57 protein-coding genes are annotated in these 54699 nt (G+C 62.8%); 27 read left to right on the plus strand and 30 right to left on the minus strand.

The features are described 5' to 3' along the window. Nucleotides 1-341: 341 nt before the first annotated feature. From E8F11_RS06315 to E8F11_RS06345, 7 genes are all read left to right on the plus strand, one after another. Nucleotides 342-2042 carry a VWA domain-containing protein gene (locus E8F11_RS06315; RefSeq protein ID WP_280287979.1) on the plus strand — a complete coding sequence of 567 codons (1701 nt, stop codon included), beginning with the start codon at nucleotides 342-344 and terminating at the stop codon, nucleotides 2040-2042. A 46-nt stretch (nucleotides 2043-2088) separates the two neighbouring features. Then, entirely contained in the window at nucleotides 2089-3600 is a 1512-nt protein-coding gene (locus tag E8F11_RS06320) for a recombinase family protein (RefSeq protein ID WP_280287980.1), read from the plus strand. A 255-nt stretch (nucleotides 3601-3855) separates the two neighbouring features. Beyond that, nucleotides 3856-4512, plus strand: a complete 657-nt coding sequence (locus tag E8F11_RS06325) for a hypothetical protein (protein WP_280287981.1) — start codon at nucleotides 3856-3858, stop codon at nucleotides 4510-4512. Nucleotides 4513-5828: 1316 nt separating this feature from the next. Next, complete coding sequence (locus E8F11_RS06330) at nucleotides 5829-6383, plus strand: tyrosine-type recombinase/integrase (RefSeq protein ID WP_280287982.1); 555 nt, start codon at nucleotides 5829-5831, stop codon at nucleotides 6381-6383. Nucleotides 6384-6773: 390 nt separating this feature from the next. Continuing rightward, a complete protein-coding gene (locus E8F11_RS06335; RefSeq protein WP_280287983.1) occupies nucleotides 6774-7481 on the plus strand; it encodes a hypothetical protein in 708 nt (235 codons plus the stop codon). Between the two features lie 110 nt (nucleotides 7482-7591). Then, nucleotides 7592-9487, plus strand: coding sequence for a P-loop NTPase fold protein (locus E8F11_RS06340; RefSeq protein ID WP_280287984.1), 1896 nt, complete (start codon nucleotides 7592-7594; stop codon nucleotides 9485-9487). Nucleotides 9488-9583: 96 nt separating this feature from the next. After that, nucleotides 9584-10249, plus strand: coding sequence for a hypothetical protein (locus E8F11_RS06345; RefSeq protein WP_280287985.1), 666 nt, complete (start codon nucleotides 9584-9586; stop codon nucleotides 10247-10249). An 81-nt stretch (nucleotides 10250-10330) separates the two neighbouring features. Here E8F11_RS06345 and E8F11_RS06350 read toward each other — a convergent pair whose 3' ends face one another. Genes E8F11_RS06350 through E8F11_RS06360 form a run of 3 tightly spaced genes read right to left on the minus strand, consistent with a single transcriptional unit; the run spans nucleotide 10331 to nucleotide 11647 of the window. Further along, nucleotides 10331-10708 carry a Rap1a/Tai family immunity protein gene (locus tag E8F11_RS06350; RefSeq protein WP_280287986.1) on the minus strand — a complete coding sequence of 126 codons (378 nt, stop codon included), beginning with the start codon at nucleotides 10706-10708 and terminating at the stop codon, nucleotides 10331-10333. 9 nt (nucleotides 10709-10717) lie between these two features. Beyond that, complete coding sequence (locus E8F11_RS06355; protein ID WP_280287987.1) at nucleotides 10718-11089, minus strand: hypothetical protein; 372 nt, start codon at nucleotides 11087-11089, stop codon at nucleotides 10718-10720. Between the two features lie 3 nt (nucleotides 11090-11092). Further along, nucleotides 11093-11647 (minus strand): DUF6680 family protein, encoded by a 555-nt coding sequence (locus tag E8F11_RS06360; RefSeq protein ID WP_280287988.1) that lies wholly within the window; start codon nucleotides 11645-11647, stop codon nucleotides 11093-11095. A 333-nt stretch (nucleotides 11648-11980) separates the two neighbouring features. Between E8F11_RS06360 and E8F11_RS06365 the strand changes: the two genes are divergently transcribed. From E8F11_RS06365 to E8F11_RS06375, 3 genes are all read left to right on the plus strand, one after another. After that, entirely contained in the window at nucleotides 11981-12571 is a 591-nt protein-coding gene (locus E8F11_RS06365; RefSeq protein WP_280287989.1) for an RNA polymerase sigma factor, read from the plus strand. Next, on the plus strand, nucleotides 12568-13227 hold the full coding sequence (locus E8F11_RS06370; RefSeq protein WP_280287990.1) for a hypothetical protein: 660 nt from the start codon (nucleotides 12568-12570) through the stop codon (nucleotides 13225-13227). Before E8F11_RS06365 ends, E8F11_RS06370 begins: the two co-directional genes overlap by 4 nt. 238 nt (nucleotides 13228-13465) lie before the next feature. After that, a complete protein-coding gene (locus E8F11_RS06375) occupies nucleotides 13466-13822 on the plus strand; it encodes a hypothetical protein (RefSeq protein WP_280287991.1) in 357 nt (118 codons plus the stop codon). A 172-nt stretch (nucleotides 13823-13994) separates the two neighbouring features. Here the strand turns inward: E8F11_RS06375 and E8F11_RS06380 are convergent, their stop codons facing one another. From E8F11_RS06380 to E8F11_RS06415, 8 genes are all read right to left on the minus strand, one after another. Continuing rightward, nucleotides 13995-15818 (minus strand): long-chain-acyl-CoA synthetase, encoded by a 1824-nt coding sequence (locus tag E8F11_RS06380; protein WP_280287992.1) that lies wholly within the window; start codon nucleotides 15816-15818, stop codon nucleotides 13995-13997. A gap of 267 nt (nucleotides 15819-16085) precedes the next feature. Beyond that, a complete protein-coding gene (locus E8F11_RS06385) occupies nucleotides 16086-16910 on the minus strand; it encodes an NAD(P)-dependent oxidoreductase (RefSeq protein ID WP_280287993.1) in 825 nt (274 codons plus the stop codon). A gap of 90 nt (nucleotides 16911-17000) precedes the next feature. Further along, nucleotides 17001-18983 carry a geranyl-CoA carboxylase subunit apha gene (atuF, locus tag E8F11_RS06390; RefSeq protein WP_280287994.1) on the minus strand — a complete coding sequence of 661 codons (1983 nt, stop codon included), beginning with the start codon at nucleotides 18981-18983 and terminating at the stop codon, nucleotides 17001-17003. A gap of 90 nt (nucleotides 18984-19073) precedes the next feature. After that, entirely contained in the window at nucleotides 19074-19868 is a 795-nt protein-coding gene (gene atuE, locus E8F11_RS06395; RefSeq protein WP_280287995.1) for an isohexenylglutaconyl-CoA hydratase, read from the minus strand. Nucleotides 19869-19975: 107 nt separating this feature from the next. Then, complete coding sequence (gene atuD, locus E8F11_RS06400) at nucleotides 19976-21136, minus strand: citronellyl-CoA dehydrogenase (RefSeq protein ID WP_280287996.1); 1161 nt, start codon at nucleotides 21134-21136, stop codon at nucleotides 19976-19978. A gap of 70 nt (nucleotides 21137-21206) precedes the next feature. Beyond that, nucleotides 21207-22823, minus strand: coding sequence for a geranyl-CoA carboxylase subunit beta (gene atuC, locus E8F11_RS06405; RefSeq protein WP_280287997.1), 1617 nt, complete (start codon nucleotides 22821-22823; stop codon nucleotides 21207-21209). Between the two features lie 4 nt (nucleotides 22824-22827). Further along, nucleotides 22828-23703 (minus strand): SDR family oxidoreductase, encoded by an 876-nt coding sequence (locus E8F11_RS06410; protein ID WP_280287998.1) that lies wholly within the window; start codon nucleotides 23701-23703, stop codon nucleotides 22828-22830. A gap of 137 nt (nucleotides 23704-23840) precedes the next feature. After that, nucleotides 23841-25631: a DUF1446 domain-containing protein gene (locus tag E8F11_RS06415; RefSeq protein ID WP_280287999.1), complete on the minus strand. Its 1791-nt coding sequence runs from the start codon at nucleotides 25629-25631 to the stop codon at nucleotides 23841-23843. Nucleotides 25632-25823: 192 nt separating this feature from the next. Between E8F11_RS06415 and E8F11_RS06420 the strand changes: the two genes are divergently transcribed. Beyond that, nucleotides 25824-26453 carry a TetR/AcrR family transcriptional regulator gene (locus E8F11_RS06420; protein WP_280288000.1) on the plus strand — a complete coding sequence of 210 codons (630 nt, stop codon included), beginning with the start codon at nucleotides 25824-25826 and terminating at the stop codon, nucleotides 26451-26453. Nucleotides 26454-26558: 105 nt separating this feature from the next. Beyond that, nucleotides 26559-27380 carry a transporter substrate-binding domain-containing protein gene (locus tag E8F11_RS06425; RefSeq protein ID WP_280288001.1) on the plus strand — a complete coding sequence of 274 codons (822 nt, stop codon included), beginning with the start codon at nucleotides 26559-26561 and terminating at the stop codon, nucleotides 27378-27380. Here the strand turns inward: E8F11_RS06425 and E8F11_RS06430 are convergent. Next, nucleotides 27331-28086: a CPBP family intramembrane metalloprotease gene (locus tag E8F11_RS06430; RefSeq protein ID WP_280288002.1), complete on the minus strand. Its 756-nt coding sequence runs from the start codon at nucleotides 28084-28086 to the stop codon at nucleotides 27331-27333. The two genes, E8F11_RS06425 and E8F11_RS06430, sit on opposite strands and share 50 nt — an antisense overlap. A 49-nt stretch (nucleotides 28087-28135) precedes the next feature. Next, nucleotides 28136-28303, minus strand: a complete 168-nt coding sequence (locus tag E8F11_RS06435) for a DUF2897 family protein (protein WP_151135083.1) — start codon at nucleotides 28301-28303, stop codon at nucleotides 28136-28138. Nucleotides 28304-28528: 225 nt separating this feature from the next. On the opposite strand from E8F11_RS06435, the gene E8F11_RS06440 reads away from it, so the two are divergent. Both E8F11_RS06440 and pyrF read left to right on the plus strand, forming a co-directional pair. Beyond that, a complete protein-coding gene (locus E8F11_RS06440; RefSeq protein ID WP_280288003.1) occupies nucleotides 28529-29263 on the plus strand; it encodes a hypothetical protein in 735 nt (244 codons plus the stop codon). A gap of 64 nt (nucleotides 29264-29327) precedes the next feature. Continuing rightward, nucleotides 29328-30026, plus strand: a complete 699-nt coding sequence (gene pyrF / locus E8F11_RS06445; RefSeq protein ID WP_280288004.1) for an orotidine-5'-phosphate decarboxylase — start codon at nucleotides 29328-29330, stop codon at nucleotides 30024-30026. Nucleotides 30027-30071: 45 nt separating this feature from the next. Here pyrF and E8F11_RS06450 read toward each other — a convergent pair whose 3' ends face one another. Beyond that, entirely contained in the window at nucleotides 30072-31076 is a 1005-nt protein-coding gene (locus E8F11_RS06450) for an NADP-dependent oxidoreductase (protein ID WP_280288005.1), read from the minus strand. A 225-nt stretch (nucleotides 31077-31301) separates the two neighbouring features. Here E8F11_RS06450 and E8F11_RS06455 point away from each other — a divergent pair, with 225 nt between their 5' ends. Next, a complete protein-coding gene (locus E8F11_RS06455) occupies nucleotides 31302-32063 on the plus strand; it encodes an SDR family oxidoreductase (protein WP_280288006.1) in 762 nt (253 codons plus the stop codon). 88 nt (nucleotides 32064-32151) lie between these two features. Here the strand turns inward: E8F11_RS06455 and E8F11_RS06460 are convergent, their stop codons facing one another. Together E8F11_RS06460 and E8F11_RS06465 are read right to left on the minus strand one after the other, a co-directional pair. Beyond that, a complete protein-coding gene (locus E8F11_RS06460) occupies nucleotides 32152-33366 on the minus strand; it encodes a benzoate/H(+) symporter BenE family transporter (protein ID WP_280288007.1) in 1215 nt (404 codons plus the stop codon). Further along, nucleotides 33366-33983, minus strand: coding sequence for a LysE family translocator (locus E8F11_RS06465; protein WP_280288008.1), 618 nt, complete (start codon nucleotides 33981-33983; stop codon nucleotides 33366-33368). Before E8F11_RS06465 ends, E8F11_RS06460 begins: the two co-directional genes overlap by 1 nt. Nucleotides 33984-34130: 147 nt before the next feature. Here E8F11_RS06465 and E8F11_RS06470 point away from each other — a divergent pair, with 147 nt between their 5' ends. Further along, nucleotides 34131-34760, plus strand: a complete 630-nt coding sequence (locus E8F11_RS06470) for a hypothetical protein (RefSeq protein ID WP_280288009.1) — start codon at nucleotides 34131-34133, stop codon at nucleotides 34758-34760. Here E8F11_RS06470 and E8F11_RS06475 read toward each other — a convergent pair. Continuing rightward, nucleotides 34757-35212 (minus strand): MarR family transcriptional regulator, encoded by a 456-nt coding sequence (locus tag E8F11_RS06475; RefSeq protein ID WP_280288010.1) that lies wholly within the window; start codon nucleotides 35210-35212, stop codon nucleotides 34757-34759. The two genes, E8F11_RS06470 and E8F11_RS06475, sit on opposite strands and share 4 nt — an antisense overlap. Nucleotides 35213-35294: 82 nt before the next feature. Between E8F11_RS06475 and E8F11_RS06480 the strand changes: the two genes are divergently transcribed. The 3 genes from E8F11_RS06480 to E8F11_RS06490 all read left to right on the plus strand — a co-directional run bounded on the left by E8F11_RS06480 (nucleotide 35295) and on the right by E8F11_RS06490 (nucleotide 37654). Beyond that, a complete protein-coding gene (locus E8F11_RS06480; RefSeq protein WP_280288011.1) occupies nucleotides 35295-36461 on the plus strand; it encodes a PLP-dependent aminotransferase family protein in 1167 nt (388 codons plus the stop codon). Nucleotides 36462-36479: 18 nt separating this feature from the next. Further along, entirely contained in the window at nucleotides 36480-37082 is a 603-nt protein-coding gene (locus E8F11_RS06485; RefSeq protein WP_280288012.1) for a glutathione S-transferase family protein, read from the plus strand. Nucleotides 37083-37306: 224 nt separating this feature from the next. Then, nucleotides 37307-37654 (plus strand): GFA family protein, encoded by a 348-nt coding sequence (locus E8F11_RS06490; RefSeq protein WP_280288013.1) that lies wholly within the window; start codon nucleotides 37307-37309, stop codon nucleotides 37652-37654. Here E8F11_RS06490 and E8F11_RS06495 read toward each other — a convergent pair whose 3' ends face one another. The 6 genes from E8F11_RS06495 to E8F11_RS06520 all read right to left on the minus strand — a co-directional run bounded on the left by E8F11_RS06495 (nucleotide 37655) and on the right by E8F11_RS06520 (nucleotide 40588). Next, entirely contained in the window at nucleotides 37655-37888 is a 234-nt protein-coding gene (locus E8F11_RS06495; protein ID WP_280288014.1) for a hypothetical protein, read from the minus strand. 41 nt (nucleotides 37889-37929) lie between these two features. After that, nucleotides 37930-38115 carry a hypothetical protein gene (locus tag E8F11_RS06500; protein ID WP_280288015.1) on the minus strand — a complete coding sequence of 62 codons (186 nt, stop codon included), beginning with the start codon at nucleotides 38113-38115 and terminating at the stop codon, nucleotides 37930-37932. 185 nt (nucleotides 38116-38300) lie between these two features. Beyond that, nucleotides 38301-38849 carry a GTP cyclohydrolase I FolE gene (gene folE, locus E8F11_RS06505; protein ID WP_280288016.1) on the minus strand — a complete coding sequence of 183 codons (549 nt, stop codon included), beginning with the start codon at nucleotides 38847-38849 and terminating at the stop codon, nucleotides 38301-38303. 101 nt (nucleotides 38850-38950) lie between these two features. Further along, complete coding sequence (locus E8F11_RS06510; RefSeq protein ID WP_280288017.1) at nucleotides 38951-39523, minus strand: Smr/MutS family protein; 573 nt, start codon at nucleotides 39521-39523, stop codon at nucleotides 38951-38953. 50 nt (nucleotides 39524-39573) lie between these two features. After that, entirely contained in the window at nucleotides 39574-39894 is a 321-nt protein-coding gene (locus E8F11_RS06515) for a hypothetical protein (protein WP_280288018.1), read from the minus strand. Nucleotides 39895-39991: 97 nt separating this feature from the next. Then, complete coding sequence (locus E8F11_RS06520; RefSeq protein WP_280288019.1) at nucleotides 39992-40588, minus strand: cysteine hydrolase family protein; 597 nt, start codon at nucleotides 40586-40588, stop codon at nucleotides 39992-39994. Nucleotides 40589-40813: 225 nt separating this feature from the next. On the opposite strand from E8F11_RS06520, the gene prmB reads away from it, so the two are divergent. Then, complete coding sequence (gene prmB / locus E8F11_RS06525) at nucleotides 40814-41728, plus strand: 50S ribosomal protein L3 N(5)-glutamine methyltransferase (RefSeq protein ID WP_280288020.1); 915 nt, start codon at nucleotides 40814-40816, stop codon at nucleotides 41726-41728. Between the two features lie 13 nt (nucleotides 41729-41741). Here prmB and E8F11_RS06530 read toward each other — a convergent pair whose 3' ends face one another. Beyond that, on the minus strand, nucleotides 41742-42521 hold the full coding sequence (locus tag E8F11_RS06530; protein ID WP_280288021.1) for a hypothetical protein: 780 nt from the start codon (nucleotides 42519-42521) through the stop codon (nucleotides 41742-41744). A gap of 54 nt (nucleotides 42522-42575) precedes the next feature. After that, nucleotides 42576-43556: an alpha/beta fold hydrolase gene (locus tag E8F11_RS06535; protein WP_280288022.1), complete on the minus strand. Its 981-nt coding sequence runs from the start codon at nucleotides 43554-43556 to the stop codon at nucleotides 42576-42578. Between the two features lie 132 nt (nucleotides 43557-43688). On the opposite strand from E8F11_RS06535, the gene aroC reads away from it, so the two are divergent. From aroC to E8F11_RS06565, 6 genes are all read left to right on the plus strand, one after another. After that, entirely contained in the window at nucleotides 43689-44780 is a 1092-nt protein-coding gene (aroC, locus tag E8F11_RS06540) for a chorismate synthase (protein ID WP_280288023.1), read from the plus strand. Continuing rightward, nucleotides 44777-45937, plus strand: coding sequence for an MFS transporter (locus tag E8F11_RS06545; RefSeq protein ID WP_280288024.1), 1161 nt, complete (start codon nucleotides 44777-44779; stop codon nucleotides 45935-45937). The genes aroC and E8F11_RS06545 overlap by 4 nt, the downstream gene beginning before the upstream one ends. Beyond that, on the plus strand, nucleotides 45934-46548 hold the full coding sequence (locus E8F11_RS06550) for a methylthioribulose 1-phosphate dehydratase (RefSeq protein ID WP_280288025.1): 615 nt from the start codon (nucleotides 45934-45936) through the stop codon (nucleotides 46546-46548). The genes E8F11_RS06545 and E8F11_RS06550 overlap by 4 nt, the downstream gene beginning before the upstream one ends. An 87-nt stretch (nucleotides 46549-46635) precedes the next feature. Beyond that, nucleotides 46636-47181 carry an acireductone dioxygenase gene (locus tag E8F11_RS06555; RefSeq protein ID WP_280288026.1) on the plus strand — a complete coding sequence of 182 codons (546 nt, stop codon included), beginning with the start codon at nucleotides 46636-46638 and terminating at the stop codon, nucleotides 47179-47181. Nucleotides 47182-47278: 97 nt separating this feature from the next. Next, nucleotides 47279-47962, plus strand: a complete 684-nt coding sequence (gene mtnC, locus E8F11_RS06560; RefSeq protein WP_280288027.1) for an acireductone synthase — start codon at nucleotides 47279-47281, stop codon at nucleotides 47960-47962. A 182-nt stretch (nucleotides 47963-48144) separates the two neighbouring features. Next, a complete protein-coding gene (locus E8F11_RS06565; RefSeq protein WP_280288028.1) occupies nucleotides 48145-48702 on the plus strand; it encodes a histidine phosphatase family protein in 558 nt (185 codons plus the stop codon). A gap of 6 nt (nucleotides 48703-48708) precedes the next feature. Here the strand turns inward: E8F11_RS06565 and E8F11_RS06570 are convergent, their stop codons facing one another. Continuing rightward, the gene (locus E8F11_RS06570) at nucleotides 48709-49209 is read right to left on the minus strand and encodes a methylated-DNA--[protein]-cysteine S-methyltransferase (RefSeq protein WP_280288029.1); all 501 of its coding nucleotides are present in this window, start codon (nucleotides 49207-49209) and stop codon (nucleotides 48709-48711) included. A gap of 2 nt (nucleotides 49210-49211) precedes the next feature. Further along, the gene (locus E8F11_RS06575) at nucleotides 49212-50072 is read right to left on the minus strand and encodes a DNA-3-methyladenine glycosylase (RefSeq protein ID WP_280288030.1); all 861 of its coding nucleotides are present in this window, start codon (nucleotides 50070-50072) and stop codon (nucleotides 49212-49214) included. 221 nt (nucleotides 50073-50293) lie between these two features. On the opposite strand from E8F11_RS06575, the gene speE reads away from it, so the two are divergent. Continuing rightward, complete coding sequence (speE, locus tag E8F11_RS06580; RefSeq protein ID WP_280288031.1) at nucleotides 50294-51154, plus strand: polyamine aminopropyltransferase; 861 nt, start codon at nucleotides 50294-50296, stop codon at nucleotides 51152-51154. Nucleotides 51155-51352: 198 nt separating this feature from the next. On the opposite strand, the gene E8F11_RS06585 is transcribed toward speE, so the two are convergent. From E8F11_RS06585 to E8F11_RS06595, 3 genes are read right to left on the minus strand one after another with little or no spacing between them, the layout of a single operon-like run. Then, entirely contained in the window at nucleotides 51353-52339 is a 987-nt protein-coding gene (locus E8F11_RS06585) for an alpha-L-glutamate ligase-like protein (protein ID WP_280288032.1), read from the minus strand. 3 nt (nucleotides 52340-52342) lie between these two features. Beyond that, nucleotides 52343-53869 (minus strand): inactive transglutaminase family protein, encoded by a 1527-nt coding sequence (locus E8F11_RS06590; RefSeq protein WP_280288033.1) that lies wholly within the window; start codon nucleotides 53867-53869, stop codon nucleotides 52343-52345. Between the two features lie 5 nt (nucleotides 53870-53874). Continuing rightward, the gene (locus tag E8F11_RS06595) at nucleotides 53875-54411 is read right to left on the minus strand and encodes an ATP-dependent zinc protease (protein WP_280288034.1); all 537 of its coding nucleotides are present in this window, start codon (nucleotides 54409-54411) and stop codon (nucleotides 53875-53877) included. Nucleotides 54412-54699 lie beyond the last annotated feature (288 nt).

The raw sequence follows: 54699 nt of genomic DNA on the forward strand, positions 1-54699 counted from the left end.
GAGGCGTGCGGGGCCATGGATGGCCCCTCACGCCGGGCCCCCGGAGCAACGATGGAGCGAGGGCACCCGACGAAGTCGGGCCGGATGCAGGGGCAAGCCCTTTTGGTTTCTTTTGGGGCGACTGCCAAAAGAAACTCGCCGGGAGGCGAAACAGAAACTCGCAGCCCGCTCGACAATCAGCCTGGTTCAGGTGGTTCTAGCAACACTGAATGCAGACATAGCCAATTCATTCGCCAAGGGCCGCAAGGCAGCCCCACAGGAAATCAGCGCAGCCTTAACCCGTTCAATGGCGGGCATCCGTCTACTGGTGCGAATGGCTCATTCGTTCCCAGGAGGCGTCCATGTCCAGCCATAACTTTCTTCAGCAACAACCCCTCGCTGCCGGTTTCACCGCCGGCCTGCTGCTGGTCCTGGCGGCCTGCAGCACCCAGGATGCCTCCGCGCCGCCCGCCGGCAAGAGTGAGGCCGCGCCAGTGGCGAGCCAGCCCGAACTGGAGCTGCGCGAGGAGAGCAAGGCCAGCGCGCCGGCCGAACTGGCCAAGCGCGCCGACTTCTCTGCCGAAACCCGGCAGATGCCGATGGTCGCGCCCATGCCCATGTCCATGCCGGACTCCAGCCTGCCGGGCTACCGCGACGTACCCCGCGAGCAGTACCAGCACCTGGCCGACAACCCGGTGCACGCGGTGGCCAGCGAGCCGGTCTCCACCTTTAGCATCGACGTCGATACCGGCAGCTACGCCAACGTGCGGCGCTTCCTCAATGGCGGCCAGCTGCCGCCGGCTGATGCGGTGCGCCTGGAGGAAATGGTCAACTACTTCCCTTACAGCTATCCGTTGCCGGAGGGCGATGTGCCCTTCGGCATCGGCATCGAGCTGGCGCAGACTCCCTGGAACCCGCAGACCCGCCTGTTGCGGGTGGCGATCAAGGCCTCCGACCGCAGCGTCGACCAGTTGCCGCCGGCCAACCTGGTGTTCCTGGTGGACGTTTCCGGCTCCATGGACAGGCGCGAAGGGCTGCCCCTGGTGCAGGGCACCCTCAAGCTGCTGGTGGACCAGCTGCGCCCGCAGGACCGCGTATCCCTGGTGACCTACGCCGGGGAGGCAAGGGTGGTGCTGGACTCCACGCCCGGCAGCGACAAGGTGAAGATCCGCGCCGCCATCGAACAGCTCAGCGCCGGTGGCTCGACGGCTGGCGAGTCGGGCATCCAGCTGGCTTACGCCGAGGCGCAGAAGGGGCTGATCCCGAATGGAATCAACCGCATACTGCTGGCCACCGATGGCGACTTCAACGTCGGCATCAGTGATTTCGAGAGCCTCAAGCAACTGGCGGCGCAGAAGCGCAAGGGCGGGGTGTCCCTGACCACCCTGGGCTTTGGCGTGGACAACTTCAACGAGCGGCTGATGGAGCAACTGGCCGATGCCGGCGATGGCAACTACGCCTACATCGACAACCTGCGCGAGGCGCGCAAGGTGCTGGTGGACCAGCTCGGCTCCACACTGTCCGTGGTGGCCAGGGACGTGAAACTGCAGCTGGAATTCAACCCGGCCGAGGTCAGCGAATACCGCCTGCTCGGCTACGAGAACCGTGCGCTCAAGCGCGAGGACTTCAGCAACGACAAGGTGGACGCCGGTGAAATCGGCGCCGGGCATACCATCACCGCGCTCTACGAGATAGTCCCAGCCGGTGCCAAGGGCTGGCTGGAGCCGCTGCGCTACCAGGCGGCCGCCAAGGCCGACGCCAAATCCGGCGAGCTGGCCTGGCTGCGGGTGCGCTACAAGGCGCCGGGAAGCGAGCAGAGCCGCCTGCTGGAGCGCCCGATCGCGGCCGGCCAGGTACCCAGCCTGCAGGATGCCAGCGAAGACCTGCGCTTCGCGGCGTCCGTAGCGGCCTTCGCCCAGCAGCTCAAGGGCGGCCAGTACACCGGCGAGTTCGGCCTGGCTGACAGCGCCCGTCTGGCCCGCAACGCCCGTGGCGAGGACCGCTTCGGCCTGCGCGGCGAATTCGTGCAACTGGTGGAACTTGCCCAAAGCCTGCAAAAGTAGCTCGTGCTACCATCAGATTTTCAGTTGTAGTCTGGTGGTAGCTCCCATGCCCTATGCCGTGCCATACCTTCGATTCAGCCATGCCAGCCAGCGTGGCGGGTCCACTCTGGAACGCCAACAGAAAATGGTTGGTGATTGGTTGGACAGGCACCCGGACTACGCGCTGTTTACTCAGAAATATGAGGATAAGGCGCGCTCTGGTTTCAAGGGCGCTCACCTTGAACACGGTTTCGGCAAGCTACGGCAAGCCATTCAGGATGGTGCAATAAAGTCAGGTGATGTGATCCTGATCGAAGCCATGGACCGAGCAGGCCGCCTTGAGCCGTTGGAGATGTTCCCGATTCTGTCTGAAATCGTGCTCGCTGGCGTCTCCATCATCACCCTAGACGATGGCGCCCGTTACGACAGAGATTCGGTCAACAACCACAATCTGTTCTTGCTGGTCGCCAAGATTCAGCAGGCACACCAGTATTCTGCCGCCTTGTCGCGGCGCGTAGCGGCCAGTTACGAAGATCGTCGCAGGAAGGCGAGGGTAGGGGAGAAGGTCAAGATTCGCACCCCTGTTTGGCTCGACAATGACGGCCAGTTGATCACCGATCTTGTCCCGCTGATCGTGCAAGCGTTCGAAGACTTCGCTTCGGGCCTTGGAGAGAAACGGATTCACGCACGTATCGCTGACAAGCATCCGATGTTGGCCAAGCTAGACCCCACCACTATCCGTCGCTGGATGGGCCTGAAAGCTGCCATAGGCTACTGGGACGACATACCTGATGTATTTCCCGCAGTCATTTCCAAGGACCTGTTCTACCGCGTCCAGAAGCGTTTGGAGCAGAGAGTGGAGGCGCCGCGCTCAGCAGCTCGAAAGCACACAATGTCTGGTCTAGTGAAGTGCGGTGTGTGCGGTGCAAACGCCACTGTAAAGGCCAACAAGGGCAAAGGGACATTCGTCGTCTGCGGGAAGCGCCACCGTATCGGCGAGTTGGGCTGCACCAACAACAAGTCGATTCCATATGCCTTGTTCAACTTCCTCGCCTCACAAACGTCCAGTTCCTACCTACAGCGAGCATTGCAGCAGCAACAGCTCTCGGAGAGTGAGAAGCAAGCCATTGTCGTTCGGGGAGAGCTGGACGAGATTAGTCAGCGTCTAGACCAGTTGTACGGCCTTGCAGAGCTGGGGGCGACAGATGAGCTGAAAAGACGTATTCAGGCTCTCATCGCTGAACGGGAAGAGAAGCAGGGTAGGTTGACGTTCCTTGTGCAGGATAGCGGCCCGATCACCCTAGACGATGCTGTTGAGACCGAAAACGATCTACTTGATGACGATTCTGAACGCTGGAATGCACTGTTGAAGTCAGTGGGGTTCGCCATTCATTTCTTTCCTGATGGCCGTATCACCGCGCCTGTCGAGAGTATCAACGGCTACGACTTCTCCGAGTGCAGGTATGCCGGCTACGCCCCCAAGCCCGCCATGTACCTAATGGACACGCCTCATGGCCGGTACGAGTTTGAGAACTTGTCATCCAAGAAACACGTCTGGCCAGAGGAGGAGGGCGGTTAGAGTCGGTTCCCTCCATGATAGTTGACATGATCGTCGAACTATGAGTTGACAATAGTTGGCCGTGACTGTACATTACGCAGCTCTCGTCAGCGACCTGACGACACTTCCCGACACGAAAGCCTCCACCGCAACCATTGCGATTACGCAGTGTCTTGCAGGGAGGTTTTCGCGCTTCTGGGATTCAGCACTAATCCAAACACCGGCAACCACACCGAGGAATTGCCTATGACATAACCAGTACAGGAGAAAATTCTAATGACGAACGTCGCCTTTAATTCTGCAACACCCTCCCTCGCTACACCTCCCGCCGCAACACATGCGTTAGCAACACCCAAACGTAAGCCCCAGCTCCGCCTGATTGTGGATAACACACAATCGGATGATGGTGTATCCAAGGCCACCTCTGATGGCCGTTACCTTGTACAACGTGACGGTAGCAAGGTGTTGATCATCGATACCCTAACGGGTGAGTTGAAGCGCACACTTCGCCCTCAGAATGATGATCGCGAGGTTACCGAGACTCAGCTAAGTGATCCTGTGGCACAGGCGCTTTTAGATGGTAGCCTGAAGGCCAAGCCCACCAGGGCGAAGAGAAAGGTGATCAATCCGCATGGTCGTGAACTGATGGCCTACAAGCTCAGCAATCAGGAGAGGTTCTTCATGCTGCTGAAGGCTGTCGTGGTGACTGACTCCACCCTGATCGCGAAGTCAGGAAAGCTGAATTTCAATTTCCGTGACCTTGGGCGAATCCTTTGCATGGATGAGTTCAGCTCTGGCCACCTCTTCAGTGACAGCCGTGGCAACGAGTACACCATGGCCGCGTATCGTAAGGTGATCGGTCGGTTTGTGAAGGTGTGCCGTCAGGCGTGGGAGGGCAAGGCACTCTCGCCCGACTATGACCAAATTCCTTAACCCGCAACTATAAAGAAGAGGCAGCGAAGGCGCCTCGGGGTAACACCGTTACGGGGGAAACCCTTAGGGTAAGCGGGGCTTACGTGTCAAGTTTCAGTTAGAATAGTGATCCAGCCTAACGGCTGATAGGGGACAAAACAAATTAATAATTTGTCCCCACTAATATAATAGGTGTAAATACCAGTAGTTCCCACTGGTAGAGTAGTAACCCCCAGCCTACCGGCTATGGTCGCCTCCTTCGTCGTCTCTTTTTGCACCAAAGCAAATTAAGGGGATTTTTGTTAATTAACAAATCCCCTCTACTATCATAATTGGATCAGATTATAACTGGATCAGTCTAAGCTGGCGCTTGAATTGTGTCAGCCTTGAACTTCGTTCGCCATGGGATAGCTATTCCACGTGGGTTAGTGATCCAGCCTAACGGCTGATAGGGGAAGAAAATTAATTGATGAAATCAATCTTCCCCTGCTCTTATCTCTTGATCTTCGATCTTAGGTGCAAAGACATCGGCTGAAGGCCGGGGTGTAGTCTGTACCAGTCGTCAACGACTGGTAGTTAGTATCCCTTAACAGTTGATTACACAATCAAGAAAAGAGAAAGATCAAGAGCAGACGGGGATTGATTTCATCAATTTATATTTCCCCGTCAACACCTAGAGTCGGATCAGCCTTGAGGAGTAGTCAGTATTAAGCTCCGCTTTGGTGCAATGGTCTGTACCAGTGGTTGACCACTGGTAGTTAGTATCCTCCTTTGGACGGTGGTCCCCACTTCGTTAGTAGTCCCCACTACCGTCTAATATTATGCGACCGAATAAAATTGGTTGAAAATTAGTCAATTAAATTCAGAGAATCTATACGTAAACTATGGGTTGACAGAGTCCATTCTGAACAGTGTTTGATTTGTAGTACGTCTGTAGCTCTGATTCTACGGGAGGGGATCACGTTAGTGATCAAGCAAAACGCTTCCTAACAGTCAATGTCGCAATTTCCAGAGAAATACGATCATTGAAGATATGCGAAATGCACACGCCAATGCGCTAGGTCAAGTCTACAGAGAAAGAAGCCGACAGACGGTAGTTTCGGCGAGTGGACAGAAAATCTGAGACAGGCGAAGGCTGGAGCAGGGTGCTGCAAGCACATCTCTCGCCCTAGTAGGAGTCGTACCGTCATTGATGGGGAGTCGGGATGGAGGGGGAGCTTCTAATTAACAGAATGCTATTCTGTAAGTTAGCTAAGCCCCGAAAACACTTGACCTGTTCCTCGTGCCCCTGTTCTAATTAACACATCAAGGCAGAATCAGGCGGGGAGTTAAATAGGATGAACATCGTAGAAGCGGTCAAGACCCAGAGTGACGCTGAGACCATTTCCCGCAAGCTGACCAAGAACGCCAAGGGCAACACTCTGTACGCGGACATCTGGCGCTTCGGCATCAACACTGCCCTTCGCATCAGTGACCTGCTCAGCCTGACCTTTGAAGATGTGTCGGGTGACAAGCTAGTTATCAAGGAGAGCAAGACCGGCAAGACTCGCTCCATTGACCTCAACAGCTCGGCCAAGGCCATCGTCCAGCAGCGCCGGAAGGCACACCCTGGCCACACCTACCTGTTCGAAGTGGACAGCAACAGGGCGAAGGGCAAGCCGGTTAGCCGCATCTCCGTCGCCAATGCCTTCAAGGCTGTCGGGGATGAGATGAGTATCCAACTCGGCACCCATAGCATGCGGAAAACCCGTGGCTGGCTGATGCACAGTAGCGGGATGTCAATCGAGCTGATTTGCAAGGTGCTGAACCACTCCAGCCCTGCGGTAACGATGGTATACATCGGGCTAACACAGGCTGAGATTGACGCCACTTATCACGAGTTCGTGTTCTGACTTCCAGCCATACGCCACCAGAAGGCCCCTACATGGGGCTTTCTTCGTTTCTGGCTATGCGTTGTAGTGCTTTTGAATGTCGTTGATTGTAGAGGCTTGTAGAGTGCTTCTGTCGGATCGCCTTGATTCGAGAGTGCCAGACTTACTTTGCTTTTACTTGGCTTTCCATTGGCCTCGGTCGCGGCCTGTTAAGAACATCACGCTAAAATCTAGGTTCCCAGAAGGCCCTAGACTTATTTTTTCCAGATGAAATCAGAACTCTTCGAAGAGTGCGCACTTTTTTCGGCGGCGGGGATGGGATTCCCCTCTAGAACGCATTCTTCGGTTTTGCCTCTGATCAGTGGATCAGTTAGGCTGGCTCATTGCCATTTAGGATGCTGGGGGGGATCGATGGACCCTGATATTGACAGTGATCTGAAGAAGGCCCGTGCCTTTCTTGTCGCCTTCTCTACTGCCGTGCTACTGGCTTGGTATTTCTCCGCCGACCTGAAGGCGATCAACATTATCGGTTTCTCGCTCAAGATTCGGGAGAACACTCATAACCTCTGGCTGGTCATCGCGGTTATCAACCTGCATTTCCTGCTTCGATATATCCAGAAGCTTCCAGCAGAGTCACGGCTTCCTGATGAGGCAATGCTTCTATCGTTTGAGAGAGCACTGATCAGCCATGTCGCCACTGTCTACCACAAACTGATACTGGAGAAGGTAAAGGCTTACGACGCTTCATCGCTCGGTACGAATCAGGCGAATAAGGTATTGAAAATATATCCGAACGGTCAGATGAGGTATCGGATGAAGATGGCCTCAGACGCCGAAGAGAAGAGGTTTCCTGTCGCAAGGTATCGGCTGAATTATGGGCACGAGATTCGTTTCGCTGTGACGTATACCTTCTTAACCGCAAAGGGTGGGGAGGGTGTTTCTAGTGGGTACAACGTCGATATAAAGCCAAATCGCTATGCCGTTTGGCACTCTCAGATTTTCGGCTTCCTTCGCGGGATCATCTTCACGCCATGGATGAGCGACTATATTCTTCCCGCCATTCTTGGAGTAGCTAGCATAGTAGTCGCCGCCTGCTCTTGGTGGGTAGTCAATTACTGAAGAGTCTTCATGCACATGCAATGTGTCTCACCATGAGCAAGAATGACTTCTTGGTCTAGGCGAGCATCTGGAATCAACAAATCCTAAAAATCTAAAAGAATAAACTAGCAATGAACATAGTGTCAGTCAAGTTTGATCGAAACCATCATGTAAAATCCTTTATTATGGATTACTGCTTATCGAGTGTCGTGCCTCAGTATGCGGTTCTCATTAGTGGTCAGTGGGGGTCTGGAAAAACGTGGTTTATCAATCAGTTCATAAGGGAATTAAGAGGTAGGGATGGCAAGGAGTTGTATGTAAGCTTGTATGGTATGTCGAATTTCTCAGAGATTGAGTACGAATTTTTTAGAAAGCTCCATCCAGTGCTATCCCATAAGGGAATGGAGATCACAGGAAAAATACTCAAAGGAGCACTGAAGGGCACACTAAAGATAGATCTTGATCGAGACGGAAAAAGCGACGGAAACGCAAGTCCTACCTTGCCAGAGATAAAACTTCCAGACTACCTAAAAAACACTTCAAAGCATGTCTTAATATTCGACGATATTGAACGGTGTGGTATACCTATCGAAAGCCTTCTTGGATATATAAATCATTTTGTCGAACACCAAGATTACAAGGTTATCCTGGTAGCCAATGAAGAAGAAATAACGCAGAAATCCAAGGATGGCGGCCAAAAAAATCAGTACGCCACAATAAAAGAGAAGTTGGTTGGGAAAACATTTAAGATAGAAGCGAACTTGAGTGAGGCTTTAGGTGCGTTCATTGAAGAGTCTGGGCAGTCAAATTTCTATAACTCGCATCTTGATTTGATAAAAACCGTATATGAAAGTTCAACCTATAATAACCTGCGTCACCTTCGGCAGGCTCTACTAGATTTCTGCAGGCTCAAAAAAAGCCTTGACCAAGAAGCGTTAGACTGTCCAGACCTGATGGCGCATTTGCTTAGGGACTTTTTGATTTATTCTTTCGAGATAAGACATGGACGGATGAATGTTGACGAAATAGAAGGGTTAGGCCATCGATACGTCAAGATACATTTAACAAGTTCCAATGGCCAAGAAGAAAAAGACAGCCTCGTAATTGATCTTAATAGGAAGTATCCAGATTTTAATCCGTATGACACGCCATTTGATGCGGAGGTATGGAAATCTATTCTTGGGGATGGTCGGATTTGCAAAGAGAAAATCCACGAAAACATTTTAAAAAGCAGGCACCTTGCATCCAAGAATAGTCCAAACTGGGTGAGGCTATGGAAATTTAGAAGCCTGAGCGATAGTGATTTTTCCTCCCTAGTGGACACGGTGTGGTTAGAGTTCAAAAACGGAAATTACAACGCAGAAAGTGAAATAAAGCATGTTTGTGGAATCTACATGCATCTTGCAAGTATCTCGCTTTATCCCTCCAGTGTAGATAAAGTTCTTTCCAGTTCAAAGCATGTGATCGATACTCTTTTCGTTCAAGGGAAACTTGAACTTAGCGAGAGCGTTAGGTTTTACGATGATGAATCCGCCTTTGGAATGGGCTATCTTTATTCAGAGCATGCCGAGTTCAAGGAGGTCTGCTCTCATCTCCGAAGTAAGGCGGTTGAAGCCTATTCAAAAAAACTTCCTAGTCTTGCCAGTGAATTAGTAGAAGTCTTAAGGGTTGATCCGAGATCGTTCACACTAAAACTTATCCATTCCAATCATGGTCCAAATGATTATTACGAAACTCCCATCCTTGATTACTTAAGTCCCGTCGATTTTGTACATGCATATCTTGAGGGTAGAAGCAAGGAAATGGGGGTGATTCATGCCTTGTTCAAGGAAAGGTACAAATTCCTCAGTTCCGCTGAAAAATTGACGGATGAGTTCGGGTGGCTTTTAGCTGTTTATGGGGTTCTCATTTACACGGCTAAATCCAACCCTGGCACTCTAACTTCACATTTGTGTATCTCCCTAGCGGAAAACGCTGTCGATCCAGTAATTAGTTTGTTGGGGGAGGTTAGGGCAAAAAATAGATAAGAAGAAATTCATGCCAAAAATCGAATTTCACTAGATGTTCTAATTGTTCTGGTATACGTTAACCCCGAAGCGAAGAATTTACATGGGAGAAAGGTATTGATCAGTGCATGGAATCTCAAAGAGCTGAGAGATCGCATACGAGAAAATCGTCCGGTGGATGGAGAATCGTTGGTCGAGATTACGAACTCGCTAGGCCGTTCCCGTGAGATCTTTGAATACCATAAAAAGCTAGCACGTGATGCCTTTGAAGCCTTCAATACTGAGAACGATCCAACAGGAATGCTGCTTGCTGAGCATGTGTTTGGCGTGACTGAGAAAAATGACTTATTAACTGAGGCAAATCTGGCAAGCGAAGCTAATTTGATTGCCTGTATTAGCGTGACCCGAAACGCATTTGATAGCTTTGGTCAGCTATTAAATGGTTTGGTAGTGCCGGAGCCCTGCACAGGTAATTTCTATATCCACGACGTTCTTAAGAAGCTACCTGCCGGCGAACTAAAGGATCAGTTGAAAATCGCTACTTCGTCTGCTTGGTACGAGTACATGCAGGCATTCACAAATATCGTGAAGCATCGCCAATTGATCAAGCACAACTCATCATTGTCGTTCGTCGAGGATCGGCGTGGCGGCAAGGTTAACGGCTTTAAGTACAAAGGAAAGGATTACACTGATTATTGGGTGCGAGATGTCCTCCAAGGCACGGTGGAGGTTCAAAACTCTTTGGTTACATGTGGGCGGGCACTAAATCGCCTGTACATCTGAAAACAGCCCCTGGTCCCTTTACAGCTTGTTATAGCGTGCACAAACAAAAGCCCTCACATTGGGGGGCTTGAGGGTGTTGCCTTACTTCTCGCACGGATACGCCAGCACCAGAGCATGTATCGCCAATGCAGTTTCGTGGATGTGCAGGCTCTGAGGATTCTCCTCAAGATACTTCACTACAACCCTTGCAGCTTGAATGTTTGAAAAGCCTGTCTTAGGGGGACAGAATCGGCGCTCCTTGGGCAGGTAGTCTGCATTAATGAAGGTGCTTTGCATGATTCCTTGCAGCTTTCCTATACAGAAAAGGCCATCCGTTTGATCCCTCTGGTCGGCAATTTTGTCGTCTACTTTAATTGCAGATTTGCACTGAGTGAGTAACTCGCTTCCGTTCATCCTCACTTCGGCCATAACCCCAGCACTACACACCACCAGTCCGATTGCTGCAAGAATCCGCTTCATGTCGCAACCTCATTGTTTCCTTTTTGGGTAGAGTTCGGTGGTTAAAGCCTGCAAGCCATCGTGAAAATCCTCCAATGGATTTTCTCGGCAGAATTTCTCAATATACGCCATCACTCCATCCATGTCCGTACTTCTCATTAGGTCATGTGTGGAGTTCAGGTATTCATTCAGGCCAGTTATATAGCCTGCTGTGTAGGAGGCGTAATTGTTCCAGCTTGACCAGTTGCTTTGGTTGTTCGCTTGGTTGGCTGCTTCAATGAATTTTCCACAACTGTGGTTCCCTAGCCCCTGGACATTAAACATACCATTGCTGTCGGCTGCATGTACGGGAACGACACTTGCACTTCCAATGAGCACTAATCCCAGTGCAATCCTTTTCATTTGTCAGTCTCCTTTTGGCTCAGGGATGGCTGCTTGCTCACCTTGCCCATTAAGATTAGTTACGTAGAGGGGAAGGACTCTTTTTCCTTCGAGAAGCTCAATTGCCATCTTCCTCATGTTGCCTTGTTCGTTTTCAATGTCGCCGTGAGCTCGCGGGGCATATGATGAGTTCTTTATGTGGGTCTTGTCGAAGTCATACTTTAGTACAATTGCCATCTTGTGGAGTAACTCAACAAATAGGTCGACTCTTCGAATGGCCCATTGGTCCGGGTCCATTTTATCTAATCCAAGGTGGTCAAGGTACTGCTTCCAAGCCTCAATAACTTGCTTCTCTTTCTTGTTCTTTTGATTGAATTCAAGATCGATGCTGTTTAGTGCCTCTACGTGGTGCCACGATATGGTGTACGCTCGTGTTGCCATGAGGGTTTTGAAAATTTGAAGCTTGCGGCCCTGAATTTCATTTCTGCTATCCAAGTATCGTGTTAACTGGACGGCTATAATTGGCCCTGCTAGCACGACGAACATCATTAACCAGTCAGATATTGTAATTTTGTCCATGCAGTCCCCCGGCTTTATCTTCAATAGCTCGGAATTTCATTTCTTCTTACTATGGGTAAGGGCATCCTTCCGAACTGCAGAGGTTACATTCACGATAGCGTGTTCGTCTCTAGCAATCTGAATGGCACGATCCTCCAGCGCAGCTTGAGGTTTCCTGCCGTTCTTCTCTACAGGGACGCTGATTCGTCCTGTGTCGTTAACCCGACCTACGATCTCCCTTCGTCTAATGGGGTAGGGCAGATCGATCGAATCTGGAGAGTTTTATGACTGGTGGAACTAACGGTGATTTTTGCCTGCAAACTCCCGCCCCATCCCAAGCGCGGAAGGAATGACGTGAACCCGATCCTCACGGATGACGACGCCGCCTTGCTGCGGCGTTACCGCAGCGGCGATGCCGAGGCCTTTGGCGTGCTCTACGCGCGCCATCGCCTCGGCCTTTACCGTTTTCTCTGCGGCCTCTGCGGCGACGGTGCCCTGGCCGAGGAAATCTTCCAGGAAACCTGGCTGAACCTGATCCGCAGCGCCTCCGAACAGCGTGGCCAGGCCAGCTTCAAGACCTGGCTCTACCAGATCGCCCGCAACCGCCTGATCGACCACTGGCGCAAGCATGGTCGCCAGCAGGGCCGCGAAGAAGCCTTCGACGAGGCCCTGCACGGCGAGGCGCTACCGGGCAGCAGCCCGGACCCCGAGCAGGAGCTGGCCCTGAGCCAGGACCAGCAGCGCCTGCGCGCGGCCCTGGACGAACTGCCGGGCGAGCAGCGCGAGGTCTTCCTGCTGCGTGCCCACGGCGACCTGGAGCTGCACGAGATCGCCGAACTCACCCGCACGCCCGCCGAGACGGTAAAGAGCCGCTTGCGCTATGCGTTGCAGAAGTTGCGTCGGCTGCTGGCCGACCCGGCCGCGGCCGAGGAGGTATCCGCATGAACCGAGACCCGCACAAGCCGGACGATATGGAACAGGCCCTGCTCGAACACTACCGCCGGCACAGCCAGGAAGAGCCGTCCGCTGGGCTGGACCAGCGCATCCTCGCCGCGGCGGCGGCCCAGGCGGAGCAGAACCGGGCGGCGCATCGTCCCTCCTTTGGCGAGCGCCTGCATGCCTGGCTGTTCGGGGGCGGGGGCCGGCAGCGCTGGGTCGTGGCCATTGCTGGTTTTGCCAGCCTGGGAATCGGCCTGAGCCTGACCTTGCGCACCCAGGAAGAGGCCAAGGAACGCTTCGATGCTCCCCCGGCCAGCGTCGCGCCGCTTTCCGCGCCGGCGCCCATGTCAAGGGCGGCGCCAGCGACCTATGCCAGCCCGCCAGCCCAGGCGGAGAAGAAGGCGTCCGCGATGGCCGATAGCAGCGCCGAGCTGCAGGAGCGACAGACCGAGCCGCTGCGTCTGGAGGAAAAAGCCGCACCCAAGGCGGAACTGGCCAAGTCGGCACAGCCTGGGGAACCGGAGGCCAGCCTGCGCCGGGTACTGGCACTGCAGGAGGCGGGCAAGCGCGAGGAAGCGCACAAGCTGCTGAATGAGTTGCAGGCGCGCTTTCCCCAGCGGGATATCGCCGCCGAACTGCGCGAGCTAAAGCGTGACCGCTAACGGCGGTCGCGCCACGCTTGCCTCCGCGCTGGCGAAAGTAGAGCATGGCGCCATCACTGACTTCACCTGATCGTCCATGCACTCGATTCGTCTCGTTTGTGCCTGCCTGGCACTGACCCTGCTAGTGGCCTGCGACAAGGAAGCGCCGCCGAAGCCCGGAGCACCGCCCGCACCGCCTCCAGTCTCGTCCAGCCCTCCGTCCGCCCGGCCGGCCCCCGCCGACGTGCCGGCGCCTCCGGTGGAGTCTGTCCCGGCCGCCGACCCCAAGCCCGTGCCGCCGCCGCCCGCGCCGGCCCCCAAACTGGTGCCACCTGCTCCGACGCCGATCAAGCCGAAGGAGACCCTGACCACCGTCAAGGCGCCCCTGCCCAATACCAAGCTGGACCTCAGCCTGCCCAAGGACATGGCCAATGAGCTGGAGGCGGGCGACGCCAAGGACGATGTGCCGGGCCAGGCCGTGCTGCCGCAGCTGTTCGCGGAGAAGCCCGCAGAGGGCCCCTTCGGGCTCAATGGCAAGCTGATCACCAACGAACGGGAAACTGACGCCTGGCACTCGGTCGAGGGTGCCGAGCTGCAGTTCGAGTTCAAGCGCTAACGCACACCGACTGTAGGTTGGGCCGGGCGGCGTTCCGCGAGCGCAGCGAAGCCCAACGAAGGCGCACGGTTCTGTTGGGCTTCGCCGAGCTCAGCCCAACCTACGGTCACAATGCCGCGTGAAAGAAAGGTCTGTAGCGAATTCATTCGCGAATGAACAGCGCCCGCAGCCATCAGAAACGGTACTCCCCGCGCTGGATCGCCTGGTAGATCTCCCCATCCAGCGGCCGGAAGCCCTGGTCGCCGGGCAGGCGGGCGAAGAGTGGGGCCCTGACCGCTTCCGGGTCGTAGGCCTGTTTCTTCAGGTCGGTCTTCTTGTACTTGAAGGTCCCGGTGGTCTCCACTTCCTCCAGCAGGCGCACGAACAGCGGCGCGGCATAGGCCGGCAGCTCGCGGTCCAGGTGAGCGGCCAGGGCCTCCCGGTCCAATTGCGCGCCATTGGCCAGGCGCAGGGCCGCCATGCCACAGCGGCCATTGGTGCCGGGAATCTCCACGCCGTAGACCACGGCGTCCTCCACCCCTGGGAAGGCCCCCAGGGCGTTCTCGACCTCGGTGGTCGAGACGTTCTCACCCTTCCAGCGGAAGGTGTCGCCCAGGCGGTCGACGAACTGCGCGTGCTTGCAGCCAATGCTGCGCATCAGGTCGCCGGTGTTGAACCAGGCATCGCCTTTCTTGAACACGTCGCGGAGGATCACCGCCTCGCTCTTGGCCGGGTCGGTATAGCCGTCGAAGGGCCACTTGGGGCTGATCTCGCTGATCAGCAGTCCCGGTTCGCCCGTGGCCACTTCCTCGAGGAAGCCGCGGTGGTCGCGCAAGGGACAGTCGTTCTCCAGGTCGTAGCGGACCATGGCGAAGGTGGCGGGGGAGAAGCCCACGGTATTGTCGAAATTGAACACATTGGTGAATCCGATATTGCCTTCGCTGGAGGCATAGAACTCCATCACCCGCTCGATGCCGAAGCGCTCCTTGAACTCCGTCCAGATCGATGGGCGCAGGCCGTTGCCGATCATGCAGGTCAGGCTGTTGCCCTGCTCCTCGGGGCAGGGCGTCTGGTTCAGCAGGTAGCGGCAGAGTTCGCCGATGTAGCCGAAGCAGGTGGCCTGGTAGTGCGCCACGTCCTTCCAGAAGTTGCTGGCGGAGAACTTGCGGCGCAGGGCGATGGCGGCGCCGCCGGCCAGCACCGAGGCCCAGCTCACGGTCACCGCGTTGTTGTGGTAGCAGGGCAGGGTCAGATAGAAGACGTCACGCTCGGTGAGCGATAGGCCCGAGTGGCCGAAACCGCCATAGGCCTTGATCCATTTGCCGTGGCTGAGGATGGAGGCCTTGGGCAGGCCGGTGGTGCCCGAGGTGTAGATGTAGAAGCAGGCATCCTTGAGGCGCACCCGTCCGGTTTCCACCGGGTTGCTTTCCGGCTGCCCCAGGGCGAGGCGCATCAGGTTCCGCCAGCCCGGCGGGGCTTCAGCGGGGTCGGCCAGGCTGTCGCCGTCGGCGACCCAGTAACAGTGGCGGGCATCCTCCAGCTCGCAACGGACTTCCTCGAAGGCTTCACACAGCTCCTCGCCGACGACGAAATGACGGGCCTTGACCAGGTTCAGGCTATGGCTCAGCACCTTGCCGCGCTGGGTGGTGTTTACCAGGGCGGCGATGGCCCCGAGCTTGGCCAGGGCGCCCAGCGCCGCCAGCACTTCGATGCGGTTTTCCAGCATCACCGCTACCACGCTGCCATGGCTTACGCCTTCGGCCTTCAGGGCGTGGGCCAGGCGGTTGCTCCAGGCATTGAACTCCGCGTAGCCAAGTCGGCGCTGCTCATCGATCACCGCCGGACGCTGCGGGTACAGGCGTGCCGCCCGCTCCAGGGCCCAGCCCAGGGATAGCGCCTTCTCGCGGTTGCGGATTCCGGTGTAGTAGAGGCCCAGCAGCATTCGCGGCAGGCGCGGCAGGTTGCTCGGCAGGCGGGCGATGAAACGCAGCGGGGAGATCAGTTCTGCTTGGCTCATGGTTCTCGCGTGTTGTCGTTGTTGTACGCAGGCATGGCCTCACTCTAGGACGGGGCGCAGGGCCCCGCCATGACCCTGGCGCGTTGGTGGCCGGGCAGATGGGCAAATGCAGGGAAGCACGGACTGCTGTCGATCTTTTGTGGGGGCGAATTCATTCGCTGAGCAGTCCGCAGGACTGCCCGAGGACCCATTGGGGCTGCTGCGCAGCCCATAGCGAATGAATTCGCCCCCACAAGGAAGAGCAGGGGCGGAGTGTCCGGCCCAGCCTCAGTCCAGGAACAGGTCCGGCACCAGCGAACCGCCAGCCGGGTCGAAGCGGTACTGCTCGAACTCGATCTGGCCCTGTTCGCGCAGCAACTCTTCGTCGATCAGCAGGCGGCCGGTGATGCTGCGGCCTTCGCTCGCGAGGATGGCGTGGGCCGCGTCGGCCATGATGGCCGGGGTGCGGGCGCGCTTGAAGGCCTCGCGACTGCCCAGCTCGAACTCGATGGCGGCGGTGGCGATCATGGTCTGCGGCCACAGCGAGTTGACGCTGATGCCGTACTTCTTGAACTCCTCGCTCATGCCGAGGGTGAGCATGCTCATGCCGTACTTGGTGACGGTGTAGGGGCCGTGCTGGGCGAACCATTTCGGCGCCAGGTTGAGCGGCGGCGACAGGTTGAGGATATGGCCGCCGGCGCTTTCCTTGAGGTAGGGCAGGGCGGCCTGGCTGCAGACCATCACCGCGCGGGTGTTGATCTGGTACATCAGGTCGAAGCGTTTGGGCTCCAGGTGCTCGACGCCGGTGAGGCGGATGGCGCCGGCGTTATTGACCAAGGCGTCGATGCCGCCGAAATGCGCAGCGGCCTTGGCCATGGCCTCACGCACCGCGTTCTCGTCGCGCACATCCAGCTGCAGGGCCAGGGCCTTGCCGCCGGCCGCTTGGACTTCCTCCGCCACGCTGAAGATGGTGCCGGGGAGTTTGGGATGCGGCTCGGCGCTCTTGGCGGCGATGACGATGTTGGCGCCATCTGCGGCGGCGCGCAGGGCGATCTCGCGGCCGATGCCGCGGCTGGCACCGGTGATGAACAGGGTTTTGCCGGACAGTGACATACGCGTTCTCCTGATTGTTGTTGTTCCTGGGGGCCGCCAAACGGCCCTTTCGCGAATGAATTCGCTTCCACGGGGAAGCGGCGGGTAGCGTCAGGCTTCTTCCACCTCCACCAGCAGCTGGCGGCTCTTCACCTGGTCGCCGCGGGTGACCTGGACGCGACGGATCACGCCGTCCACGCCGGCCTTCAGTGGGTGCTCCATCTTCATGGCTTCCAGCACCACCAGCAGCTGGCCCTTGCCGACCCGCTCGCCTTCGCTCACCAGCACCTCGACTATCGCGCCGTCCATGGGCGCCTTTACCGTGCCCGAACCCGCGGAGCCCTGGCCGCCAGCCGGCTCGTGGGTGACGTCCTGCAGCTCCAGGTTGCCGTTCTGCCCGAACAGCCAGAGCTGTTGTGCCTGTTGATGGTAGGCGACGCGGCGACGGATGCCGTCCAGCTCCACCACCGCCCAGCGGCCGTCGGCGCGCAGCAGACGGATGGCGATTTCCGTTTCAGCGACCCGGGCCAGCAGGCGCGGCTGCTGGCCGGCGTCGTGTACGGCCAGTTCCACCCCGTGCTTCTGCTCGCCCTGGCGCAGCACCAGGCGCCAGGGCGCGTTGCCGGCGCTGCGCCAGCCGGCCAGCCCGCCCTGGTGGGCGTTGGCACTGGCCGAAACCTGGTAGAGCAGCGTGGCGGCGATGGCCAGCTCGGCCGGCGAGATCGGTTGGGGGCTCAGGCTGGCATCGCTGCCGAATTGTTCGCCGATAAAGGCCGTGGTGGCGTCCCCGGCGGCGAAATGCGGGTGCCTGAGCAGGTTGGCGAGGAAGCGCTGGTTACCCTTGACCCCCAGCAGCACGCAGTCCTCCACCGCCCGCGCCAGCTTGCGCCGGGCTTCGTCGCGGGTGGCGCCCCAGGCGATGACCTTGGCCAGCATGGGGTCGTAGAAGGGCGTGACCGCCTGGCCTTCCGCCAGACCGTGGTCGATGCGGATCCCATCCAGCTCCACCGGCTCCCAACGCAGCACCTGGCCGGTCTGGGGCAGGAAACCGGCGGCCGGGTCCTCGGCATAGAGACGCACTTCCATGGCGTGGCCATTCAGCTTGATTTCGTCTTGCTCGAGCGGCAGCGGCAGGCCCTCGGCCACCTGGATCTGCCAGGCCACCAGGTCCTGGCCGGTGACCAGTTCGGTCACCGGGTGCTCCACCTGCAGACGGGTGTTCATTTCCAGGAAGTAGAAGGCGCCGCTGGCGTCCAGCAGGAATTCCACCGTGCCGGCGCCAACGTAGTGGACGGTGCGCGCAGCCTTCACCGCCGCCTCGCCCATGGCCTGGCGCAGCTCGGGCGTCATCACCGGGCAGGGCGCTTCTTCGATCACCTTCTGGTGGCGGCGCTGCACCGAGCAGTCGCGCTCACCCAGATAGACCAGGTTGCCCAATTGATCGCCGAACACCTGGATTTCCACGTGGCGCGGCGCGATCACGGCCTTTTCCAGGATCAGCTCGGCGCTGCCGAAGGCGTTCAGTGCTTCGGAGCGGGCGGTGCGCAGTTGCGCCAGCAGTTGGTCGGGCTCCTCGACCAGGCGCATGCCGCGCCCGCCGCCGCCGGCACTGGCCTTGATCATCAACGGGTAGCCGATGCGCTGGGCTTCGCGCGCCAGAGTGGCGTCGTCCTGTTCGGCGCCTTCATAGCCCGGAATGCAGGGCACGCCGGCCTCCAGCATGGCCAGCTTGGACAGGCGCTTGCTGCCCATCAGGTGGATGGCTTCGACGGTCGGGCCGATGAAGGTGATGGCGGCCGCTTCGCAGGCGCGGGCGAAGTCGGCGTTTTCGGAGAGGAAACCGTAGCCGGGGTGGATGGCGTCGGCGCAGGTTTTGCGAGCGGCGTCGATGATGGCGTCGATCGACAGGTAGGACTGGGCGACCGGGGCCGGGCCGATGCAAACCGCCTCGTCCGCCAGCTGCACGTGGAGCGCATCGGAGTCGGCCTCGCTGTAGACCGCGACCGTGCGGTAGCCAAGCGCCTGGGCGGTGCGCATCACCCGGCAGGCGATCTCGCCACGGTTGGCGATCAGGATCTTGTTGAATGCGGGCATCGGAATGCTCCTGCTTTGCGTGGCCCGGATGCAATCCGGGGTTGGTCGTTCCCGGATTGCATCCGGGCTACTTCCGTTTCTGTGTGGGTGCTACTCGGCCCAGCTCGGCTTGCGCTTCTGTACGAAGGCCAGGGTGCCCTCGGCGCCTTCGGCCCCCGTGACGGCCAGGGCGAATTGCTCTGCCGCGCTGTCCAGCAGCGGGCCCAGGGGTTCGCTTTCGGTGGCCAGCAGCAGGGCCTTGGTCCGGGCATTGGCGCCGGGGGCGCAGCGGCGGATCTGCTCCAGGCTGTCGACCAGGCGCTGTTCCAGGGTGGCGCTTTCGGTCTCGGCGAAGTGCACCAGGCCCAGGCGCAGGGCCTCCAGCCCGTCGAAGCGGGCGGCGGTGAGGGCCAGGCGGCGGGCCTGGGTCAGGCCGATGCGCTTGACCACGAAGGGCGCGATCTGCGCCGGCAGGATGCCGAGGCTGGTTTCCGGCAGGCCGAACTGGGCGCCTTGCAGGGCGATGGCGAGATCCGAGACGCAGGCCAGGCCGAGGCCGCCGCCGAGCACCGCGCCTTCCAGCACGGCGATCAGCACCTGGGGCTGAGCCTGGGCTTGTTCCAGCAGGCTGCCGAAGGCCCGGTTCAGCCGCTGGTAGGCCTCGCCGCCGGTGGCACGTGCACTGGCCATGTCCTTGATGTCGCCACCGGCGCAGAAATGCCCGCCGGCACCCCGCAGCACCAGGGCGCGCACGCTCGCGTCATCGCGCACGGCGGCCAGCACCGCGCGCAGCTCCTCGACCATGGCCAGGCTCATGGCATTGCGGCTGTCCGGTCGGTTGAGGGTGATGTACAGCACGCCGCCGGCCTGTTCCAGCAGCAGGGTTTCAGTCTTCGGTAATTCCATGGTCGGTGTCCCGGCAGCGTGGTCGTAGGATGGGTGGAGCGGAGCGATACCCATCATTCGAGGCGATGGGTATCGGCGCTGCGCACCTCCACCCATCCTACGGATCTTCAGCCTTTCTTCTTCCCGGGCAGGATGCCCATCAGCTTGCAGATGATGCCCAGCATGATCTCGTCGGCGCCGCCGCCGATGGAGACCAGGCGGGTGTCGCGGTAGGCGCGGGAGACGTGGTTGTCCCACATGAAACCCATGCCGCCCCAGTACTGCAGGCAGGCGTCGGTGACCTCGCGGCCGAGGCGTCCGGCCTTGAGCTTGGCCATGGAGGCGAGGCGGGTGACGTCCTTGCCGCTCACGTAGAGTTCCACGGCCTGGTAGACCAGGGCGCGCAGGGCTTCGATTTCGGTCATCAGCTCGGCCAGGCGGAAGTGGATCACCTGGTTGTCGATCAGCGCGTTGCCGAAGGTCTTGCGTTCCTTGCAGTAGTCGATGGTGACGTCCACGCAGTGCTCCAGGCCCTTGATCATGTTGGCCGCGCCGAACATGCGTTCTTCCTGGAACTGCAGCATCTGCATCATGAAGCCGGCACCCTCGTGGCCGATGCGGTAGCGCTGCGGCACGCGGACGTTGTCGAAGAACACCTGGGCGGTCTCGGAGCTGCGCATGCCGAGCTTGTCCAGGTGGGCGCTCAACGTGATGCCGGGCGTGTTCATCGGCACCATGATCAGCGACTTGTTGACGTGGGGCTTGTCGTCCGAGGTGTTGGCCAGCAGGCAGATGAAGTCGGCGGAGGGCGAGTTGGTGATCCACATCTTGCTGCCGTTGATCACATAGTCGTCGCCGTCCTTGCGGGCGGTGGTCTTCATCCCGGCCACGTCGGAGCCGGCGCCCACTTCCGAGACGCCGATGCAGCCGACCATCTCGCCGGCGATGGCCGGGCGGAGGAACTCCTCGCGCAGCTCATCGGAGCCGAAGCGCGCCAAGGCCGGGGTGCACATGTCGGTCTGCACGCCGATGGCCATGGGGATGCCGCCGCAGTGGATGGTGCCGAACTCTTCGGCGGCGACTATCGAGTAGCTGTAGTCCAGGCCCATGCCGCCGAACTTCTCCGGCTTGGAGATTCCCAGCAGGCCGAGTTCGCCGGCCTTCCTGAATATATCGTGGATGGGGAAGCGGCCTTCCTTTTCCCACTGGTCGACATGGGGGTTGATTTCCCTGTCGACGAAATTGCGCACCGTGCGGCGGAGTTCTTCGTGTTCCTGGGTGAAGATCATTGTTGTTGTTCTCCTGATCGGATCGAACGGGGTCCTGTTGGGCTTCGCTTCGCTCTGCGCCAACCTACGGTCAAAAACGGGCGACGCCGAAGCTGTTGGCCTTGAGCGGACGCAGCTCCGCTTCCGCGCAGATATCCAGCAGATAGCCCAGCAGCCGGCGGCTGTCACGGGGGTCGATCAGGCCGTCGTCCCAGAGGCTCGCGGTGCCGTAGAGCGCGGTGGACTGACTGTCGAGCTTCTGCGCGGTCACCTGTTCGAGCATGTCGAGCATCTTCAGGTCGGGCTCCTTGCCCTCCTTGGCGTGCTTCTCCTCGGTGACGATACGCAGCACCTTGCCGGCCTGGGCGCCGCCCATTACCGCGGTGCGGCTGTTGGGCCAGGCGAAGATGAAGCGCGGGTCCAGGCCGCGGCCACACATGGCGTAGTTGCCGGCGCCGTAGGAGCCGCCAACCACGAACGTGAGCTTGGGCACGCGGGCGTTGGCCACTGCCTGGATCATCTTCGAGCCGTGCTTGATCACGCCCAGTTGTTCGGACTCGGTGCCGACCATGAAGCCGGTGGTGTTGTGCAGGAACAGCAGCGGCACATTGGCCTGTTCGCATAACTGGATAAACTGCGCCGCCTTGGCCGCGCCCTGGGGCGTGATGGGGCCGTTGTTGCCGATCAGGCCGCAGGGGCGGCCTTCTATACGCAAGTGGCCGCAGACGGTCTGGCTGTCGAACTCGTTCTTGAAGTCGAGGAATTCCGAGCCGTCGGCGATGCGGGCAATGATCTCGCGCACGTCGTAGGGCTTCTTCGGGTCCGCCGGGACCACGCCCAGTAGTTCCTCGGTGCTGTACAGCGGCTCACACCATTCGCGTTTCGTGCTGGCGGGCAGCTGTGCGTTCCAGGGCAGCATGGCGAGGATGTCGCGCGCCAGGCGCAGTCCGTCGGCGTCGTTCTCGGCCAGGTATTCGGCGGTGCCGGCCACCTGGGCGTGCATCTCGGCGCCACCCAGTGCCTCATCCGTGGCCACTTCGCCGGTGGCGGCCTTGAGCAATGGGGGACCTGCGAGGAACATCTTGGCCTTGCCGCGCACCACGATCACGTAGTCGGACAGGCCCGGCTGGTATGCCCCGCCGGCGGTGCTGGAGCCGTGCACCACGGTGATCTGCGGCAGGCCCATGGCGGACATCCGCGCCTGGTTGGCGAAACCGCGCGCACCCTCGACGAAGATTTCCGCCGCGTAGTTGAGGTTGGCGCCGCCGCTTTCGGTCAGGGCCACCAGGGGCAGCTTGTTCTCCACGGCGATCTGCTGCAGTCGCAGGGTCTTCTTCAACCCGGTGGGGGAGATGGTGCCGCCCTTGATGGCACTGTTGCTGGCACTGACCAGGCAGCGGATGCCGGCGATATAGCCGATGCCGGCGATGATGCCGCCGCCGGCCTGGGTTCCATCCTTGTCGTCGTGCAGCTTGTAGCCGGCCAGGGAGCAGAGTTCGAGGAAGGGGCTACCCGGGTCCAGCAGCAGGTTCAGGCGCTCGCGGGGCAGCAGCTGGCCGCGCTTGTCGAATTTCGGCTTGGCCTCGGCAGCCTTGTCCAGCACCTTCTGCTCGATCTGGCGGAAGCTGGCCACGGCGGCGAGCATGGCCTCGCGGTTGTTCGCGAAGTCCTCGCCCTGGACGTCGAGTTCGGATTCGATCACGGCCATCGCGTCACTCCTGGTCCTTCAACACATCGGGCAGGTAGGCCCGGTGGAAACCGTTGTAGGCGCGGCTCTGGCCGGGTTTTGCCTTGACCAGGGGGAAGGCGCGGCTTCCCTGGCTGGCGGCGCCGTCGATGCGGATGGTGGTGCCGCTGATGAAGGCCGCGCCGGGCGAGAGCAGGAAGACGATGGCCGCAGCCACTTCCGATTCGCTGCCGATGCGCTTGAGCGGCACGTGCTCGCGCAGGGTGGGGATGATGGCCTTGAAGGCACCTTCATAGGTGTCCATGCCGCTGGAGGCGATCCACCCGGGGGCCACCGCGTTGACCCGCACCCCGGCGTGGCCCCACTCGACGGCGGCGGTCTTGGTGAAGTTCTCCATGCCGGCGCGGGCGGCGCCAGAGTGGCCCATGCCGGGCATGCCGCCCCACATGTCGGCGAGCATGTTGACGATGCTGCCGCCGGCCTTGCTCATGGCCTGGTTGAACACCTCGCGGGCCACCAGGAAGCCGCCTACCAGGTTCGTGCGCACCACGGTCTCGAAACCTTTCTGGCTGATCGAGGCGAGTGGGGCGGGGTACTGGCCACCGGCGTTGTTGACCAGATGATGGATGGCGCCCCGTTCGGCCAGAACGGCCGAGACCATGGCCTTGACCGCGTCCTCCTCACGGATATCGCAGGCCTGCCAGCTGGCGCTGCCGCCGTCTTCGACTATCTCGCCGGCGGTCTTCTCCAGCTTCTCCGGCTTGCGCCCCACCAGCACCACGTGGGCGCCCAGGGCCGCCAGCTCGTGGGCGGTGCATCGACCGATGCCGCTGCCGCCGCCGGTGACCATGATGGTCTGGCCGCTGAACAGGCCGGGCTTGAATACCGAGTCGTAGCTCATTCTTGTCGTCCTTCCGTCTGTCGCGTCGGGGATGCGTTATCCGCGCCTTGCTCTTTGTAGGAGCGCGCTTGCTCGCGAAACTCCGCGCGGTGCGGTTCGCCAGCAAGCTGGCTCCTACGAGCCGGGTGCCGTGTCATTCATTGCAGGCTGTCGGCCAGGGCCTGGGGCACCGGCACAGGGAATTCCAGGAGCTGCTGGGCGAACGCCTTGCCTTGCGGGTCGATGCGCAGGCTGGCGACTCCACCGCCGCCCAGGGCGTTCTCCAGCAGGAAGTTCAGGCTGTGGCTGCCCGGCAGGTACCAGCGGGCCACACGGCCCAGCTGCGGGTCGAGCACGTGATCCATCCAGTCGACCACCGCCTCCGGGGTCAGGGCCTCGGCTATCCAGGGCAGGTACTCGGGCCGGCGCGCCATGACACCGATGTTGCTGTGGTTGCCCTTGTCGCCGGAGCGGGCCACGGCCAGCTTCACCAGCGGCACGCTGGCACTGGCCTGGCCTGCGGTCGGCGGCGGGGCCAGGTCGTCGGCCAGGGCGGTAACGTCGAAGCTGTCGACCTGCGGCAGCTCGGTGGCGCGGCGCTGGCCGTCCAGTTCCACTTCCAGCTGGCAGGCGGACTTGTTCACCAGGAAGGAGAAGAGGCGGATCACCGGGTAGACGGTCGGTCGGCCGCCGACTATGCCGGTCAGGCCCGGCGCCATGCCGGTGGCGGCCTGGGCGATCTCCCGGGAGAACAGCACCAGGGCTTCCTTGCGGCTGTGGCTGACGGCGATCTTGATCACCACTTCGCGGCTGTCCTTGCGCTGGCCGTGAGGACCGTAAGTGGCTTCGCTGCCCAGCAGCTCGACGTTAACCTCGCTATAGCGGCCCCAGCCGCGCTCGGCGAAGATCTCTTCGGTCTTGGCGATGATGGCGCGACTGACCCGCTCGGCCTTCTTCACGGCATCGATGCCGGCCAGCAGGCAACTGGCGGTGCAGCGGAAACCGTCGGGGTAGGTGGCGCTGACCTTGTACTGCGGTGTCGGTGGCAGGCCGCGGGCGCCCAGCACGCGCACGCGATGCGGGCCAACCTGCTCCAGGGCCACCCGGGTGAAGTCGCAGACCGCGTCGGGCAGCAGGTAGGCGCGTGGGTCGCCAATCTCGTAGAGCATCTGCTCGCCGACCGAGAAAGGCGTGACCAGGCCGCCGGAACCTTCCGGCTTGGTCACGCAGAAACTGCCATCGGCTTCGACCTCGACTATGGGGAAACCGATGTGCTCGTAATCCGGCACCGACTCCCAGTCGGTGAAGTTGCCGCCGGTGCACTGGGCGCCGCACTCGATCAAGTGGCCGGCGAGTGCGGCCTGGGCCAGCTTGTCGTAGTCGGTCCAGGCCCAGCCGAACTCGTGGACCAGGGCGGCGCTGACCACCGCGCTGTCCACCACCCGGCCGGTGATGACGATATCGGCACCCTGTTCCAGGGCGGCCACTATGCCCGGCGCGCCCAGGTAGGCGTTGACCGAGACGCACATGGGCGGCAGCGGGGCGCCGCTGAACATCTCGCGGATGCCCGCCTTGGCCAGTTCACCGAGCTTGGGTTGCAGGTTGTCGCCATGCAGCACGGCGATCTTCAGGGACACGCCGGCCTTCTCGCAGGCGGCTGCCAGGGCGGCGGCGCAGGCCGCCGGATTGACCCCGCCGGCATTGCTGATCACGCGGATCTTCTTCTCCGCGATGCTCGGCAGCAGTGGCGCCAGCACCTCGATGAAGTCCGTGGCGTAGCCGGCGTCCGGGCTCTTCAGCCGGGCGCCGGCCATGATCGACATGGTGATTTCGGCCAGGTAATCGAATACCAGGTAGTCCAGTGTCGCGCCCTGCACCAACTGGGCGGCGGCGGTGGAGGTGTCGCCCCAGAAGGCGGAGGCGCAGCCGATGCGTACGGTTCTTGTCATTGGAGTGGTCCGCAGCACTGAGGGAAGATGTACTCAACACTACCAAGCAAGCGCTTGGTTGAAAAGTGCCGAATACGCTCTTTTTTACCCGAGCGCTTGCTTGGGAGCAACGCCCAGCATAAATTTCGTTAATCAAGACAGAGACTTGCGAACCATTCTTAAGTTGGATGGCTAAGCGCAGCGGGGATTCAGATGAGCCTTGACGACGAAAAAGCCCAGGCGGTGATGCGCGAACTGGTGGCCAGCGGCCAGATCACCGACCCTGACAGTGCGCGGGGCAAGCTACTGCAGACCGCCGCCCACCTGTTCCGCAGCAAGGGCTACGAACGTACGACCGTGCGCGACCTGGCCAGCGCCGTGGGCATCCAGTCCGGCAGCATCTTCCATCACTTCAAGAGCAAGGATGAGATCCTCCGCTCGGTGATGGAGGAGACCATCCTCTACAACACTGCCATGATGCGCGCCGCCCTGGCTGAAGCCGGCGACCTGCGCGAGCGGGTGCTGGCGCTGATCCGCTGCGAGCTGCAGTCCATCATGGGCGGCACCGGAGAGGCCATGGCGGTGCTGGTCTACGAATGGCGATCGTTGTCTGAGGAGAGCCAGCACTACATCCTCCAGTTGCGCGAAAGCTATGAGCAGATCTGGCTGGGAGTCCTGGGCGAGGCGCGGGCCGAAGGCTATTTCACGGCCGACCCCTTCATCCTCCGGCGTTTCCTCACGGGGGCCCTGAGCTGGACCACCACCTGGTTCCGTCCTGAGGGGCCGATGAGCCTGGATGAACTGGCGGAGCAGGCCCTGTCGCTGGTAATCAAGGACGTCTGAAAAGCGTGATCTCTATCACATCAGGGGCGCGCGGCTTGGGGTGTAGTGGCACTTTGTCCTAGGCTGCGGGCCAACTGACTGAAATCTGCAGGGAGCAGGGGCGGCATGGACGGTTGCAGGGGCGTTTCCCTGGGGGTGTTGTGGTTCTCCGTGGTTTCGCTGTTCTCCACTCCCGTGTTGGCAGCGCAGACCGTTCAGGTCGCCGGAGCGCATTTCCCGCCTTATGTGATCAAGCCGGAGTCTGCCGAAGCCAGCGGCCTGCTGCCGGAAATGCTCGACGCGCTCAATGGTCTGCAGGCGGACTACCGATTCGTCATGCGGCCCACAGCCATTCCCCGGCGCTTCCGGGATTTTCAGGAAGGGCGCATCGACCTGGCGATATTCGAGAACCCCGACTGGGGTTGGCAGGGTATCGCCGGATCGCGCATCGACCTGGGCCTGGAAGATGCCGAGATCTTCGTCGCCAAGGCCGAGCCCGGGCGCACCCAGCACTTCTTCGACGCTCTGGCCGGCAAGCGCCTGGCGCTCTACAACGGCTACCACTACGGCTTCGCCGGCTTCAATGCCGACCCCGAGTTCCTCCAGCGCGAATTCAACGCCCAGCTCACCTATTCCCATGACAGCAATCTGCGCATGCTGCTGCGGGGGAGGGCGGATATCGCCTTGGTGACCCGTTCCTATTTCAACGCCTACCTGGAGCACTACCCGGAGCAGGCCGGCAGTTTCCTCGCCAGTGAGCGGCTGGACCAGCGCTACCTCCACTACGCCTTGCTGCGGCCGGCAGCGCCGATCAGCGCTGCGAAATTTTCCGAGCTGCTGGACAGGCTCCGCGCCGATGGTGACTTGCAGCGGATCTTCGGCCGCTACGGAGTGGTGGTCAGCCCAGCCGCAGCGGGTAGCTCAGCAACAGCAGATGGCAGAGATTGACCGCCAGGTGCAGGGCGACCGCAACCGATAGCCGGCCGCTGTAGTGGAAGGCCAGGCCGTAGCCGAGGCCGGCGAGCCCTGCGAGCACCGCGAACAACGGGCTGAAGGGCAGGTGGACGGCACCGAAGAGCGCCGCCGTGAGCAGGATGCCAGTGCGCGCACCCAGCCTTGAAACCAGCGCCGGCTGCAACAAACCGCGAAATACCAGTTCCTCAGCCAGCACGGTGGCCAGCAAGTTGACCGCCAGCCATTCCCAGATCAGCGCCGGCCATTTTGGTTGCCAACCCACCAGGCCCAGGCCCATGGCCAGGAGTGGCACCAGCAGCAGGGTTGCCAGCACCACTATCCAGGCACGGTGCGGCGAAGGCGCCGGCCGCGCGGGGCGGCCCAGCCACCAGGCCAGCAGGGTCATCCCTACCAGCAGCTTGTCCCAGGACAGGCGCAGGGCGTAAGGCGGCGCATCGGGGCTCAGCTTCTGGGCTTCGCCGAGGGGCAGGGGGCTGAAGCCCGGCAGCAGGTGGGCGGCCAAGGCCACGGAAGAGAGCAGGGTGGCTGGCAGCCAGAGGCGCGTCGGCAGTTGACGTTCGGCGAAGACCCAACCGGCATAAGCGACGCCGGCCAGCAGGGCGCTGACCTCGATGCCGCCCAGCCCCTGGCCCAGTGCCAGGACGATCAACGGAAACAGCAGTTGCAGATGGAGCGGCATGGCGCCTCCCTGTGGCGATGCCGCAGTGCGGATTTCGGGAGACACGGGGTCAACGGTCCTTGGCTTCCTTGGCATCCATCTCGGCATTGCGCTCGCGGATGCGTTTGAGTTGTTCTTCAGTTAGCGGCAGCTTCTTCGCTGTGTCGCGCAACAGCATCAAGCTACCGACTATGGAGCCGATGGCCAGGACCAGTATCAGCCAGGCATACCAGGGCATGATGATCTCCTGCGGGAAGGGCCTCTACTCTATTCGATTGTGCGCGCCTTTCCACGTTCCCGGGAATCATTCGATTCGTTGGGAAATCCGGGCAAGCGGTCCCCAAATGGCCTTGGCCACAGCTGATTCGGACCGGGCTCGCGATTTTTCCGGAACATTCCGGCAGCCTAGGGGCGGAGAAGCGGCTATTGCTGGCTGCTCTCAGCTCCCATCAAGGAGGATTCGATGCAGATCCCCGTTACCCTCCAGGCCGGCCTCTGGGGCTGGCTGGCCGCCAGCAGCCTGCTCATCGGCGCGGCGGTCGGTTTCCTGGTGAAGCTGCCGCAGAAGGTGGTGGCTTCGATCATGGCTTATGGCAGCGGCGTGCTGGTGGCGGCCCTGTGCTTCGGGCAGATACCCGAGGCGGAACGCATCGGCGGTCTCTGGCCGACCATGGCCGGGCTACTGGCCGGCGGCGCCATTTTCGTTCTCGCCAGCCAGTACATCGAGCGGCTGGAGCAGCACCATCGGAGCAAGAGTGGCAGCGGCATGGTTGCCTTGCTGATCGCGGTCGGCGCCTTCCTCGACGGCATCCCCGAGTCGCTCGGTCTGGGGCTCGGCCTGCTGGATGGCGGCGAGGTCAGCCTGTTGATGCTGGTGGCGATCTTCCTCGCCAACCTGCCGGAGGGCCTCGCCAGTGCCGCCGGGTTGCGAGAGGAAAAACGCAGCGGCGCTCTGGTGTTCGGCCTCTGGGGCGTCATCGCCTTGCTGTCCGGGCTGGCCGCCATGGCCGGGCCGGGACTATTCGCCGAGCTGCCGCCGCTCTGGCTGGCGTTTGCCCTGGGGTTCTCGGCGGGGGCGGTGCTCTGCATGCTGGTGGACACGCTGATCCCGGAAGCCTTCGAGACTACCCACGCCTGGACCGGGTTGATCACCCTGGCCGGATTCATGACCGCTTTCGCCCTGGACCACATCGTGTAAGGCAGCGGCGCACGCCGGCTTCCGCTACAATGCGCGCCGTTTCCGATTCGTAAGAGATTGCCCCATGTCCGCCTGTCAGACGCCGATCATTGTCGCCCTCGACTTCCCCACCCGTGAAGCCGCCCTGCGGCTGGCCGACCAGCTGGATCCCAAGTTGTGCCGGGTCAAGGTGGGCAAGGAGCTGTTCACCAGCTGCGCTTCGGAGATCGTCTCGACCCTGCGCGACCGCGGCTTCGAGGTGTTCCTCGACCTGAAATTCCACGACATCCCCAACACCACGGCCATGGCGGTGAAGGCCGCTGCCGAGATGGGCGTGTGGATGGTCAACGTGCACTGCTCGGGCGGCCTGCGCATGATGGCGGCCTGCCGCGAGACCCTGGACAAGTTCAACGGGCCCAAGCCGCTGCTGATCGGCGTCACTGTGCTGACCAGCATGGAGCGCGAGGACCTGGCCGGCATCGGCCTGGACATCGAACCCCAGGAGCAGGTGCTGCGCCTGGCGGGGCTGGCCGAGAAGGCCGGCATGGATGGCCTGGTCTGCTCGGCCCAGGAAGCCACGGCGCTCAAGACTGCCCACCCGCGCCTGCAACTGGTGACCCCGGGTATCCGCCCGGCCGGCAGCGCCCAGGACGACCAGCGCCGCATCCTCACTCCGCGCCAGGCCCTGGATGCCGGCTCCGACTACCTGGTGATCGGCCGCCCGATCAGCCAGGCCGCCGATCCGGCCAAAGCCCTGGCCGCGGTAGTGGCCGAGCTGGCTTGATGCATCCGGTGCGCTGCCTACCCGGCAGCGCACTCATCGCGCCGATCAGCGCACCTTCAGCACCAGTTTCCCGAAGTTCTCCCCGCTGAACAGCCTGCCCAGGGTTTCCGGGAAGGTTTCCAGCCCCGTCACCACATCCTCCTTGCTCTTCAGTTCACCGCTGGCCAGCCAGCCGGCGATGTCCTTGACCGCCTCGCCGAAACGCGGGGCGTAGTCGAACACCACCATGCCCTCCATGCGCGCGCGGTTGACCAGCAGCGCCAGGTAGTTGGCCGGGCCCTTCACCGCCTGCTTGTTGTTGTACTGGCTGATGGCGCCGCAGATCACGATCCGCGCCTTGCGGTTGATGCGGGTAAGGACGGTGTCGAGGATGTCGCCGCCGACGTTGTCGAAATACACGTCCACGCCCTTCGGGCATTCGCGCTTGAGGGCGGCATGCAGGTCCTCGGACTTGTAGTCGATGGCGCCGTCGAAGCCCAGTTCCTCCACCAGGAAGCGGCACTTCTCCGCGCCCCCGGCGATTCCCACCACGCGGCAGCCCTTGATCCGTGCTATCTGCCCGGCCACGCTGCCCACCGCGCCGGCGGCACCGGAGATGACCACGGTTTCTCCGGCCTTGGGCTGGCCCACGTCCAGCAGGGCGAAGTAGGCGGTCATGCCGGTCATGCCCAGGGCGGAGAGGTAGAGGGGCAGGGGCGCGCGGTTCGGGTCGACCTTCTGGAAGTCGCGCGGCTCGCCGAGGAAGTAGTCCTGCACGCCCACCACGCCGCAGACATGGTCGCCCACGCTGAAGTCCGGATGTTCCGAGGCCACCACCTTGCCGACGCCGAGGGCGCGCATCACTTCGCCCAGGGCCACCGGCGCGATGTAGGACCTGGCGTCGTTCATCCAGCCGCGCATGGCCGGGTCCAGCGACAGGTAGAGGTTTTCCACCAGCACTTGGCCGGGACCGGGGTCACCGGCCGGGGTTTCCACGTAGGAGAAGGTCTCGCGGGTGGCCGGGCCGACCGGGCGCTGGGCGAGGAGGAACTGGCGATTGAGCGGGGGCATGGCAGGAACTCCGGATTGGAAAGCCTTGGTGATAGTCCGCTGGCCGGGTTGGAGCAAGCTCGGTGGTCGGGCGGAATGTATCGCCATGAATTCGAATGATCCTGTGCGCAGGTCTTCATCAATGATCTGGATGGGGTGTCCACCAGAGCCCTGATGATGCTGACGCCGTGCAGCGGCTACTGACTAGACTGCGCCACAGTTTCCATTCCCATCGAGGATGCACAGATGAGCATGAGCTTCTCCGGCCAGGTCGCCCTGGTGACCGGCGCCGCCAACGGTATCGGCCGCGCAACCGCCCAGGCGTTCGCCGCCGAGGGCCTGAAAGTGGTGGTTTCCGATGTCGACGGCGTCGGTGGCGAAGGCACTGTGGAACTGATCCGCGCCACTGGCGGCGAGGCGTGCTTCATTCGCTGCGACGTCACCCGCGAGGCCGAGGTCAAGGCGCTGATGGAAGGCACGGTGGCCGCCTACGGCCGCCTGGACTACGCCTTCAACAACGCCGGCATCGAGATCGAGAAGGGCAAGCTGGCCGAGGGCAGCGAGGCGGAGTACGACGCCATCATGGGCGTCAACGTCAAGGGCGTCTGGCTCTGCATGAAGCACCAGATTCCACTGCTGCTGGCCCAGGGCGGCGGCGCCATCGTCAACACCGCTTCGGTGGCAGGTCTTGGCGCGGCGCCGAAGATGAGCATCTATGCCGCCTCCAAGCACGCGGTGATTGGCCTGACCAAGTCGGCTGCCGTCGAGTACGCGAAGAAGAAGGTCCGGGTGAATGCCGTGTGCCCGGCGGTGATCGACACGGACATGTTCCGCCGCGCCTACGAAGCCGATCCGAAGAAAGGCGAGTTCGCCGCTGCCATGCACCCGGTGGGGCGCATCGGCAAGGTGGAAGAGATTGCCGCGGCAGTTCTCTACCTCTGCTGCGACGCGGCGGGATTCACCACCGGCCACGCCCTGGCAGTGGACGGCGGGGCCACGGCGATCTGATGTCGGCTTGACCTTGTTGGTGGACCGATGAAGCGTGGTCCACCCTACAAAGAGCACGAAAGAAAAAGGCGCCTTGCGGCGCCTTTTTTCATTTGTCCCGGCCACTGTCCCAGTTGAGGATCAGCAAGGTCAGCACCCCGGCGATCAGGCCCCAGAAGGCCGAACCGATGGACAGCAGGGTCATGCCCGAGGCAGTGACCATGAAGGTGATCAGCGCGGCCTCGCGCTCCTTGGGCTCCTGCATGGCGACGGTCAGGCCGTTGCTGATGGAGCCGAACAGCGCCAGCGCGGCGATGGACAGCACCAGCTCCTTTGGAAAAGCGGCGAACAGCGCCGCCAGGGTGGCGCCGAAGGTGCCGGCGACGCCGTAGAAGATCCCGCACCAGACTGCGGCCGTGTAGCGCTTGGCGCGGTCTTCATGGGCGTGGGGGCCGGTGCAGATGGCCGCGCTGATGGCGGCCAGGTTGATGCCGTGGGAGCCGAAAGGTGCCAGCAGCAGCGAGGCGATGCCGGTGACCGAGATCAGCGGCGAGGCCGGCACCTGGTAGCCGTCGGCGCGCAGCACGGCGATGCCGGGGATGTTCTGCGAGGCCATGGCCACCACGAAGAGCGGGATGCCGATGCTGATTACCGCGGTCAGGGAGAATTCCGGCTTGGTCCAGACCGGCTCGGCCAGGGCGAAGTGGAAGCCGCTGAAGTCCAGCAGGCCCAGCGCCGCCGCAGTAATGCAGCCCACCAGCAGTGCCGCCAGCACGGCGTAGCGCGGCTGCAGGCGCTTGAACACCAGGTAACTGAAGAACATCGCCAGCACCAGGGTGGTGCGGTGCTGGGCGGCGATGAAGATCTCGCTGCCGATCTTGAACAGGATGCCGGCCAGCAGGGCGGCCGCCAGTGAGCCGGGAAGCCGGCGCATCAACCGCTCGAACCCGCCGGTCAGCCCGACCAGCGCGAGCAGCACCGCGCAAACGACGAAGGCGCCAATCGCCTCGCCGTAGCTCACCCCGGGAAGGCTGGTGATCAACAGCGCGGCGCCTGGGGTGGACCAGGCCACCACTATGGGCGCGCGGTAGCGCAGCGACAGGCCGATGGTGGTGAGGGCCATGCCGATGGACAGGGCCCAGATCCAGGAGGAGATTTGCGCGTTGCTCAGGCCGGCGGCCTGGCCGGCCTGGAACATCAGTACCAGGGAGCTGGTGTAGCCCGTGAGCATGGCGATGAAGCCTGCCACCACGGCCGAGGGCGAGGAGTCCGCCAGGGGGCGCAGGCGTGGCGCGCTGGCCGGGGTTTCCGAACTAGGGGTCATCAGATCTTTCCGTTGACGTCGACCAGGATGGGGTAGAGCGAAGCCACCAGCAGCAGGGCCATGCCGATGTTGAACAGGCGCAGGATGCGCGGCTCCGCCAACCAGCGGCGCAGCAGGCTGCCGGCGACCGTCCAGAGGCCAACGCTGGGGCAGTTGATCAGGGCGAACAGCGCAGCGATCAACACCACGTTGACCACGAAGTTTTCCTGCGGGGTGTAGGTGGTGATCGCACCGATGGCCATCACCCACGCCTTGGGGTTCACCCACTGGAAGGCGGCGGCCTGAAGAAAGGTGAAGGGTTTCGGCCGCTTCTCCGCGTTGCCTTCGTCCGGCGCGCCGGAACCGGCGATCTTCCAGGCCAGATAAAGCAGGTAGGCGGCACCGCCGTAGCGCAGCAGGGTATAGAGGGCCGGCACCTGCTCGAAGACCTGGCTGAGGCCCAGTCCGACGGCCATCACCAGCACCATGAAACCGAGGCTGATGCCGAGCATGTGCGGCAGGCTGCGGCGCACGCCGAAGTTCACTCCGGAGGCGAGCAGCATCATGTTGTTGGGGCCGGGCGTCACCGAGGTGACGAAAGCGAAGAGGACGAAGGCGAAGATCAGTTCCAGGCTCATGGCGGTCACTCGGTTGTTGTGCCCGCAGACTAAGGCCTGGTGCCTTGCAACGTCTCGATACAGCGACACGCGCGTTGACCGATACAGTCTGTTGGCACCCTGGGGATCAGCGGCTACTGTGTTGTTTTTCCGCCTGGAGAGATGCACATGGATGAGAATCCTTACGCCGCCCCGCGGGTCGAGCTGGTGGAAGACGTCGGGACGCGGCAGATGAATGGCTGGAGCCCCAGGCAACTGGGGGTGCTGGCCTGGCTGAGCCTGGTCTGCGTGGTGGGAACCCTGACCCTGACCGGACTGGCCGTGGCCGCTGGCGCTCTGGAAGATCCGCTGATGATCCGCCTGTCCGATTGGCTGAGCGTGGCCCTGACCTTGCTCGGCTGCTACCTGCTGATTCGCCTGAAGCTTTTCGCCGAGGCGCGCTTTGCCGCCGAAGGACTGGCGCCTCCGGTCTGGGCCGTGATCATCGGCAGCCTGGTCGTCGAAGTGCTGGATTTCCTGATGGGCGATGCCAGCACCCAGCCGGGTTGGCCGATGCTGCTCTACTTCGGGGTGATCGCCGTGCTTGGCGCCCTGACCGCCTGGCTGGCGGTGCGGATGCTGAAGGTGCAGAACGCCTACCCGGCATTCCGGGTCATGGCCTGGCTGAACCTGGTGGGCGGCATCATGATGGCCACCATCGTGCTGATGCTGCTGGGCCTGCTGCCGCTGATCGCCAGCAATGTGGCCATGATGCTGGTGTTCTTCCGCGCCGCGCGGGAGCTTCAGTCCGCCGCTTAACCCTCGGCGGCTTCGTTCTGCCGTGCGGTGGAAATGGCCTGGTTGACCTGCAGCCAGCCGCGCACCGCCTCTTCCCCGGCCTCACCGAAGGCGCGCTGCAACAGACGCGTCTGCTCCCGGCGCAGGGCCTGTTCCAGCTTCGCTCCCTCGGCGGTGAAGCCCAGCAGGCGCTTACGCTTGTCATCGACCGCGGCCACGCTTTCCACCAGGTGCATCTCGATCAGCTGGCGCAGCGGCGTGTTCAGCGCCTGCTTGGTCACGCCCAGGTAGCCCAGCAGTTCCTTGACGCTCAGCCCCGGGTACTTGGCGATGAAGAACAGGATGCGGTGGTGCACCCGCGACAGGCCGCGACGGGCGAGTATTTCGTCCGGCTTGCTGGTGAAGGCCTGGTAGCCGAAGAAGAAGGCTTCCATGGCAGCCTGCTGAATGGCGGGATTTTTCAGGTCAAGCATATTGACGTATCTGTTGCGGGCGTCGTAGTTTCGGTCAAGCAGTTTGACTTAATTTCCTCGCTTCCGCACCCGGTGACAATCCATGGCCTTCTCCGAACGCATCGCCCGCCTGAAAAGCTCTCTGATCCGCGAAATCCTTGCCGCCGCCCAGCGTCCGGAAGTGATGTCCTTCGCCGGAGGCCTGCCGGCCGAGCCGATGCTGCCGAAGGTGGAGTGGGCCGAGATGCCGGCGAGCATGGGCCAGTACGGCATGAGTGAAGGCGAGCCTGCCCTGCGCGAGGCCATCGCCGCCGAGGCGCGGGCGCTCGGCGTGCCCTGCGAAGCCAGCCAGGTGCTGATCGTCAGCGGTTCCCAGCAGACCCTGGACCTGGCCTCCAAGCTGTTTATCGATCCGGGCACCGAAGTGCTGTTGGAAGCGCCCACCTACCTGGCGGCCCTGCAGGCCTTCCAGCTATTCGGCGCCGACTGCATCGCCGTGCCCCAGGAAGCCGACGGTCCGGAAATCGCCGCCCTGCGCCAGCGCCTGGAGCAGCACAAGCCGGCCTTCGCCTATCTGATCCCGACCTTCCAGAACCCGTCCGGCACCCGCTACAGCGAGGCCAAGCGCGACGCGGTCGCCGCGCTGCTGGACGAGTTCGGCGTGACCCTGATCGAAGACGAGCCCTACCGCGAGCTGGTGTTCGACGAGGGCAGCGCCACCCCCATCGTCACCCGCCTGAAGAAGGCCAGCTGGATCTACACCGGCACCGTGTCCAAGACGCTGCTGCCGGGCCTGCGGGTGGGCTTCCTGATCGCCACCCCGGACCTGTTCCCGCACCTGCTGCGCCTGAAGCAGTCCGCCGATCTGCACACCAACCGCATCGGCCAGTGGCAGGCGCTGCAATGGTTCGGCACCGAGCAGTACCGCCAGCACCTGGCCGAGCTGCGTGACTTCTACCGCGTACGCCGCGATTCCATGCAGGCTGCGCTGGAGCAACACTTCGGCGAGCTGGCCACCTGGGAAGTGCCCCAGGGCGGGCTGTTCTTCTGGCTGACCCTGAAGCAGCCGCTGGATACCCGCACCCTGCTGAAGCCTGCGCTGGAGCAGAACGTCGCCTTCATGCCGGGCGAGCCATTCTTCATCGACCCGGACAAGCATCCGGGCCACCTGCGCCTGAACTTCAGCCACGTGGCGCCTGAGCGCCTGGGCGAAGGCCTCAAGCGGCTCGCGGGCGTCATCCGCCAGGCACAAGCGGCCGAGGCCGCCTGACAGATTAGGAGGGGAGAGATGTACAAGGTCTACGGCGATTACATTTCCGGCAACTGCTACAAGGTCAAGCTGATCCTCAACCTGCTCGGCCTGCCGTATCAGTGGATTCCGGTGGACATCCTCAAGGGCGAGACCCAGAGCCCCGAGTTCCTGGAGAAGAACCCCAACGGCAAGATCCCGGTGCTGGAGCTGGACGACGGCACCACCCTCTGGGAATCCAACGCCATCCTGAATTTCCTCGCCGAGGGCAGCGACCTGCTGCCCAGCGAACCGCGCCTGCGCACCCAGGTGCTGCAGTGGCAGTTCTTCGAGCAGTACAGCCACGAGCCCTATGTTGCGGTGGCGCGCTTCATCCGGCTGTACCAGGGCATGCCGGAAGAGCGCCTGGAGGAATACAAGGTCTGCCATGCGCGTGGGCACAAGGCGCTGAAGGTGATGGAGAAGCAGCTGCAACGCACGCCCTACCTGGTGGGCGAGCAGTATTCCATCGCCGATATCGCCCTCTATGCCTACACCCATGTGGCCCACGAAGGCGGTTTCGACCTCTCCGGCTATCCGGCCGTTCTCGCCTGGCTGGACCGCGTGGCCAGCCACCCGCGGCATGTGGGCATGCAGGACTGAGCGTGCTCGATCCCAGGAAGAAGCCGGCGCAAGCCGGCTTTTTCGTCCAGGGATGTTGGCGACATGAAACCGAGTAGGGTGCGCCGTGCGCACCAGGATGCTCGCGCGCAGGTCTAGGCGCGCATGGCGCACCCTGCGGCCTGGCTTTTCCGTGGCGGGTTCATCAGCCCTGTACTAAGTTGGACGCTCCAGCCTGCCAACAGGCGTTGAGCGGAGTGCCGGCCATGAAATACCGAGGCAGTTGCCACTGCGGGAAGATCGCATTCGAGGTCGAGGGCAGCCTGGAGCAGGTCATGGAGTGCAACTGCTCGCTGTGCAGTCGGCGCGGCTACCTGCTGTGGTTCGTTCCCCGGGAGCAGTTCAAGCTCTCCACGCCCGAGTCCGACCTGTCGACCTACCGCTTCAACCGCATGCACATCGCCCATCACTTCTGTGCCACCTGCGGCTGCGCGCCCTATGGTGAAGCCACCGACCCCAAGGGCAAGGCCATGGCCGCAGTGAATGTCCGCTGCCTGGAGGATGTGCCCCTGGATGGGCTCAAGGTGGTGAAGGTGGACGGCAAGAGCTTCTAGTCAGGCCCGGTCGCCGAAACCCAGGTAACTCACCAGTCCGCTGTCGAACAGCCCCCCGAGGGCCTCGGCCGCAGTACCGACGTCACCCTGGCTGGTGATGACCCAGAGGTCCGCTTCGAGAGCGTCCAGTTGGCCGCCAAGACTCGCGACCAGGCCTTGAAGGTGGGACGAAAGTCCGTCGGCGGACTGCCGGGCGGCGCGGATCAGGATGGTAAGGGTTGCCTGGTTCGACATGCTCCATCTCCTGCTGCAGGTGTTGGAACGTTCGGCGGCGATCAGCGGCTGTCCGGGTCGCCAGCCGGTTTGAGCTCGAATGCCTGGAAGCGTTCACCGCTCTCCGGTGTGATGTCCCGGGCGAAGCCATGGGATGGGCCGGAGGTCGCTATCGCCATGCGGGCAGTGGAAAAGCCGAAACGCCCGAAGATGACGGAAAACAGTGGGTGGAGTCGGGGCAGGCACATGTGGATCAACCTTGCCGAAGCGAGTGCTGGGACGGGCTCAGATTGCGCCCGGCGCCGTTGAATCCCCATATCCAATTGCCTGGAAAATTCCGGGGCCAATGCCTGGGTGGTCTCATTCGCCGGTTCCTTGTCCGGCGCCCACGAAAAAGCCGGCTCGCGCCGGCTTTTTCGTGGAGTAGCGAAACTCAGTTGTTGATCAGGCTGAGGAACTCGCTGCGGGTGGCGGCGTTCTCGCGGAACTCGCCAAGCATCACCGAGGTGACCATGGAGGAGTTCTGCTTCTCCACGCCGCGCATCATCATGCACATGTGCTGGGCTTCGATGACCACGGCCACGCCCAGGGCACCGGTGACCTTCTGCACGGCCTCGGCGATCTCGCGGCTGAGGTTTTCCTGGATCTGCAGGCGGCGGGCGTACATGTCGACGATGCGTGCCACCTTGGACAGGCCCAGGACCTTGCCGTTGGGAATGTAGGCGACATGGGCCTTGCCGATGAACGGCAGCAGGTGGTGTTCGCACAGCGAATACAGCTCGATGTGCTTGACCAGCACCATTTCGCTGTTATCGGAGCTGAACAGGGCGCCATTGGTGACTTCTTCCAGCGTCTGCTCGTAGCCACGGCAGAGGTACTGCATCGCTTTTGCGGCGCGCTTCGGGGTATCGAGCAGGCCTTCGCGGGAGACGTCCTCGCCGATCTGGCCGAGGATCGCGGTGTAATGCTGTTCCAGGGACATGGAAATTCCTGTGGGGTTTTACGCAATGGCGCAGGGTAGGGCGCGCCGGGGCCGTTGGCAAGGGCAGGCTGTACTTGCCGACAGCCTGCGGACCGGATACCTCATTCGTCGCGGCCTTCCAGCATGGTTCGGCGCAGCATTACATAGACGGCGCCGGTGCCGCCGTGCTTGGGCAGGCAGGAGGTGAAGCCCAGCACCTGAGGGTGCTGGCGCAGCCAGGTGTTGACGTGGCTCTTGATCAGTGGGCGCTTGCCGTCCAGGCGCGCCGCCTTGCCGTGGGTCACGCGGATGCAACGCACTTCGAAGCGTGTAGCTTCGGCAATGAAGTCCCAGAGGGTTTCCCGTGCCTTCTCCACCGTCATGCCGTGCAGGTCGAGGCTGCCCTCGAAGCCGATCTGGCCAAGCTTGAGCTTGCGCATCTGGCCTTCCTGCACGCCATCGCGGGCCCAGTGCAGTTCGTCCTCGGCGCCCACGTCTATGACGAACAGGTCGGACAGCCCGTCCACCTTGACGCTGGCTACGCCCGAGGTCGCGTTCTGCCGGCGGTTGGCGAGCTGCTTCCGGTCGGGGCGCGCCTTGCCGGTGTCGGCGCGATCGTTCTGGATGCGCTTCACGCCGCGCATCTCCATGGCGAACAGGGAGCTTTCGTCGTTTTTCTGGGCTTCGTCTTGCATACAGGCCTCCGCGAAGGGCGGCTAGTTTACCCAAATGCCCCGCGCGAGGCTCAATCGCGTTTCTTCATCAGATGCGGGGACAGGCTGAGGTCGCTGCGCCGCCGCGAACGCCGTCGGCACAGGCGCCAGGCGAGCACGCCGACCCAGAGGAACAGCAGGCCGAAGAGCAGCAGCACGATGGCGGCGCCGGTGCTGTCGTTGAGCGGGCCAAGTGCTGGTGGGCGGCCCAGCAGGGTGGCGGTGCCGGCCATCGCCAGCAGCACGCCAAATCCGGCAAAGAGCGCGGCCAGTGCCGCCGCGAATCGCCAGCGCCAGCTGCCCGGGCCCCTTGGGCGCAGGCGGCGGGCATCGAAACCATCGGATAACTTCATCCGGACGTCCTCTTGCTTGATCGGGGTATGACCGGCACCAGCTGGCGTGGTTCCGGTCGTCCTTCCGATGGATGTCGCGGGATGTAACGGCGTGTCCCTAGATGAGCGCCTTGGCCTGCGGCACCACGCTGGCGAAGTTGTCGGCGAGGGCGATCACTTCGACACGGTGCATCTCGTTTGCGCTGATCACGCCGCCATCGACGGTCGGCAGGTCGCGGGTCGCGCAGGCGGCGCTCACCAGCGTACAGCGATAACCATAGTCCTTGGCGGCGCGAACCGTGGTGCTGACGCTGGAGTGGGTCATGAAGCCGCAGACGATCAGGTCCAGATGGCCGATCGCCTGCAGCCGATCATGCAGGTCGGTGCCGGCGAAGGCGTTGGGCAGGCGCTTCTCGACCACGATCTCGCCGGGCAGGGGCGCGGCTTCTGGAAGGTGCTGGCCGCGTTCGCCGCGAGGGTCGAGCAGGCCGCCGGGAACGCCGAGGTGCTTGACGTGGACGATGGCGCTGCCCATGGCACGGGCGGCGGCGAGCAGGCTGGCGATCTCGCCGAGGGCGGCATCCAGGCCGGGCAGGGCTAGGACACCGCTGCGGTACTCTTCCTGAGCGTCGATGATCACCAGGGTGGCATTGTTCAGGCTGGCCGGCGGGTAGCCGCGGCCACTGAGCTGGAACATGGATTTCGGGGCGGACATGCGAATCTCCGGGTACGACTTGGCCACTATTGTCCGCCCTGCGGAGGAATAAGTGAACCATGGACCAAGGTCCAGTTGCCCGCCAGCACCTCGGCAGGTCGCCGGCCAAGGGGCGCTGACCCACCTGCCTTCGGTTTCGCGGGCTGCCGTTCGTCTCCCCCCTGGAAGCTGCCCCGAAACAGGAGGGGTGCTAGAATCGACGGCCCGCTTTCTGAGGTAGTCGACGTGTCCGAGTCCCGCCTGCGCACCCTGCGTGATCACATTCGCTGGGCTGTCAGCCGTTTCCATGCTGAAAACCTGTTCTTCGGTCATGGCACCGACAATGCCTGGGATGAGGCCCGCCAACTGGTGCTGGGCGCCCTGCACCTGCCCTACGAGATAGCCGACAGTTACCTGGACTGCCGCCTGGAAGAGGACGAATGCGCGCACCTGCGCGAGCTGCTGCGTCGCCGCATCGAAGAGCGTGTGCCGGTGGCCTATCTGCTCGGGGAGGCCTGGTTCTGTGGCATGCCCTTCGTGGTCGACGAGCGCGTGCTGGTGCCCCGATCGCCCATCGCCGAGCTGATCCAGCAGCGTTTCTCCCCCTGGCTGCCCCAGGAGCCGACGCGCATCCTCGACCTCTGCACCGGCTCGGGCTGCATCGGCATCGCCTGCGCCCACGCCTTCTCTCAGGCCGAGGTGGTCCTGGGCGACCTGTCTTTCGATGCCCTGGAAGTGGCCAACCTCAATATCGAGCGCCACGGCCTGGAGGACCGGGTCTATACGGTGCAGGGCGACGGCTTCGATGGCCTGCCGGGGCAGCGCTTCGACCTGATCGTCTCCAACCCGCCCTATGTCGATGCCGAAGATTTCGCCGACATGCCGGCCGAGTACCATCATGAGCCCGAGCTGGGACTGGCCTGCGGTAACGACGGCCTCGACCTGGTGCGGCGGATGCTGGCCGAAGCGGCCGATCACCTGAACGAAAAGGGCTTGCTGATCGTGGAAGTGGGCAACAGCCAGGAGCATGTGGAAGCGCTCTACCCGGAGGTGGACTTCCTCTGGCTGGACTTCGAGCATGGCGGCCACGGCGTGTTCATGCTCAGCGCCAGGCAGTGCCAGGAGCACCAGTCGCTGTTCCGTTCGCGGTTGCGCGGCTGACCCCCGATCGGGGTCAGCGGGTGATGATCCAGATCAGCAGACCGGCCTGGAACAAGGCGAAGGCCACCAGGCAGGTGATGGTGAAGCGCAGGCCGCCGTCCTCGCGCTTGTAGACGGCGATCCGTTCTTCCAGCTTGCGAATTGCCACGTCCTGCCGCTGCAGGTTCTGGTCGGCCTGCTCCAGCATCGCGGCGGCCTCCTGCAGACCCACCCATTGCACCTTCTCGCGGTGCCAGTCGCCGTGCAGTTCGCTGACCCGGCTGGCGCCATAGCTGGCCTTCAGCTGCAGGCTGTCCAGATAGTTGACCTCGAAGCCCTGGGCCTTGAGCACATGGTCACGGCGCAGACGCGCTTCGTTGTCCAGGGCGTCCTTGGCCGGCAGGGCGCCGCCCTCGACCCGGTAGTGCGGCCAGCGTTGTTTGGCCCAGGCAATGCCCTGGGCCAGCAGGAAACGCCCCAGCCCGCGATTCTGCGGCTCCAGTTGCAGGCCGCCATCGGGACCGAAGCGAACCTCCTTGCTGCGGTGATCGGCCCAGACTTCCAGCAGGTTCTGTTCCTTGTGCACCTTCTGTCCCGGCAGCTCGATCACCAGCCGCAGCAGGCTCTGCTCCCGGCTGTGCCGTTCCACCCGGCCGAACTCGACGAAGCGCAGGGGCCGCACACCGGTGTGGCGGTCGATGGGCAGCGGGGACAGGCGCAGCAGTTCGAAGCGCTCGGTCGCCAGGTCGGCCCAGGGGTGGGGCTGGGGCGCGGCTTCCGCGCCACGCTGTTGCTCGGCTGGGCTTTCAGTCATGGGATGTACCTTCCAGGAACCTGCGAGACGAATGTAGTACGTCCGTCTAAGGCCTTATCGGCTGTTTTCCGCATTTCTGGAGGCCGGCAGTGCCCGGATGAAGTCCAGGATGCGCTCGCCCAATTCCCGCGCCAGGGGCAAGTGCGGGTCGCGATAGGACGCCAGTTGCTGCTCCATGTCCATGGGCACTATGCGCAGCATGTGGTTCATGCCGTCGATGATCGTCAGTTGCGCGTCCGGTCGCGCGGCCTTTAGCTGCTCGGCATCCGCCACTCCGACCTGGATGTCGTGGCTGCCCTGCAGGATCAGCGCCGGAATCCGCAGTCGGCCGAAGGCCTGCGCCGGGTTCTGGCGGAACAGGGAAATCAGGTAGGGCTGCACGCTGGGCCGAAACAGCACTTCCAGCGGTTTCGGCACCTCGGCTACCTGTTGGCCGGCCCGCAGGCTGGTCAGCAGCGACTCGCTCTGCGCCAGCAGGGGCGGCGGCAGGCGGTCCTGCAACTGCGCGCGCAGCAGCTGGTCGATGGGGCGGGCGCTGCCGGCAATGCTGACCAGGGCATCGGCGCCGGCGCTGTCCGCCGCCAGGCTGGCGATCAGCGCGCCCTCGCTATGGCCGATGAGGATGAGCCTGGAGAAGCGCGCATCCTGTTTCAGGCGCCTGCCCCAGGCCGCGGCGTCGCTGGCGTAGAGCTCGATGCTCAACTGGCGCTCGTCCGTGCCGGCATCCTGGCTGGCGGCAATGCCGCGCTTGTCGTAACGCACGCTGGCGATGCCGTTGCGCGCCAGCAGCTGGGCGAGCTTCTTCAGGCTGTCGTTGCGCCCGCCGAGTGGATTGTTGCCGTCGCGGTCGGTGGGGCCGGAGCCTGCGATGATCAGCGCCACCGGCACCGGCTGGTCGGTCTTGGGCCGCAGCAGGGTGCCGCGCAGGGTGCCGCTGCCGGTGTCCAGCTCGATGGGGCGTTGCAGCACGCTCTGCGGGGCGGCCTGGGCCAGGCCGGCGAGGAGAGGAAGGATCAGGAGCAGGGGTTGCAGCATGGGATGGGGTCAGTGTCCGGGTTGGCGGGTTGGACGCGGGCAGCGGCGCAAGGTTCGAGGGGTGAACTGGCCGGACGCCGCGGGTATACTGCTCGACCTTCGATCGAGGCCCATTTCTGCGGAGCACTGTGCATGTCCGGCAACACCTACGGCAAGCTGTTCACCGTCACCACCGCTGGCGAAAGCCATGGTCCGGCGCTGGTCGCCATAGTCGACGGCTGCCCGCCGGGGTTGGATCTGTCCCTGGAGGACCTGCAGCGTGACCTGGACCGCCGTAAGCCGGGCACCAGCCGCCACACTACGCAGCGCCAGGAAGCTGACGAGGTGGAGATCCTCTCCGGCGTGTTCGAGGGCAAGACCACCGGCTGCGCCATCGGCCTGCTGATCCGCAACACCGACCAGAAGTCCAAGGACTACTCGGCGATCAAGGACCTGTTCCGCCCGGCCCACGCCGACTACACCTACCACCACAAGTACGGCATCCGCGACTACCGGGGCGGCGGTCGTTCCTCTGCGCGGGAAACCGCCATGCGCGTGGCCGCCGGTGCCATCGCCAAGAAGTACCTGGCGACCCTGGGCATCAGCGTCCGTGGCTACATGAGCCAGCTTGGCCCGATCGAGATTCCCTTCAAGACCTGGGATTCGGTGGAGCAGAACGCCTTCTTCAGTCCCGACCCGGACAAGGTGCTGGAACTGGAAGCCTACATGGACCAGCTGCGCCGCGACCAGGATTCGGTGGGCGCGAAGATCACCGTGGTTGCCGAAGGCGTGCCGCCGGGCCTCGGCGAGCCGATCTTCGACCGCCTGGACGCCGAACTGGCCCATGCGCTGATGAGCATCAACGCGGTCAAGGGCGTGGAGATCGGCGCCGGTTTCGCCAGCGTGGTCCAGCGCGGCACCCAGCACCGCGACGAGCTGACCCCGGAAGGCTTCCTCTCCAACAACGCCGGCGGCATCCTCGGCGGTATTTCCTCCGGCCAGCCGATAGTCGCCAACCTGGCGCTGAAGCCGACCTCCAGCATCACCACCCCCGGCCGTTCCATCGACATCCACGGCAACCCGGTGGACGTGGTCACCAAGGGCCGCCACGATCCCTGCGTGGGCATCCGTGCCACCCCGATCGCCGAAGCCATGATGGCCATCGTGCTGATGGACCACCTGCTGCGCCACCGTGCGCAGAACGCCGGCGTGCAGGTCGAGACCCCGGTGCTCGGCCAGCTGTGACGGGCGGCGCGAACGCGCTGCCCTACTGGCGGCTGTCCAGCTTCTACCTCTTCTACTTTTCCCTGCTGGGCGCCACGGCGCCCTTCCTCGGCCTGTACTTCGCGCACCTGGGCTTTTCCAGTGCGCGCATCGGCGAGCTGCTGGCCATCCCCATGCTGATGCGCTGCGTGGCGCCGAATCTCTGGGGCTGGCTGGGGGACCGCAGCGGCAGGCGGCTGGATATCGTGCGCTTCGGCGCCTTCTGCACCCTGGTCACCTTCTCGCTGATCTTCGTCAGCCACAGCTACGCCTGGCTGGCCCTGATCATGGCCCTGCACGCCTTCTTCTGGCATGCGGTGCTGCCGCAGTTCGAGGTGATCACCCTGGCGCACCTCAAGGAGCAGGCGGCGCGCTACAGCCAGGTACGGCTCTGGGGCTCCATCGGCTTCATTCTCACGGTGATCGGCCTGGGCAAGCTGTTCGAGTTGTTCAGTCTGGATCTCTATCCCTGGGCGCTGGTGTTCATCATGGGTGGCATCGTCCTCAGCAGCTTCTGGGTGCCCAACGCCACGCCCCAGGCGCGACCGGACGTGGCGGGGCAGGGCGGCTTCCTCGCCCAGCTGCGCCAGCCCGGCGTGCTGGCCTTTTATTTATGTGTGGGGCTGATGCAGCTGTCCCATGGCCCTTACTACAGCTTCCAGACCATCTACCTGGAGGCCCTAGGCTACTCGCGTAGCCTGATCGGCCAGCTCTGGGCGCTGGGGGTGGTGGCTGAGGTGCTGTTGTTCCTGGTGATGGCGCGCATCCTCGCGCGTTACTCGGTGCGCACGGTACTGCTGGCCAGCTTCCTGATCGCCGCGCTGCGCTGGCTGCTGCTGGGCAACTTCGCCGACCAGCTGCCAGTGCTGCTCTTCGCCCAGCTGTTGCACGCGGCCACCTTCGGCAGCTTTCACGCTGCCGCAATCCATTTCGTGCAACGTCGTTTCGGGCCGCGCCAGCAGGGACAGAGCCAGGCGCTCTACGCCGCCCTGGCCGGCACCGGTGGCGCCCTCGGCGCACTTTACTCGGGCTATAGCTGGAGCAGCCTGGGGCCGGTCTGGACCTACGTCATCGCCAGTCTCGCTGCGCTCGCCGCAGCCGTTATCATTGCCACCCGATTGCAAGAGGAGCGGGCATGAATCGCCAACAACTCGCCCAGGAAATCATCGAAGCCGGTCGCTTCCTGTACGACCGCGGCTGGTCGCCAGCCACCAGCAGCAACTACTCGACGCGGTTGACCGCCTCGGAGGCGCTGCTGACCGTTTCCGGCAAGCACAAGGGCCAACTGGGCCCCGACGACGTGCTGGCCACCGACCTGGACGGCAACAGCCTGGAGCCGGGCAAGAAGCCGTCGGCGGAAACCCTGCTGCATACCCAGCTCTACCGCTGGAAGCCGGAGATAGGCGCGGTGCTGCACACCCATTCGGTGAACGCCACCGTGCTGTCGCGCCTGACCCTGGCCGACTCCCTGGTGTTCGCCGACTACGAACTGCAGAAGGCCTTCAGTGGCATTTCCACCCATGAGTCTCAGGTGCTGATACCGATCTTCGACAACGACCAGGACATCGCCCGCCTGGCCGCCAAGGTGCAGCCCTGGCTGGACCAGCACCCGGACTGCGTGGGTTACCTGATCCGCGGCCACGGCCTCTATACTTGGGGGCCGCGCATGAGCGACGCCCTGCGCCAGGTCGAGGCCTTCGAGTTTCTCTTCGAGTGCGAGCTGAAGACCCTCTCGATCACCAAGCGCTGATGCTTCCTTCGCACGAAGATGCCTGATTGATACCGGGGCCGTCCGACCCGCCCGAGAGCCGGGAGGAGGCCCGCAAGGAGTTCCCAGATGAGCAGCCTGACCGTCTACCACGAATCCAGCCCCGACCTGCCGAACAAGGTCCTCACCCACCTGGATGACATCGCCTCCACCCTGGCGACCGTCGGTGTGCGTTTCGAGCGCTGGGAGGCCTCCGCTCCCATCGCCCCCGGCGCCAGCCAGGAGGAAGTGATCGCCGCCTACCGGCCGCAGATTGACCGCCTGATGCAGGAGCAGGGCTATGTCACGGTGGATGTGGTCAGCTTGACCTCCGACCACCCGCAGAAGGCCGAGTTGCGCGCCAAGTTCCTCGACGAGCACCGCCATGGCGAGGACGAGGTACGCTTTTTCGTCGCCGGTCGCGGCCTCTTCACCCTGCACATCGACGACTACATCTACGCCGTGCTCTGCGAGAAGAACGACCTGATCTCAGTGCCGGCCGGCACCCGTCACTGGTTCGACATGGGCGAGCATCCGCACTTCGTCGCCATCCGCCTGTTCAATAACCCGGAAGGCTGGGTCGCCCAGTTCACCGGCGACGATATCGCCAAACGTTTCCCGCAGCTGGAAGACTGACCCTGTAGGAGCGAGCTTGCTCGCGAATTCGCTTCTGGCCCTTTCGCCAGCAAGCTGGCTCCTACGGAGGCAATCCCCGATTCACCTGGAGTTCCCCATGCCCATCAAGGCCATCCTCACTGATATCGAAGGCACCACCAGCGCGGTGAGCTTCGTCTTCGACGTGCTTTTCCCCTTTGCCGAGCGGCACCTGCCGGAGTTCGTCCTGAGCCACGCCGAGCAGCCGGAGGTGGCCCAGCAGATCGCCGCCGTGCGGGTGGAAAGCGGCGAGGCCGGAGCCAGCCTGGAGCGGGTGGTGGAAATCCTCCTCGGCTGGATTGCCGAAGATCGCAAGGCCACGCCGTTGAAAGCGCTGCAAGGCATGGTCTGGGAGCAGGGCTACCGGGCCGGCCAGCTCAAGGGGCATGTCTACCCGGATGCGGTGGAGGCGCTGCGCCGCTGGAAGGAGGAGGGCTATGACCTCTACGTCTATTCCTCCGGCTCCATCCAGGCGCAGAAGCTGATCTTCGGCTGCTCCGAGGCCGGCGACCTCGCGCCGCTATTCTCCGGCTACTTCGACACCACCTCCGGGCCCAAGCGCGAGGCGGCGTCCTACCAGCGCATCGCCTCGGCGATCGGCCTGCCCGGCGAAGAGATCCTTTTCCTCTCCGATGTGGTCCAGGAGCTGGATGCCGCCCAGGAGGCGGGCATGCAGACTATCGGCCTGGCCCGCGAGGGCGGCGAGCTGGACGGCCACGAGACCGTGGCCAGCTTCGCGGTGATCGACCTGGCGCGCTTCTGACGTTATCCAGATTCGTCTGACGGAGCGCGAGGTAGGCTTCTGTCAGCCGATCTATCCTTGGGGTGACTGCATCCACTTGGGAGCGTCCCCATGGGTTCCTGCCTCTGCGTTGTTGCGGCCCGACCGGATTCGGGCCTGTACAGGGCAACCAGTGACCGGGCGTTGCAGCCGGCGCCCCGGCCATGACCCGACTCTTCATCCTTTTGCTGTGCGCGCTGTTGGCCCTGCCGGCGGCCGCCGACCAGAAATCCGCCTGGCAGGCCCTGCGCGAGGGCAAGGCCTTTCTCCTCCTGCGTCACACCACGGCGCCCGGTACGGGCGACCCCGAAGGCTTTCGCCTCGGCGATTGCAGCACCCAGCGCAACCTCAGTGAGCGGGGACGCCAGGAGGCGCGGCGCTGGGGCAGATTGCTGGTGCGGCGCAAGGTGGAACAGCCGCGTCTCTACACCAGCAGTTGGTGCCGTGCCCAGGACACCGCCCAGGAAATGGGGCTGGGGGCGGTGGAGACGCTTTCGGCGCTGGATTCCTTCTTCAGCGATCCGGAGAGCCAGGAGGCGCAGAAGGCGGAGATGCGCAAGGCCATCGAGAATGTGCCCAAGGACCGGCCGGTGATCATGGTCAGCCACCAGGTGAACATCAAGGCGCTGACCGGGGTATCGCCCAGATCGGGGGAGGGGCTGATCATCGAGCTGCCACTGGCGGAGCCAGCCAAGGTATTGGCGCGTATCCGCCAGCCATGAGCAGGCTCAGATCAGCAGCAACTGGTCCTGCTCCGGCTGCAACCTCACCCCCTCCAGCTTGAGCAGCAGCGCCTTACGCGAAAGGCCCCCCGCGTAGCCGGTCAGGCTACCGTCGCGGCCGATCACCCGGTGGCAGGGGATGACGATTGCGATCGGGTTCGCGCCGTTGGCCGTGCCCACGGCACGTACCGACTTCGGTTTGCCGATGCTTTCGGCCAGCTCGCTGTAGCTGGTGGTCTGGCCGTAGGGGATGCCCTGCAGGGCCTGCCAGACCTGCTGCTGAAAGGCGGTGCCACGGGGCGCCAGGCGCAGCTCGAAGCGTTTCAGGCGGCCCTGGAAGTAGAGGTCCAGCTGGCGGCAGGCTTCGTCCAGTTGCTGGTCCGCCGGTTGCCAGCCGGCGGCCAGTTCCCAGGGTTGCGCGGCATCCATGTGCAGCAGTTGCAGGCCGCTGTCGTCACCGGCCAGCAGCAGCGGGCCGATGGGGCTGTCGTGGTAGCGGAAATACATTGCTAGTTCTCCTTGGCGTAGCTCTGCCAGAGATAGACGGCGGCGTAGGCGCGCCAGGGGCGCCACTGCTCGGCGCGGCTGGCCAGGTCCCTTGCGCTGATGCCCCCCGGGCCCCAGAGCGGCGATTTGAGCAGGCCAAGGTCGGCGGTGGGGAAGGCGTCCGGTTGGCCGAAGGCGCGCAGGGCGATGTATTCGGCGGTCCAGCGGCCGATGCCGGGCAGGGCACAGAGGCGTTCGACCAGGGCTTCGACGCCAGCGGCCAGGCTCAGTTCCAGGCTGCCGTCGGCCACCGCCTGGGCGAAGCGGCGCAGGGTGTCGACACGCTTGCCCGGCATACCGATGCCGGGCAGCGAATCCTCGGCTATGGCCTGCGGAGTGGGGAAGAGCCGCTGCGGGCCATCGGCCTGCGCGTCCTCCAGGGCATCTCCGAGGCGTTCCACCAGGCGCCCGGCGATGGTCACTGCGGCCTTGACCGTGACCTGTTGACCGATGATGGTGCGCACGCCCTGCTCGAAGGGATCGAAGGCCACAGGCAGGCGCAGGCCCGGATAACGGGCCAGCAATCCTTGCAGCAGCGGGTCGCGGCCCAGGTGTCGCGCGATGGCGGCGGGGTCGCTATCGAGGTCGAACATCTGTCGGATGCGCGGTGCCAGCAGTGGCGCTAGGTCCCGGGTCGATGGGCTGAGCTCGAGCTCCAGGGCACCGGGCAGTGGCCGCAGGCGGAACCATCCGCTGCGACCGTCCAGGCGGAAACTGCGGCAATAGCTGTCTGCCGTCAGCTGTTCGACGCCGGGCAGGCGCCGCAGGGCGAAATGTTGCTGGAACTGCTGCCAGCTCCAGGGCTCGAAATAATCAAGGCGCATGGGCTCGGTAGGCTCGCGGGGATAAGGAAAAGGGAGCGGTTTTGGTCATGGTGCGACGATATTCTCTTGGCGCCGCCCCGTCTCTGCAAAACTGACTTTCGAATTCCCCCTCTGTGGTTCGACCTGTCATCCAAGCCATCGTAGAATGCGCGCCTTTTCTTGGGGCGGCCTTTTTCAGGACAGGCACCGTCCGCCACTACAGCCATCACGGGAGACAACCCATGAGCGACTATCAGGAAACCCTCTACGACGGTTACGGCCAGCGCTTTCGCATGGACCGGTTGCTGCACGAGGTGCGCACCGAGCACCAGCACCTGGTGATCTTCGAGAACTCCCGCATGGGTCGCGTCATGGCCCTGGACGGCGTGATCCAGACCACCGAGGCGGACGAGTTCATCTATCACGAGATGCTCACCCACGTGCCGATCCTGGCCCATGGCGCGGCGAAGAGCGTACTGATCATCGGCGGCGGCGATGGCGGCATGCTGCGCGAGGTGTGCAAGCACCGCGATATCGAGCGCATCACCATGGTCGAGATCGACGGCACAGTGGTTGAAATGTGCAAGGAGTTCCTGCCCAACCACTCCAAGGGCGCCTATGAAGACCCGCGCCTGAACCTGGTGATCGACGACGGCATGCGTTTCGTCGCCACCACCGAGGAGAAGTTCGACGTCATCATCTCCGACTCCACCGACCCCATAGGTCCGGGCGAGGTGCTGTTCTCCGAGAACTTCTACCAGGCCTGCCGCCGCTGCCTGAACGACGGCGGCGTGCTGGTGACTCAGAACGGCACGCCCTTCATGCAGCTGGACGAGGTGCAGACCACCGCCAGCCGCATGGACAGTCTGTTCGCCGACTGGCATTTCTACCAGGCGGCGGTGCCTACCTACATCGGCGGCGCCATGACCTTCGCCTGGGGCGCCACCGACCCGGAAATGCGCAAGCTGCCCGTGGAAACCCTGCGCCAGCGCTTCGCCGGCAGCGGTATCGTGACCCGTTACTACAATCCGGAAGTCCATGTCGGCGCCTTTGCCCTGCCGCAGTACGTGTTGCATGCGGTGAACAAGCCGAGCAACGACTGAGGTTGGCGGGTATAGATGAAGAAGGGGCCGGAAGGCCCCTTTTTTGTGGGAGGCAATTACGCAGCGTCTGGCTTCCCTCACCCCAGCCCTCTCCCTCCGGGAGAGGGCTGGGGTGAGGGGGGCGAGCCTCGCTCGGGCTTCCATCGATGTCCGAAAAAAAGCCCGGCGCTTGGCCGGGCTTTTTCATACAGCGGACGATCAGATCTCCGCCGGCCGTACATGGCCGAAGAGTTCCTGGGAAACCCGTACGCGCTCTTCCGGGGTTTCCTGGATGCCCTTGGCCTTCAGCTCTTCGAGGCGGGCCTCGACGGCATGGGCACGATGGGTCAGGCCGCAGTCGTTGGCGATCTGGATGTTCAGGCCGGGGCGGGCGTTGAGCTCGAGGATCAACGGGCCCTTTTCCTGGTCCAGCACCATGTCGACACCGATGTAGCCCAGGCCGCACAACTCGTAGCAACCGGCGGCCAGCTTCATGAAACCGTCCCAGTTCGGCAGTTGCACGCCGTCCACCGCGTTGGTGGTGTCCGGGTGCTTGGCGATCTTGTTGTTCAGCCAGGTACCGCGCAGGGTGACGCCGGTGGCCAGGTCCACACCCACGCCAATGGCGCCCTGGTGGAGGTTGGCCTTGCCGTTGGACTGCCGGGTCGGCAGGCGCAGCATGGCCATCACCGGGTAGCCCATCAGCACGATGATGCGGATGTCCGGCACGCCTTCGTAGCTGATGCTCTTGAAGATCTGGTCCGGGGTCACGCGGTACTCGATCAGCGCGCGGTCACGGTGCCCGCCGAGGGAATACAGGCCGGTGAGGATGGAGGAAATCTGATGCTCGATTTCCTCGTGGCTGATGATCTTGCCCGATACCGTCTTGTAGCGGCCCTCGAAGCGGTCGGCGATCACCAGGATGCCGTCGCCGCCGGCGCCTTGCGCCGGCTTGATCACGAAGTCGTTGCGCTCGCCGATGATCTCGTTGAGCTTCTCGATTTCCTTCTCGGTGGAGATGACCCCGTACATCTCGGGTACGTGGATCCCCGCCTCGATGGCGCGCTGCTTGGTGATGATCTTGTCGTCGACGATCGGGTACAGGTGCCGTTTGTTGTACTTCAGCACGTAGTCCGCGTTTCGCCGGTTGATGCCCATGATGCCTTTGGCTTCGAGGGCTTTCCACGTCTTGAGCAGGCCGAACATGGCTCAGTCCTTCAGGAAGGCTTTGAAGCGGAAGAGTTCGGTCAGGCGGTAGCCGCGGTAGCGACCCATCGCCAGCATGAAGCCCACCATGATCAGCAGCACGGCCGGGAAGGTGAAGATGAAGTAGGTCAGCTCCGGCACGGTCATCAGCAGGTGCGCCAGGGTGGCCGCGACCAGGGTGCCGATCGCCACCTTGAAGGCATGGCCGCCGCCGCGTTCTTCCCAGGTGATCGACAGGCGTTCGATGGTCATGGTCAGGATCACCATCGGGAACAGGGCGACGGACAGCCCGCGCTCCAGGCCGAGCTTGTGGCTCAGCAGGCTGATGACTGCGATCAGTACCACCACGAAGGTCAACACCACCGAGAGCCTTGGCAGCATCTGCAGCTTCAGGTGCTCGAGATAGGAGCGTAGCGACAGGCCGAGCGCGGTGATGATGGTGAACAGCACGATGCCGAAGCCCAGCTGGGTCTCGCGGAAGGCGAGGGCGATCAGTACCGGGGTGAAGGTACCCAGGGTCTGCAGGCCGCCGAGGTTGCGCAGGATCAGGATCACCAGCACGCCGATCGGGATCATGATCATGATCTGGTAGGTCTGCTGGGTCTGCAGCGGCAGGCCGTAGAGCGAGTACTCGAGGAAGTCGGCGTCGGTGTTCTCGTCGGTCAGCTTGGCCAGGCGGATGGCATTCATCTCGCTGTTGTTCATGCTGAAGGTCACTTGGACCTTCTTGCCGCCGTCGACGTTGATCAGGTTGCCGTCACCGGTCCACCAGATCAGGCGATCGCTGGGCAGGCCCTGCTCACCGGTCTCGGGGTTGAAGTACAGCCAGTTCTCGCCATTGAAGCTGCGCAGCCAGAGCTCGGGGCTCTGCGCCTGCTCGCTGACCAGGCGGATGGTGTGCACGCGTTCCATCGGCACGTGGGCGATGGACAGCAGCAGCTCGATGACCTTGGCCTTGTTCGACGTGCCCGGATCGCCGGCCAGCAGCAGCTTCACGTTGTCATCGTTGAGGTTGTTGACCCGCTTGATGGTCTCGGTGATGAAGGTCTCGACGTCGGCCGAGTGCTGGCGGATGGGGGCCAGCAGCGCTTCGGCGGCGATCTTCTCCGGGCCTTCGACCGGGATGCTGTCGCGGAAGATCGGTCCCTTGTCCTTGGCCTTCTCGCCGCTGTAACGCTTGGTCAGCACCAGGCGGTAGTAGAGGGTCTGGTTGCCGCTGGCGCGACGGGCGGACCAGGTCACCTTGCGGTTACCGTCGACGCGGTTGATGCTCACCCCGTAGTTGTTCGAGATGAAGCTCTCGTTGAGGCTGACGTAGTCCCGGTTCAGCGGCGGAACGAACATCTGGACCTTGACCGGGTCCTTCGGGCTGGCCTGGAATTCGACCTTGGCGTCGATGTTCCACAGGTCGTCGGTCGCGTCCTCGGTGATCGGGATGCCCTGGATGAATATCTGGTAGGCCGTTATCAGAATGCCCAGGCTCACCAGCAGGGTGATCAGGACTTTCAGATGCAGGGTAAGAGAGCGCATGTGGGTTACTCGTCAGAGTTTGCGTCGGTGGCACAGCCGGGCTTGCCGGCAGCGTATTTAAGGCTCGGGTCGACCAGTGCGTCGAAGCGCTTGAGCGCCTCGGAACCGATCAGAAGCGGGTATTGGAAAGCACTACGGTCGGTGAGGTTCACTTCGATCGTCCGCAGGGCCTGGCCCATGCACACCTCCAGTTCGATGACCGGGCGTGCGGTGTAGGTCTTGCCTTCCTCGGGGTCGTAGTCCCCGGCGCGGCGCTTGATCTTGCTGATCCGCGCCAGGGGGCGCTCGATCGGGTGTTCGTGGGCGTCGTCGATCGCCAGGTAGAAGCGCACCCAGGGTTCGCCATTCTTCTTGAAGCGCTTGATGTCGCGGGCACTGAGAGAGGCGGTCTTGGCGCCGGTGTCGAGCTTGGCGGCGACCACCAGGTCGAGGTCCTTCAGCCTGGCATATTCATTGAGGCCGTAGACGGTCTTCTCGGCGGCAAAGCCGAGGCCGGGGAGGGCGAGCAGGCAGGCAAACAGGGCGAAGGGCTTGAGTGTCATAAGTCCTTTGAGCGTAACGCGGTCATCGGTCCAGTAGCCCGGCCCACGGCCTTCATGGCTGCGGCGCCTGGTCTGGGAGTCTGGCAGGCATGTCACTGGCGCCCAGACTGGCGCTGGCGGCGCGCATTCTAGCACGCAGATTTTCCGCGGCGACAGACGCATATGGCACGGATGGCGTGAGCGCGGCGCCTTTCTTAGATGCTTTGGTATTAGCCGATTGTCGACAATCCATGGATTGCTGTTTGACAAGGCTGACTTACTGGCGGTAGTTTTTGCGCCACCGCAGAC

It is taken from the genome of Pseudomonas sp. BN417, from assembly GCF_029871205.1.
Lineage (GTDB): Bacteria > Pseudomonadota > Gammaproteobacteria > Pseudomonadales > Pseudomonadaceae > Metapseudomonas.

Bases quoted from the DNA above. Each gene is read 5' to 3' on its own strand.
- E8F11_RS06315 (WP_280287979.1), top strand. From the start codon at position 342: ATGTCCAGCCATAACTTTCTTCAGCAACAACCCCTCGCTGCCGGTTTC.
- E8F11_RS06320 (WP_280287980.1), top strand. From the start codon at position 2,089: ATGCCCTATGCCGTGCCATACCTTCGATTCAGCCATGCCAGCCAGCGT.
- E8F11_RS06325 (WP_280287981.1), top strand. From the start codon at position 3,856: ATGACGAACGTCGCCTTTAATTCTGCAACACCCTCCCTCGCTACACCT.
- E8F11_RS06330 (WP_280287982.1), top strand. From the start codon at position 5,829: ATGAACATCGTAGAAGCGGTCAAGACCCAGAGTGACGCTGAGACCATT.
- E8F11_RS06335 (WP_280287983.1), top strand. From the start codon at position 6,774: ATGGACCCTGATATTGACAGTGATCTGAAGAAGGCCCGTGCCTTTCTT.
- E8F11_RS06340 (WP_280287984.1), top strand. From the start codon at position 7,592: ATGAACATAGTGTCAGTCAAGTTTGATCGAAACCATCATGTAAAATCC.
- E8F11_RS06350 (WP_280287986.1), bottom strand. From the start codon at position 10,708: ATGAAGCGGATTCTTGCAGCAATCGGACTGGTGGTGTGTAGTGCTGGG.
- E8F11_RS06355 (WP_280287987.1), bottom strand. From the start codon at position 11,089: ATGAAAAGGATTGCACTGGGATTAGTGCTCATTGGAAGTGCAAGTGTC.
- E8F11_RS06360 (WP_280287988.1), bottom strand. From the start codon at position 11,647: ATGGACAAAATTACAATATCTGACTGGTTAATGATGTTCGTCGTGCTA.
- E8F11_RS06370 (WP_280287990.1), top strand. From the start codon at position 12,568: ATGAACCGAGACCCGCACAAGCCGGACGATATGGAACAGGCCCTGCTC.
- E8F11_RS06380 (WP_280287992.1), bottom strand. From the start codon at position 15,818: ATGAGCCAAGCAGAACTGATCTCCCCGCTGCGTTTCATCGCCCGCCTG.
- E8F11_RS06385 (WP_280287993.1), bottom strand. From the start codon at position 16,910: ATGTCACTGTCCGGCAAAACCCTGTTCATCACCGGTGCCAGCCGCGGC.
- atuF (WP_280287994.1), bottom strand. From the start codon at position 18,983: ATGCCCGCATTCAACAAGATCCTGATCGCCAACCGTGGCGAGATCGCC.
- atuE (WP_280287995.1), bottom strand. From the start codon at position 19,868: ATGGAATTACCGAAGACTGAAACCCTGCTGCTGGAACAGGCCGGCGGC.
- atuD (WP_280287996.1), bottom strand. From the start codon at position 21,136: ATGATCTTCACCCAGGAACACGAAGAACTCCGCCGCACGGTGCGCAAT.
- atuC (WP_280287997.1), bottom strand. From the start codon at position 22,823: ATGGCCGTGATCGAATCCGAACTCGACGTCCAGGGCGAGGACTTCGCG.
- E8F11_RS06410 (WP_280287998.1), bottom strand. From the start codon at position 23,703: ATGAGCTACGACTCGGTATTCAAGCCCGGCCTGTTCAGCGGCCAGACC.
- E8F11_RS06415 (WP_280287999.1), bottom strand. From the start codon at position 25,631: ATGACAAGAACCGTACGCATCGGCTGCGCCTCCGCCTTCTGGGGCGAC.
- E8F11_RS06420 (WP_280288000.1), top strand. From the start codon at position 25,824: ATGAGCCTTGACGACGAAAAAGCCCAGGCGGTGATGCGCGAACTGGTG.
- E8F11_RS06425 (WP_280288001.1), top strand. From the start codon at position 26,559: ATGGACGGTTGCAGGGGCGTTTCCCTGGGGGTGTTGTGGTTCTCCGTG.
- E8F11_RS06430 (WP_280288002.1), bottom strand. From the start codon at position 28,086: ATGCCGCTCCATCTGCAACTGCTGTTTCCGTTGATCGTCCTGGCACTG.
- E8F11_RS06435 (WP_151135083.1), bottom strand. From the start codon at position 28,303: ATGCCCTGGTATGCCTGGCTGATACTGGTCCTGGCCATCGGCTCCATA.
- E8F11_RS06440 (WP_280288003.1), top strand. From the start codon at position 28,529: ATGCAGATCCCCGTTACCCTCCAGGCCGGCCTCTGGGGCTGGCTGGCC.
- pyrF (WP_280288004.1), top strand. From the start codon at position 29,328: ATGTCCGCCTGTCAGACGCCGATCATTGTCGCCCTCGACTTCCCCACC.
- E8F11_RS06450 (WP_280288005.1), bottom strand. From the start codon at position 31,076: ATGCCCCCGCTCAATCGCCAGTTCCTCCTCGCCCAGCGCCCGGTCGGC.
- E8F11_RS06455 (WP_280288006.1), top strand. From the start codon at position 31,302: ATGAGCATGAGCTTCTCCGGCCAGGTCGCCCTGGTGACCGGCGCCGCC.
- E8F11_RS06460 (WP_280288007.1), bottom strand. From the start codon at position 33,366: ATGACCCCTAGTTCGGAAACCCCGGCCAGCGCGCCACGCCTGCGCCCC.
- E8F11_RS06465 (WP_280288008.1), bottom strand. From the start codon at position 33,983: ATGAGCCTGGAACTGATCTTCGCCTTCGTCCTCTTCGCTTTCGTCACC.
- E8F11_RS06470 (WP_280288009.1), top strand. From the start codon at position 34,131: ATGGATGAGAATCCTTACGCCGCCCCGCGGGTCGAGCTGGTGGAAGAC.
- E8F11_RS06475 (WP_280288010.1), bottom strand. From the start codon at position 35,212: ATGCTTGACCTGAAAAATCCCGCCATTCAGCAGGCTGCCATGGAAGCC.
- E8F11_RS06480 (WP_280288011.1), top strand. From the start codon at position 35,295: ATGGCCTTCTCCGAACGCATCGCCCGCCTGAAAAGCTCTCTGATCCGC.
- E8F11_RS06485 (WP_280288012.1), top strand. From the start codon at position 36,480: ATGTACAAGGTCTACGGCGATTACATTTCCGGCAACTGCTACAAGGTC.
- E8F11_RS06490 (WP_280288013.1), top strand. From the start codon at position 37,307: ATGAAATACCGAGGCAGTTGCCACTGCGGGAAGATCGCATTCGAGGTC.
- E8F11_RS06495 (WP_280288014.1), bottom strand. From the start codon at position 37,888: ATGTCGAACCAGGCAACCCTTACCATCCTGATCCGCGCCGCCCGGCAG.
- E8F11_RS06500 (WP_280288015.1), bottom strand. From the start codon at position 38,115: ATGTGCCTGCCCCGACTCCACCCACTGTTTTCCGTCATCTTCGGGCGT.
- folE (WP_280288016.1), bottom strand. From the start codon at position 38,849: ATGTCCCTGGAACAGCATTACACCGCGATCCTCGGCCAGATCGGCGAG.
- E8F11_RS06510 (WP_280288017.1), bottom strand. From the start codon at position 39,523: ATGCAAGACGAAGCCCAGAAAAACGACGAAAGCTCCCTGTTCGCCATG.
- E8F11_RS06515 (WP_280288018.1), bottom strand. From the start codon at position 39,894: ATGAAGTTATCCGATGGTTTCGATGCCCGCCGCCTGCGCCCAAGGGGC.
- E8F11_RS06520 (WP_280288019.1), bottom strand. From the start codon at position 40,588: ATGTCCGCCCCGAAATCCATGTTCCAGCTCAGTGGCCGCGGCTACCCG.
- E8F11_RS06530 (WP_280288021.1), bottom strand. From the start codon at position 42,521: ATGACTGAAAGCCCAGCCGAGCAACAGCGTGGCGCGGAAGCCGCGCCC.
- E8F11_RS06535 (WP_280288022.1), bottom strand. From the start codon at position 43,556: ATGCTGCAACCCCTGCTCCTGATCCTTCCTCTCCTCGCCGGCCTGGCC.
- aroC (WP_280288023.1), top strand. From the start codon at position 43,689: ATGTCCGGCAACACCTACGGCAAGCTGTTCACCGTCACCACCGCTGGC.
- E8F11_RS06550 (WP_280288025.1), top strand. From the start codon at position 45,934: ATGAATCGCCAACAACTCGCCCAGGAAATCATCGAAGCCGGTCGCTTC.
- E8F11_RS06555 (WP_280288026.1), top strand. From the start codon at position 46,636: ATGAGCAGCCTGACCGTCTACCACGAATCCAGCCCCGACCTGCCGAAC.
- mtnC (WP_280288027.1), top strand. From the start codon at position 47,279: ATGCCCATCAAGGCCATCCTCACTGATATCGAAGGCACCACCAGCGCG.
- E8F11_RS06565 (WP_280288028.1), top strand. From the start codon at position 48,145: ATGACCCGACTCTTCATCCTTTTGCTGTGCGCGCTGTTGGCCCTGCCG.
- E8F11_RS06570 (WP_280288029.1), bottom strand. From the start codon at position 49,209: ATGTATTTCCGCTACCACGACAGCCCCATCGGCCCGCTGCTGCTGGCC.
- E8F11_RS06575 (WP_280288030.1), bottom strand. From the start codon at position 50,072: ATGCGCCTTGATTATTTCGAGCCCTGGAGCTGGCAGCAGTTCCAGCAA.
- speE (WP_280288031.1), top strand. From the start codon at position 50,294: ATGAGCGACTATCAGGAAACCCTCTACGACGGTTACGGCCAGCGCTTT.
- E8F11_RS06585 (WP_280288032.1), bottom strand. From the start codon at position 52,339: ATGTTCGGCCTGCTCAAGACGTGGAAAGCCCTCGAAGCCAAAGGCATC.
- E8F11_RS06590 (WP_280288033.1), bottom strand. From the start codon at position 53,869: ATGCGCTCTCTTACCCTGCATCTGAAAGTCCTGATCACCCTGCTGGTG.
- E8F11_RS06595 (WP_280288034.1), bottom strand. From the start codon at position 54,411: ATGACACTCAAGCCCTTCGCCCTGTTTGCCTGCCTGCTCGCCCTCCCC.